The organism is Sphingomonas sp. NCPPB 2930 (assembly GCF_042867205.1).
Lineage (GTDB): Bacteria > Pseudomonadota > Alphaproteobacteria > Sphingomonadales > Sphingomonadaceae > Sphingomonas.
Genome location: NZ_JBHZQU010000007.1, coordinates 112106 through 169552 on the forward strand (window position 1 = coordinate 112106; position 57447 = coordinate 169552).

Annotated in this window: 50 protein-coding genes and 1 tRNA gene (2 of these 51 only partly in view); 23 read left to right on the top strand and 28 right to left on the bottom strand. The window is 67.7% G+C overall.

Annotated features, from left to right (window positions below):
- The 4 genes from ACFX59_RS10305 to ACFX59_RS10320 form a co-directional block, all read right to left on the bottom strand.
- Positions 1–163, bottom strand: the beginning of a protein-coding gene (locus tag ACFX59_RS10305) for a GNAT family N-acetyltransferase (RefSeq protein ID WP_307102894.1). The gene continues 383 nt to the left of window position 1, outside the view; only the first 163 of its 546 coding nucleotides appear in the window; it begins with the start codon at positions 161–163; its stop codon lies beyond the left edge, outside the window.
- A gap of 201 nt (positions 164–364) precedes the next feature.
- On the bottom strand, positions 365–1156 hold the full coding sequence (gene fabI, locus ACFX59_RS10310; RefSeq protein WP_261269366.1) for an enoyl-ACP reductase FabI: 792 nt from the start codon (positions 1154–1156) through the stop codon (positions 365–367).
- 8 nt (positions 1157–1164) lie between these two features.
- Positions 1165–2136 (bottom strand): YihY/virulence factor BrkB family protein, encoded by a 972-nt coding sequence (locus ACFX59_RS10315; RefSeq protein WP_307102896.1) that lies wholly within the window; start codon positions 2134–2136, stop codon positions 1165–1167.
- A 7-nt stretch (positions 2137–2143) separates the two neighbouring features.
- On the bottom strand, positions 2144–3082 hold the full coding sequence (locus tag ACFX59_RS10320; protein ID WP_309692705.1) for a J domain-containing protein: 939 nt from the start codon (positions 3080–3082) through the stop codon (positions 2144–2146).
- Between the two features lie 99 nt (positions 3083–3181).
- On the opposite strand from ACFX59_RS10320, the gene ACFX59_RS10325 reads away from it, so the two are divergent.
- Complete coding sequence (locus tag ACFX59_RS10325) at positions 3182–3427, top strand: hypothetical protein (protein WP_307102899.1); 246 nt, start codon at positions 3182–3184, stop codon at positions 3425–3427.
- A gap of 201 nt (positions 3428–3628) precedes the next feature.
- Here the strand turns inward: ACFX59_RS10325 and ACFX59_RS10330 are convergent, their stop codons facing one another.
- The 4 genes from ACFX59_RS10330 to ACFX59_RS10345 are packed head-to-tail and all read right to left on the bottom strand — an operon-like array spanning position 3629 to position 10345.
- Entirely contained in the window at positions 3629–4522 is an 894-nt protein-coding gene (locus ACFX59_RS10330) for a transglutaminase domain-containing protein (protein WP_387432171.1), read from the bottom strand.
- Positions 4519–6975, bottom strand: coding sequence for a circularly permuted type 2 ATP-grasp protein (locus tag ACFX59_RS10335; protein WP_387432174.1), 2457 nt, complete (start codon positions 6973–6975; stop codon positions 4519–4521). The genes ACFX59_RS10330 and ACFX59_RS10335 overlap by 4 nt, the downstream gene beginning before the upstream one ends.
- A gap of 45 nt (positions 6976–7020) precedes the next feature.
- Entirely contained in the window at positions 7021–9465 is a 2445-nt protein-coding gene (gene ligD, locus ACFX59_RS10340; RefSeq protein ID WP_387432176.1) for a DNA ligase D, read from the bottom strand.
- Entirely contained in the window at positions 9458–10345 is an 888-nt protein-coding gene (locus ACFX59_RS10345) for a Ku protein (RefSeq protein ID WP_307102906.1), read from the bottom strand. The genes ligD and ACFX59_RS10345 overlap by 8 nt, the downstream gene beginning before the upstream one ends.
- Before the next feature lie 96 nt (positions 10346–10441).
- Here ACFX59_RS10345 and pdxH point away from each other — a divergent pair, with 96 nt between their 5' ends.
- The 3 genes from pdxH to ACFX59_RS10360 are packed head-to-tail and all read left to right on the top strand — an operon-like array spanning position 10442 to position 12776.
- Positions 10442–11023: a pyridoxamine 5'-phosphate oxidase gene (pdxH, locus tag ACFX59_RS10350; RefSeq protein WP_387432179.1), complete on the top strand. Its 582-nt coding sequence runs from the start codon at positions 10442–10444 to the stop codon at positions 11021–11023.
- A complete protein-coding gene (locus ACFX59_RS10355; protein WP_307102910.1) occupies positions 11020–11973 on the top strand; it encodes a cation diffusion facilitator family transporter in 954 nt (317 codons plus the stop codon). Before pdxH ends, ACFX59_RS10355 begins: the two co-directional genes overlap by 4 nt.
- Positions 11973–12776, top strand: a complete 804-nt coding sequence (locus ACFX59_RS10360; protein ID WP_387432181.1) for a PhzF family phenazine biosynthesis protein — start codon at positions 11973–11975, stop codon at positions 12774–12776. The genes ACFX59_RS10355 and ACFX59_RS10360 overlap by 1 nt, the downstream gene beginning before the upstream one ends.
- Before the next feature lie 208 nt (positions 12777–12984).
- Here ACFX59_RS10360 and ACFX59_RS10365 read toward each other — a convergent pair whose 3' ends face one another.
- On the bottom strand, positions 12985–16371 hold the full coding sequence (locus ACFX59_RS10365; RefSeq protein WP_387432182.1) for a chromosome segregation SMC family protein: 3387 nt from the start codon (positions 16369–16371) through the stop codon (positions 12985–12987).
- A 228-nt stretch (positions 16372–16599) separates the two neighbouring features.
- Here ACFX59_RS10365 and ACFX59_RS10370 point away from each other — a divergent pair, with 228 nt between their 5' ends.
- Entirely contained in the window at positions 16600–16980 is a 381-nt protein-coding gene (locus ACFX59_RS10370; RefSeq protein WP_387432183.1) for a hypothetical protein, read from the top strand.
- Positions 16981–17091: 111 nt separating this feature from the next.
- Complete coding sequence (locus ACFX59_RS10375; RefSeq protein WP_387432184.1) at positions 17092–17517, top strand: contact-dependent growth inhibition system immunity protein; 426 nt, start codon at positions 17092–17094, stop codon at positions 17515–17517.
- 64 nt (positions 17518–17581) lie between these two features.
- Here ACFX59_RS10375 and ACFX59_RS10380 read toward each other — a convergent pair whose 3' ends face one another.
- Positions 17582–18859, bottom strand: a complete 1278-nt coding sequence (locus ACFX59_RS10380; protein ID WP_387432185.1) for an NAD(P)/FAD-dependent oxidoreductase — start codon at positions 18857–18859, stop codon at positions 17582–17584.
- A 33-nt stretch (positions 18860–18892) separates the two neighbouring features.
- Here ACFX59_RS10380 and ACFX59_RS10385 point away from each other — a divergent pair, with 33 nt between their 5' ends.
- Positions 18893–19906 carry a 4-hydroxyproline epimerase gene (locus tag ACFX59_RS10385; protein ID WP_387432186.1) on the top strand — a complete coding sequence of 338 codons (1014 nt, stop codon included), beginning with the start codon at positions 18893–18895 and terminating at the stop codon, positions 19904–19906.
- Between the two features lie 239 nt (positions 19907–20145).
- On the opposite strand, the gene ACFX59_RS10390 is transcribed toward ACFX59_RS10385, so the two are convergent.
- The 3 genes from ACFX59_RS10390 to ACFX59_RS10400 all read right to left on the bottom strand — a co-directional run bounded on the left by ACFX59_RS10390 (position 20146) and on the right by ACFX59_RS10400 (position 26447).
- Positions 20146–21348 (bottom strand): M24 family metallopeptidase, encoded by a 1203-nt coding sequence (locus ACFX59_RS10390; RefSeq protein WP_387432187.1) that lies wholly within the window; start codon positions 21346–21348, stop codon positions 20146–20148.
- 51 nt (positions 21349–21399) lie between these two features.
- On the bottom strand, positions 21400–24729 hold the full coding sequence (locus ACFX59_RS10395; protein ID WP_387432188.1) for a class I SAM-dependent DNA methyltransferase: 3330 nt from the start codon (positions 24727–24729) through the stop codon (positions 21400–21402).
- Positions 24730–24938: 209 nt separating this feature from the next.
- Positions 24939–26447, bottom strand: coding sequence for a S10 family peptidase (locus ACFX59_RS10400; protein ID WP_387432190.1), 1509 nt, complete (start codon positions 26445–26447; stop codon positions 24939–24941).
- A gap of 191 nt (positions 26448–26638) precedes the next feature.
- Between ACFX59_RS10400 and uvrA the strand changes: the two genes are divergently transcribed.
- From uvrA to ACFX59_RS10420, 4 genes are all read left to right on the top strand, one after another.
- Positions 26639–29539, top strand: coding sequence for an excinuclease ABC subunit UvrA (gene uvrA / locus ACFX59_RS10405; RefSeq protein ID WP_309699169.1), 2901 nt, complete (start codon positions 26639–26641; stop codon positions 29537–29539).
- Between the two features lie 461 nt (positions 29540–30000).
- Positions 30001–30411: a glycine zipper 2TM domain-containing protein gene (locus tag ACFX59_RS10410; RefSeq protein WP_307102929.1), complete on the top strand. Its 411-nt coding sequence runs from the start codon at positions 30001–30003 to the stop codon at positions 30409–30411.
- A gap of 115 nt (positions 30412–30526) precedes the next feature.
- Complete coding sequence (locus tag ACFX59_RS10415) at positions 30527–31597, top strand: type I restriction endonuclease (protein ID WP_387432192.1); 1071 nt, start codon at positions 30527–30529, stop codon at positions 31595–31597.
- Positions 31598–31737: 140 nt separating this feature from the next.
- Positions 31738–32061, top strand: a complete 324-nt coding sequence (locus tag ACFX59_RS10420) for a hypothetical protein (protein WP_309692755.1) — start codon at positions 31738–31740, stop codon at positions 32059–32061.
- Between the two features lie 37 nt (positions 32062–32098).
- Here the strand turns inward: ACFX59_RS10420 and ACFX59_RS10425 are convergent, their stop codons facing one another.
- From ACFX59_RS10425 to ACFX59_RS10490, 14 genes are all read right to left on the bottom strand, one after another.
- The gene (locus ACFX59_RS10425; RefSeq protein ID WP_387432193.1) at positions 32099–33064 is read right to left on the bottom strand and encodes a cell wall hydrolase; all 966 of its coding nucleotides are present in this window, start codon (positions 33062–33064) and stop codon (positions 32099–32101) included.
- Between the two features lie 101 nt (positions 33065–33165).
- Positions 33166–36003, bottom strand: coding sequence for a M16 family metallopeptidase (locus ACFX59_RS10430; RefSeq protein WP_387432195.1), 2838 nt, complete (start codon positions 36001–36003; stop codon positions 33166–33168).
- Positions 36004–36028: 25 nt separating this feature from the next.
- A complete protein-coding gene (locus tag ACFX59_RS10435) occupies positions 36029–36241 on the bottom strand; it encodes a hypothetical protein (protein ID WP_307102939.1) in 213 nt (70 codons plus the stop codon).
- A 22-nt stretch (positions 36242–36263) separates the two neighbouring features.
- A complete protein-coding gene (gene tgt, locus ACFX59_RS10440; RefSeq protein WP_387432197.1) occupies positions 36264–37394 on the bottom strand; it encodes a tRNA guanosine(34) transglycosylase Tgt in 1131 nt (376 codons plus the stop codon).
- Positions 37391–37894, bottom strand: a complete 504-nt coding sequence (locus ACFX59_RS10445; protein ID WP_387432198.1) for an EF-hand domain-containing protein — start codon at positions 37892–37894, stop codon at positions 37391–37393. Before ACFX59_RS10445 ends, tgt begins: the two co-directional genes overlap by 4 nt.
- Entirely contained in the window at positions 37891–38928 is a 1038-nt protein-coding gene (queA, locus tag ACFX59_RS10450; RefSeq protein ID WP_387432199.1) for a tRNA preQ1(34) S-adenosylmethionine ribosyltransferase-isomerase QueA, read from the bottom strand. The genes ACFX59_RS10445 and queA overlap by 4 nt, the downstream gene beginning before the upstream one ends.
- Complete coding sequence (locus ACFX59_RS10455; protein WP_387432200.1) at positions 38925–39713, bottom strand: peptidylprolyl isomerase; 789 nt, start codon at positions 39711–39713, stop codon at positions 38925–38927. The genes queA and ACFX59_RS10455 overlap by 4 nt, the downstream gene beginning before the upstream one ends.
- A gap of 214 nt (positions 39714–39927) precedes the next feature.
- Complete coding sequence (gene coaD, locus ACFX59_RS10460) at positions 39928–40431, bottom strand: pantetheine-phosphate adenylyltransferase (protein ID WP_387432201.1); 504 nt, start codon at positions 40429–40431, stop codon at positions 39928–39930.
- Complete coding sequence (locus ACFX59_RS10465; RefSeq protein WP_309699151.1) at positions 40428–41327, bottom strand: farnesyl diphosphate synthase; 900 nt, start codon at positions 41325–41327, stop codon at positions 40428–40430. The genes coaD and ACFX59_RS10465 overlap by 4 nt, the downstream gene beginning before the upstream one ends.
- A gap of 2 nt (positions 41328–41329) precedes the next feature.
- A complete protein-coding gene (locus tag ACFX59_RS10470) occupies positions 41330–41569 on the bottom strand; it encodes an exodeoxyribonuclease VII small subunit (protein ID WP_007406073.1) in 240 nt (79 codons plus the stop codon).
- A gap of 69 nt (positions 41570–41638) precedes the next feature.
- The gene (locus tag ACFX59_RS10475) at positions 41639–41836 is read right to left on the bottom strand and encodes a hypothetical protein (RefSeq protein WP_387432203.1); all 198 of its coding nucleotides are present in this window, start codon (positions 41834–41836) and stop codon (positions 41639–41641) included.
- Entirely contained in the window at positions 41815–43614 is a 1800-nt protein-coding gene (locus ACFX59_RS10480) for a diguanylate cyclase domain-containing protein (protein ID WP_387432204.1), read from the bottom strand. The genes ACFX59_RS10475 and ACFX59_RS10480 overlap by 22 nt, the downstream gene beginning before the upstream one ends.
- A 143-nt stretch (positions 43615–43757) precedes the next feature.
- Positions 43758–46076: an ATP-dependent Clp protease ATP-binding subunit ClpA gene (gene clpA / locus ACFX59_RS10485; RefSeq protein ID WP_307102958.1), complete on the bottom strand. Its 2319-nt coding sequence runs from the start codon at positions 46074–46076 to the stop codon at positions 43758–43760.
- A gap of 173 nt (positions 46077–46249) precedes the next feature.
- The gene (locus ACFX59_RS10490) at positions 46250–46444 is read right to left on the bottom strand and encodes a DUF1192 domain-containing protein (RefSeq protein ID WP_309692798.1); all 195 of its coding nucleotides are present in this window, start codon (positions 46442–46444) and stop codon (positions 46250–46252) included.
- Between the two features lie 129 nt (positions 46445–46573).
- Between ACFX59_RS10490 and ACFX59_RS10495 the strand changes: the two genes are divergently transcribed.
- The 4 genes from ACFX59_RS10495 (at position 46574) to ACFX59_RS10510 (ending at position 49650) form a co-directional block, all read left to right on the top strand.
- Complete coding sequence (locus ACFX59_RS10495) at positions 46574–47557, top strand: NAD(P)H-quinone oxidoreductase (protein WP_387432217.1); 984 nt, start codon at positions 46574–46576, stop codon at positions 47555–47557.
- Positions 47558–47669: 112 nt separating this feature from the next.
- Positions 47670–48362, top strand: a complete 693-nt coding sequence (locus tag ACFX59_RS10500) for a hypothetical protein (protein WP_387432206.1) — start codon at positions 47670–47672, stop codon at positions 48360–48362.
- 176 nt (positions 48363–48538) lie between these two features.
- Positions 48539–49213, top strand: coding sequence for a DUF1013 domain-containing protein (locus ACFX59_RS10505; RefSeq protein ID WP_307102965.1), 675 nt, complete (start codon positions 48539–48541; stop codon positions 49211–49213).
- 116 nt (positions 49214–49329) lie between these two features.
- Entirely contained in the window at positions 49330–49650 is a 321-nt protein-coding gene (locus tag ACFX59_RS10510; RefSeq protein WP_387432208.1) for a hypothetical protein, read from the top strand.
- A 187-nt stretch (positions 49651–49837) separates the two neighbouring features.
- Here ACFX59_RS10510 and ACFX59_RS10515 read toward each other — a convergent pair.
- Positions 49838–49913, bottom strand: a tRNA-Trp gene (locus ACFX59_RS10515).
- A 307-nt stretch (positions 49914–50220) separates the two neighbouring features.
- On the opposite strand from ACFX59_RS10515, the gene rpsL reads away from it, so the two are divergent.
- From rpsL to ACFX59_RS10555, 8 genes are all read left to right on the top strand, one after another.
- Positions 50221–50592, top strand: a complete 372-nt coding sequence (gene rpsL / locus ACFX59_RS10520; RefSeq protein WP_007406072.1) for a 30S ribosomal protein S12 — start codon at positions 50221–50223, stop codon at positions 50590–50592.
- A 66-nt stretch (positions 50593–50658) separates the two neighbouring features.
- Positions 50659–51129, top strand: a complete 471-nt coding sequence (gene rpsG, locus ACFX59_RS10525; RefSeq protein ID WP_007406077.1) for a 30S ribosomal protein S7 — start codon at positions 50659–50661, stop codon at positions 51127–51129.
- 147 nt (positions 51130–51276) lie between these two features.
- A complete protein-coding gene (fusA, locus tag ACFX59_RS10530) occupies positions 51277–53352 on the top strand; it encodes an elongation factor G (protein WP_294235119.1) in 2076 nt (691 codons plus the stop codon).
- Positions 53353–53487: 135 nt separating this feature from the next.
- Positions 53488–54681, top strand: coding sequence for an elongation factor Tu (tuf, locus tag ACFX59_RS10535; RefSeq protein ID WP_007406059.1), 1194 nt, complete (start codon positions 53488–53490; stop codon positions 54679–54681).
- Positions 54682–55264: 583 nt separating this feature from the next.
- Entirely contained in the window at positions 55265–55573 is a 309-nt protein-coding gene (rpsJ, locus tag ACFX59_RS10540; protein WP_007406109.1) for a 30S ribosomal protein S10, read from the top strand.
- A gap of 284 nt (positions 55574–55857) precedes the next feature.
- Complete coding sequence (rplC, locus tag ACFX59_RS10545; protein WP_056430750.1) at positions 55858–56592, top strand: 50S ribosomal protein L3; 735 nt, start codon at positions 55858–55860, stop codon at positions 56590–56592.
- Positions 56593–56595: 3 nt separating this feature from the next.
- A complete protein-coding gene (rplD, locus tag ACFX59_RS10550) occupies positions 56596–57222 on the top strand; it encodes a 50S ribosomal protein L4 (RefSeq protein ID WP_056430747.1) in 627 nt (208 codons plus the stop codon).
- A protein-coding gene (locus tag ACFX59_RS10555; RefSeq protein WP_042491181.1) for a 50S ribosomal protein L23 crosses the window boundary here: on the top strand, positions 57215–57447 show its 5' portion. It continues 79 nt past the right edge of the window; only the first 233 of its 312 coding nucleotides appear in the window; the start codon lies at positions 57215–57217; the stop codon falls past the right edge of the window. Before rplD ends, ACFX59_RS10555 begins: the two co-directional genes overlap by 8 nt.

The following is a 57447-nucleotide window of genomic DNA, read 5'->3' on the forward strand; positions in this document are numbered from 1 at the left end:
TCGCGACCAGCATCAGCACCATGTCGCCCTCGACGCACAGGTCGCGGACCAGCGCGGCTTCGGCGGGGGCGGGGAAGCTGGCGACCAGCAGCGCGTCGAGCGCGGCGACGTCCTGCCCCTGCGCGGGGCGGATGGTGATGGCAGCGTTGGGCTGTTCGGACATGGGTTCGTCTTTAGCGTCGCCGGGCCACAAGGCGCGATAGATAATGTTGGCCGCTATTCCTCCCCTGGAAGGGGAGGTGGCAGGCCGGAGGCCTGACGGAGGGGTGTAGCCGGTGGAGAGGAAAGGGCTTCGCTCGCAGAGCGCGACACCCCTCCACCAGCTTCGCTGGTCCCCCTCCCCTTGCAGGGGAGGACGAGTTTGTTACGCCAGCGCGATGTCCGGCGCGTCCTCGGCCTTCATGCCGATGACATTATATCCGGCATCGACATGGTGAATCTCGCCCGTCACGCCCGACGACAGGTCGGACAGCATGTACAGGCCAGCACCGCCCACATCCTCGATCGTCACGGTGCGACGCAGCGGCGAGTTCAGCTCGTTCCACTTGAGGATATAGTTGAAGTCGCCGATGCCGCGTGCCGCCAGCGTCTGGATCGGTCCCGCCGAGATCGCGTTGATGCGGATATTCTCCGGACCCAGATCGACCGCGAGATACTTCACGCTCGTCTCCAGCGCCGCCTTGGCCACGCCCATGACGTTGTAATGCGGGATGACCTTTTCCGCGCCATAATAGGTCAGCGTCAGGATCGAGCCGCCCTCGGGCATCATCGTGCGCGCGCGCTGGGCGACCGCGACCAGCGAATAGGCCGAGATGTTCATGGTCATCAGGAAATTGTCGAGCGTGGTGTCGTAATAGCGCCCGCGAAGCTGCGACTTGTCAGAAAAGCCGATGGCATGGACGACGAAGTCGATCGTCGGCCATTCCGCCTTCAGGTCCTCGAACAGTTTGTCGAGCGACTCCATCTCGGAGACGTCGCAGTCGAACAGGCGCGCCACGCCCAGCTGTTCCGCCAGCGGGCGGACCCGCTTTTCCATCGCCGCGCCCTGATACGAAAAGGCGAGCTCCGCGCCCGCCTCCGAAAGCTGCTTGGCGATGCCCCAGGCCAGCGACTTGTCATTGGCCAGGCCCATGATGAGCCCCCGCTTGCCTGCCATCAATCCGTTCACGCCGTTACCGCTCCTGCCGGTTCGCTGTCTTCAATCGCCCTCTCTAGCGCCGGTTCGGGCGGTTCCGCCAGTGCCGCGTTCAAATGAGCGCCGAAAACCAGCCCCAGGCCGATCAGATAGAAGAACAGCAGCATCACGACGACGCCCGCCAGGCTGCCATAGGTCAGGTCGTACCCGCCCAGTTGCGACAGCGCCCAGGGCAGCAGCGCGGTCATGCTGACCCACCAGACGGCGGTGAACAGCGCGCCGGGCCATTTGCGGCAGTTGCTCTCGCGATATTTGGACGGGGTGACCGAATAGAAGAGCATATAGAGCGCGCCGAACATCACCGCGCCGGGGATCAGCCGCGACAGCCCGACCCAGCCTGCGACATTCTGCGCGAAGGGGACGAGGCGATAGATGAACTGTTCGGCGGCGGTCAGGATACCGGCCGCCAGGAAGGACAGCAGCGCGATGACGACCGAGGCGATGATGACCAACGTCGAGGACAGCCGCGATCGCCAGAAAGCCGCCGTCGCCTTCACGCCGTAGGCCCGGTGGAAGATGTCGCGGATCGTCTCGATGAAGCCGCCCACCGTCCACAGCCCGACCAGCCCGCCCAGCCAGAGCAGCGAGCCCGTTCGCGCCGCCAGCACGTCGCGGATCGGCTTGCGCAACAGGTCGCTGACATCGGGGGGCAGGACGTGCAGGAAGCTTTCGACCGCATGCTGCGTCTCGTTGCTCTGCCCGAACAGCGAGAGGAGGGCAGCCGTGGTGATGAAGAACGGGAACACCGTCATCAACGCCAGATAGGCCAGGTTGCCCGCATGGATGAACCCGTCGTTGAAGACGCCGATCGAGGTCCGCTTCAGGATCTCGAACGCGTACGAACCTGGCCGGACCTTGGCGAGTTGCCGGTCCAGCCCGGTTCGGGCCTTGCCCCTGTGATGCGCGCGGTCTTCGGGGGTCAGGCCATTCGGGTCGTTCATGGAACGATCAGACGCCCAGCGCGGCCCTCGGGTTCCTGTCGTCGCTCCATTCGGCCGCGAAGCGTTGCAAGGCTGCATCATCGGCCGGGATGTCGATGATCAGCGTGATGAGCTGATCGCCGCGTCCGCCATCCTTGCGGTGGAAGCCTTTTCCCTTCAATCGCAGTGTCTTACCAGAACTGGTGCCCGGCGGCACGGTCAGCATGACGGGGCGCTCGACGGTGGGAACCTTCACCTTGCCGCCCAGCACCGCCTCGCCGAGCGAAATGGGTAGGTCGAGCCGGACATCGTCGCCGTCGCGGATGAAGAAGGCGTGCGGGCTGACCTCGATCGCGACAATCGCATCGCCCGCGCCGCCCGGACCCGGCTCGCCCTTGCCCGCCAGACGCATCTGCGTGCCCGTCTCGACTCCGGCGGGCAGCTTCAGGTCGATCGTCTTGTTGTCGCCCAGCGTCACCCGCTGCGGGCTGAGCGTCGCGGCGTCGATGAAGGGCACCTTGAGCGCATAGGTGATCGTGTTGCCCTTGGGCGCCTCGCGACGGCCGCCGCCGCCGAAACCGCCAAAGCCGCCGCTGAATCCGCCGCGCCGCGCGCCGCCGAACATCCCCTCGAAGATGTCGGACATGTCCGCACCCTCGCCGCCAAAGTCGAACTGCTGGCGAAAGCCGCCCGCACCGGGGCGCGGCCCCGCGCCGCCGCCACCGAAGCCGAAGGGCGCGGCGGGGTTGCCGTCGCCGTCGATCTCGCCCCGGTCGAACCGGGCGCGCTTGTCCTTGTCGTTCAGCAGGTCATAGGCGTTGGTCACCTGGCTGAACTTTTCCGCCGCCTTGGGATTGTCCTTGTTGCGGTCGGGATGCAGTTCCTTCGCCAGCTTGCGATAGGCTTTCTTGATATCGGCTTCGCTGGCCGTGCGGCTTACGCCCAGCGTCTGATATGGATCGGCCACTCTTGTCCCCGTTGCCAGTGTATTACCGATCTATGTGGGGAAGTCCGCACCGGAGCGCAATCCGTCTCCCATGCGTTGCAGCATCGAAGGAGACGGATCATGACCCAGCCGATGCAAGCGACCGGCAAAGACGGCAAGATGGGCGACGCCAAGAAGGGCGCCCCCGACGGCGTATCCGACGCGCCCGGCAAGCATGGCGGCGAAAGCCAGGGCGGCGGTTACGAAGGCGTGCCCGAGCGCGAAGGCGATTTCCACGGCGGCCAGAGCGGTGCGGCCTATCACGGCACGGGCGGCCATCCCGACCCCGACAAGGACAATCCCAATGCGGTGACGGAAGAGGGCTAAAACCCCAACCCCCGTTCAGCGATGCCTGTTCTTCCCCTCGCCCCTGTCCAGGGGAGAGGGAAGAAGAAGCAATCGTGAATGTCGATCCGCCCAAAAATCCCAATCCCCGTTCAGCCTGAGCGAAGTCGAAGGCCAAGGGATTCGGTCTGACGCCGGGCCGCACCCTTTGCTCCGTCCGAACGGTGAGAAGGCGGAGGCCGGTTACCCCGCCACCATCTCCCCGACTGGCGCGACGTCGACGCTGACGTCCATCTTCTGCGCGCCCGAGCCGAGCACCACGCCGTCGACCGGCGCGATCTCGGCATAGTCGCGGCCGACCGCGACGATGATATGGTCGCCCGCCATCCAGATGCCGTTGGTCGGATCGACCCCGACCCAGCCGCGTTCGGGCCCGCACCAGATCAGCACCCAGGCATGGGTCGCATCCGCCCCGACCAGCCGGGGTTGGTCCGGCGGCGGCAAAGTGCGGATATAGCCCGAGGCATAGGCCGCCGGAATTCCTGCGGCACGCAGGCCGGTGATCATGATCTGCGCGAAATCCTGGCACACGCCGCGCCGCTGGCGAAACGCCTCGGCCGGGGGCGTGTCGACCAGGGTGGCGGCGGGGTCGAAGGCGAATTCGCGCTGGATGCGGCCCGCCAGCGCGAACCCGGCCTCCAGCGCGCCACGCTCCGGCGACAGGTCGGGGGCGCACCATTCGGCGATGGCGGGATCGAGCGGGATCAGCGCCGAGGGAAAGATGTAATTGGCCGGGCCCGCCGCCGACAGGTCGCGGCTCGACCGGGCGAGCGCGGACACCTCGGCCAGCGTCGGGTCGCCGGGCGAGGGCATCGGCACCGGCCGGTCGACCACCATATGCGCGCGGCTTTCGATCGTCAGGCTGCGCACCGGCCGGTCGACGACCAGCCGGGTGACATGCGCCAACCCCGCCTCGGCCCGCGCGGTGCGGGTGCGGCCGACCGGCTCGACGATCAGGTCATAGGCCTCCAGCGTCTGGCCCGGCCAGTCGATCGGCTTCAGCCGCAGGTTGCAGCGCGCATATTTGACCTGCGCGCCGTAATCGAAGCGCGTGATGTGGCGGATGTCATAGATCATGCCAGTGTCAATCCACCCGCCCGCAAGGGCTCGGCTCCCTGCAGGAAATAGCGGCGCGCGATCGCCTCGGAGAGCAGGCCCAGCCGCCGCTCGACATCGCCCAGCGTATCGGCGTCCAGGGTGCGCGCATCCTGGGTCTCGACGGCGGCGCGGATGGCGACGGCCAGCGCCTGTTGCGGCTCGGCCATGTCGTCGTCGGACAGGACCGGCAGCCGCGACAGGCAGTCGGCGATCCGCGCGGTCTGATAGGCGAGCGCGCGCGGGTTGTTGGGGTCGAGCGCGACGAGATCGACCACCGCGACGCGCGCCAGCCCGGTCGGATAACGCTGGCGATAGCTGATCTGGCTGTTGGCGAGGTCGAGCAGCGTCGACAGGTCGTCCGCCGACGCCCCCGCCATGCCGAACAGCCGCGTCGCGCGCGCCACCGCCATCGCCCGCTCCACCCGGCGACCAAGATCGTGGAAGCGCCAGGCGGTGGTGCGGACCATATGCTCGGCCGACAGCCCGGCGATGGCGGCATAGCGGCGCTGGAGCGACCCTGCCCGGTCGAGCATCCCGGCATGGCTGGGGAAGGGCGCCTCCAGCAGCCGCACCATGTCGGCGGACAGGCGATCGCGCGACCCTTCGCTGATCCCGCGCGCCAGCCGGTTGATCCGCGCGACGGAGTGCCAGGCCTCGTCCTCCATCGCGGTGCGGGCGAACTGGGTGAGGGCGGCCCGGTGCAGGCTGTCGGGATGCGGCGCGGCCCCGCCGCCGGTGATCAGCCCGACCAGCCGTCCGACGGTGCGCGGATCGAGCGCCGCGCCGCCATCGACGTCGATCGAATTGCCCAGCATCACCCGGATCGCGGCGAGCAGCGCCTCGCCACGCTCCAGATACCGGCCCAGCCAGTAGAAATTGTCGGCGACCCGGCTGGGCAAGGTCCCCGGATTGCGCCGGACATGCAGCGAATCGGGCGCGGCGAGCAGCGACATCGGCGCCACCGGGTCCGGCCCATGGACGCAGACATCGGCGGACCACAGCCCTTCGCCGATCATCGCGGCGGTCGCTTCCGGATGGTCGCCGATCCGGCCGAAGCCGCCGGGCAGGACGGTCCAGCGCCCCTCGGCATCGCGCGCGGCGAAGACCCGCAGGGTGAAGGGGCGCGGCTCCAGCCGGTCGCCGATGACGACGGGCATGGTCGACAGCCGCACCATCTCCTGCCCGACATAATCCTGCGGGCGACGGGCCATGTCGGCGAGCAATGTCGCGCGCTCCTCGGGCGACAGGGCTGCGCCCGGCCGCGCGCCGTCCGGCAGGCCGAGCGGCCGGGGACCGAAGGCAGGGGCGATCAGCAGCCGGTCGAGATGCGCGGTGACATGCCCGGCCTGTTCAGGACCGCCGCACCACCAGGTCGCGATATTGGGCAGCCTGAGCGGCGCGCCCGCCAGCTTTTGCGACAACGCGGGCAGGAAGGCGGAGAAGGCCGGGCTTTCCAGCACGCCCGCGCCCGGCGCGTTGGCCAGCACCACCTGTCCCTCGGCATAGGCGTCGATCAGGCCGGGCACGCCGATCTGCGAATGGCTGTCGAACGCCAGCGGGTCGAGCAGGCGCGGATCGAGCCGCCGCCACAGCGCGTCGATCCGCTTGAGCCCGCCGACCGTGCGGACATAGACTTGCCCCTCGATCGCGGCCAGGTCGGCGCCCTCGACCAGCAACAGCCCTAGATAGCGCGCCAGATGCGCCTGTTCGGGATAGCTGGGGTTGAACCGGCCGGGGGTCAGCAGGCCGATGCGCGGATCGGCGCGACGGCATTGCGCCGCCAGCCCCGCGCGGAAGGCGGCGAAGAAGGGCGCATGGCGCTGGACGTTCAGCCGGTTCTGGAGCCCGCCGAGCGTCCGGCTGACCGCCAGCCGGTTCTCCAGCGCATAGCCCGCCCCCGCCGGGTTGCGCAGGTGATCGGCCAGCACCCGCCATTCGCCGTCCGGCCCGCGCGCCAGGTCGAAGGCGACGAAGCTGAGATGATGCCCGCCCGGCGGCGTCACCCCGACCATGGGTCGCAGGAAATAGGGGCTGCCGGTCGCGAGCGCCGCGGGGATATGCCCCTCGGCTACCAGATCGCCGGAGCCGTAGAGATCGGCGAGGATCGTCTCCAGCAATTCGGCGCGCTGGATTACGCCCGCCTCGATCCCCGCCCATTCGGCGGTGTCGATCAGCAGGGGCACGGGCGAGACGGGCCAGGGGCGCTCGTCGGTCTCGCCGATGATGCGGAAGCCCGTGCCGATATCGGCGGCATGGCGCTGCACCCGCTCGCGCGCATGGGCCAGGTTGCTGGCGACGGCGGCCAGTTCCTCCAGCATCGCGGGCCAGGCCGGGTCGGCCGATCCCGCCAGCACGTCCGAGGGCGTCGCGATGCTGCGATAGGTGGCGATCCAGGCGGCGGCCTGCGCGGGGCTGTCCTCGGATGGGTCCATCGGGCGGGGAAAATCGCCGCATCCGCCCAAGGTTGCAACAGGCGATTAGAGATCGGGCAGGATTTGATCCGCGACCCCCCAGCCGCGCAGGGCCGCGCCGTCGACGCGCGCGACCAGTTCGACGGCGTCGCGGATGGTCCAGCGCGCCGCCCGGTCGATCGCGTCCAGCTCGCGCCACGCCACCGGGGCGGCCACCGGCGCCCCGGCCCGTGCCCGCGCCGAATAGGGCATGACCGCCGTCGCGCCGCGCTGGTTGCGCAGCCAGTCGATGAAGATGCGGCCCTTGCGCTTGGCCTTGGTCATGACCGCGACGAAGCGTCCCGGATCGCTCTGCGCCAGCGCCTTGGCGAAACGCTCGGCAAAGTCCGATACGGCAGGCCACTCGGCATCGGGCGTCAGCGGCACGACGACATGCACGCCCTTGCCCCCCGACAGCATCGCGAAGCTCGTCAGCCCCAGTTCGGCCAGCTGGTCGTGGATATGCACGGCGGCGCGCTTCACATCGTCGAACGACACGCTGGGGTCGGGATCGAGGTCGAAGATCATCCGGTCGGGCTGTTCCAGCGCGGCGATGCCCGCACCCCAGCCATGGAATTCGATCGACCCCATCTGGATACAGGCGCGCAGGCCCTCCGCATCCTCGACATAGAGATAGGGTTCGGTGCCGCCGTCCTTCTCGCGGATCGGCACCGAATGGACCTGCGGCCCGAAACTGCCAGCGTCATGCTTCTGGAAGAAACAGGCCCGCGCGCGGCCTTGCGGACAGCGGACCAGGCTGACCGGCCGCCGCGCGACCCAGGGAAGCATCAGCGGCGCGACGGTGGCGACATAATCGGCCAGATCGCCCTTGGTCAGGTCGCTGTCGGGAAAGATCACCCGGTCGGGATGGGTGATCGTGACCGCGCTTTCGCCCGCCGAGGAAGCGGGGATGGGGGCGGGGCGTTCCTCGACCACCTGATCGGCGGGCTTGTCCTCGCGCAGCCCGATGAAGCTGGGATGGCGGAGCAGGCCATCGGGCGTCGTCTCGGTAAAGGCGATCTCGGCGACCAGATCGGGGCGAACCCATTTGGCCCCCCGCACCATGGCGCGCGGTGCCTCGACGGTCGCGGTCCGGCGGGCGCGGGCGTCGAGCAGACGGCGGAGTTCGTCCATCCGCGCTGCGGTGAAGCCGGTGCCGACCTTGCCGACATAGGTCAGCTTGCCGTCGCGGTTCACGCCCAGCAGCAGCGACTTGAACCCGCGCCGCGCCTTGTCCGAGGGAAGCCAGCCGACAATGACGAATTCCTGCCGCCTCAGGCATTTGGCCTTCAGCCAGTCGCGGCTCCGGCCGCCGGGATAGCGGCTGTCGGCGCGTTTGGAGACGACACCCTCCAGCCCTTCGGCACACAGCCTGTCGAACAGCGCCTCGCCCGAGCCCGTGACATGTTCGGCGAACCGGATCGTCTCTTCGCCATCGGGGACGATCGCGCGCAGCCGCTCCTTGCGCTGGACCAGCGGCAGCTCGGCCATATCCTCGCCATCGAGCGAGAGCAGGTCGAAGGCGAACAGGCTCATCGGTTTGTCGCTGCCGATCGCGTCCTTCAGTGTCGAGAAATCGGGGCGCCCGTCCTTGAACGCGACGATCTCGCCATCGATCAGCGCCGAGGTGACGGGCAGGTCGGCGGCCGCCGCGACGATGCCGGGAAACTTGTCGCTCCAGTCCAGCCCGTTGCGGGTGAACACTTGCGCCTTCCCGCCGCCGACCGCGATCAGCGCGCGATAGCCGTCATATTTGATCTCGTGCAGCCAGCCCTGGCCTGCGGGCACCCGGTCGACCAGCGTGCACAGCGCCGGGGGCTGGAACGCCGGCGGCGCGGCCTTTTTCGTCTTCGTCCGACGCGGGGCGGCCTTCGCCTTTCCGGCGGGCTTTGCCCTGGCCGGTTTCCCCTCGGCGATCTGCGCCATGGTCCGCCCGGTCGACACGCTGGTCAGCGCCTGATCGGTCAGCGTGTCGGTGCCCCCGGCCTGCGCATCGGCGACCTTGCGGAGCAGCCAGTTCTCCCGCTTCTCCCGGCCGCGCGGCTTCATGCGCACCAGCAGCCATTCGCCCTTCATCCGCTCGCCATCGAGGATGAAGTGGAGGTGCCCGTCCTCCAGATCGGCGGCGCTCTTGCCCGCGACCGGCGACCAGGTGCCGCGATCCCACAGCATCACCGTGCCGCCGCCATATTCGCCCGAAGGGATCGTCCCCTCGAAGGTCGCATAGGATAGCGGATGGTCCTCGGTCCTGACCGCCAGTCGTTTCTCGTCCGGGTCCAGGCTCGGCCCGCGCGTCACCGCCCAGCTCTTGAGCACGCCGTCCACCTCCAGCCGGAAGTCCCAGTGGAGCCGCGTCGCGTCGTGCTTCTGCACGATGAAGCTGTTGCCGCTGCCGGGTTCCAGCGTCCCCGCAGGCTCGGCGGTGCGGGTGAAGTCGCGCTTGGCGTTATAGCGGGCGAGCGGATCAGCCATGTTTACGCGCCGGGGCCTTGCGGGCGGGCTTCTTGGCGGGCGCCTTGCGCGTCGTCTTGGCCGGGGCCTTGCGCGGGCGGCTGCGAGTCTCGCCGGTCTCCATCGATTGCTTCAGCGCCGCCATCAGGTCGGCGACATGGCCGCCGGAGCGCGCGGGCGCGTCATCCTCGTCCTCGATGATCTTCCGGCCCTTGGCCTTGCGCTTGCGTTCGATCAGGCGGTGAAGCGCCTCGACATAATGGTCGTGGAACTGCTTGGGGTCGAAGGGGCCGGATTTCTTCTCGATCAGCGCCTCGGCCAGTTCGAGCAGTTCGGCATCGGGCTTGGCATCGCCGATATCGCCGAAAAACCCCTGCGCCTTGTTCACCTCGTCGGCGTAGCGCAGCGTCTCCAGGATCAGCCCGCGTCCGCATGGCCGAAGCGACACGATATATTCGCGGCCTCGCAGCGCCAGCTGGCCGAGCCCGACCTTGCCCGTCCGCTTCAACGCTTCGCGCAGGACGATGAACGCTTCCTCGGCCAGATCGTCGGCGGGGACGACGAAATAGGGGCGTTCGTAATAAAGGACGTTGATCTCGCCCGCATCGACGAAGCGGGTCAGCTCCAGCGTCTTCTTCGACTCCAGCTTGACCGCGTCGATCTCGTCCTGGTCGAGCAGGACATAATCGCCCTTGGCGACCTGATAGCCCTTCACGATGTCGTCGGTGTCGACCGGGCCGATGTCGCTGACGACCTTTTCGTAATGGATCGGCTTGCCGCTGGGTTCGTGGATCTGCTTGAACTGGATGGTCGCGCCGCTTTTGGTCGCGGGATACAGCTCGACCGGGATCGACACGAGGGCGAGGCGGATCTGACCCTGCCAGTAAGCGCGTGCGGGCATTGGGAATTTCTCCGTTGCGTAACGGGACCAATGACGGACCCGGCGTTTCCGTTCCCGACATTGGTTTTCGTCGGCCACAGGCGTATGGACGCGCGCATGGCTGACGATCCCTTTGCCCTGTTCGATGCGTGGTTTGCCGAAGCGCGTGCGAGCGAAATCAACGATTCCAACGCGATGGCGCTGGCGACGGTCGATGCGCGCCTTCAGCCCTCGGTCCGCATGGTCCTGCTGAAGGGGCATGATGCCCGCGGATTCGTGTTCTACACCAATCGCGAGAGCCGCAAGGCGCAGGATCTGGGCGAGGGCAGCCGGGCCGCGCTGCTGTTCCACTGGAAGTCGCTGCGCCGCCAGGTCCGGATCGAGGGCATGGTCGCCCGCGTCTCCGATGCGGAATCGGATGCCTATTTCGCCAGCCGGGGCCGCGACTCGCAACTCGGCGCCTGGGCGTCGGACCAGTCGCGCCCGCTCGCCGACCGCGCGACGTTCGAGGCGCGGTTCGAGGCCGTGCGCGCCCGGTTCGAGGGCGGCGAGGTGCCCCGGCCGCCGCATTGGGGTGGATACCGCGTGTCCCCCGAGCGGATCGAATTCTGGCTCGACCGCGAACACCGGCTGCACGAGCGCCGCGTCTTCACCCGCACGCCCGAGAATGGCTGGGACGAAGGGTTGCTGTTCCCGTGACCCAGGACGAACGCAAGAAGGTCATTCCGCTGGCGACCAAGGCGGCGCTGGCCAGCGTCGCGATGGCGCTGTTCCTGCTGGCTCTGAAGGGCTTTGCCGCGTGGCGGACGGGGTCGGTCGCGATGCTGGGGTCGCTGGCCGACACCGCGCTCGACCTGCTGGCCAGCCTGGTCACGCTGTACGGCGTCCGGCTGGCGGCGACCCCGGCCGACCATGACCACCGTTTCGGCCATGGCAAGGCGGAGGCGCTGGCGGCGCTGTTCCAGGTCGCGCTGATCACCGCCTCGGCGGCGGGCATCGCGTGGCGCGCGGTGATGGCGCTGGGCGCGGACAATCCCACCTCCGACGCCGAGTTCGGCATCGGCGTGTCGGTCATCGCGATTGCCGCGACCGTGGTGCTGCTCGGCTATCAGCGCAGCGTCATCCGTCGCACCGGATCGGTCGCGATCCTGGCGGACAATGTCCATTACCAGTCGGACGTTCTGCTCAACGGATCGGTGATCGTCGCGATGGTGCTGGACCAGTATTTCGGCTGGCACGGCGCGGACCCGATCTTCGGCATCGCCATCGCGCTGTGGCTGGCCTGGGGCGCGTTCCAGGCGTCCTCGACCGCGATCGACCAGCTGATGGACAAGGAATGGCCCGACGACCAGCGCGCCGCGTTCCTGGACGTCGCCGCGCGTCAGCCGGGGCTGAAGGGCATTCACGACTTCCGCACCCGCCGCTCCGGAAGCCACGACTTCGCGCAATTCCATATGGAGGTGGCGCGCGACCTGACCGTCGCCGCCGCGCATGACATTGTCGAGGGGGTCGAACGCGCGCTGCGCCGGGCCTTCCCCAAGGTCGAGGTGCTGATCCATCTCGATCCCGAAGGCCATGTCGACACCGACAATCCGCTGGTCGAGGCGGACGTGACCCCGCACTGGTTCGGCAAGCGGATCGGCTATTGATGCGCATCCCCTTCACTCAGGTCGATGCCTTTGCCGAGGCGGCGTTCGGCGGCAATCCGGCGGCGGTGATGATGCTGTCGGAGTGGCTGGACGACGCCACGCTGCTGGCGATCGCGCAGGAGAACAACCTGTCCGAAACCGCCTTCCTGGTGGCGGCCGACGGTGCGGCGGCGGATTTCGAGCTGCGCTGGTTCACGCCGGGCGACGAGGTCGAGATGTGCGGCCACGCCACGCTGGCGAGCGGGCATGTCGTACTGTCCTCCGATACGACGCGCGAGCGGGTGCGCTTCGCGACCCGCCATGCCGGGGTGCTGGAGGTAGCGCGCGACGGGCTGGGCTACAGCCTGTCGCTGCCCGAGCGGACGCCGGTGCCTGCGGCGTTGCCGGGCGTGGTCGAGGCGCTGGGCGTCGGGGGCGTGGTCGCGACGCTGCGCCATCCGGCGGGCTATGCGGTGGTCGTTGTCGACGATGCGGCGCGGGTGCGGGCCTGTACGCCCGACTTCGCGGCGCTGGCGGCGGCGGGCCGCTACGTCGTGATCCTGACCGCGCGCGGCGGGGCGGGTGAGGCGGATGTGGTCAGCCGCGTCTTCGTACCGGCCTTCGCCATCGATGAAGACCCGGTGACGGGCGCGGCGCATGCGGTGATCACGCCCTATTGGACGCAGGAGCTGGGCGTCGAGGCGTTCGCGGCCGAACAGGCCAGCGCGCGGGGCGGGCGGCTGATGTGCCGGATGGTCGGCGACCGGGTCGTGCTCGGCGGTCGCTGCGTGACGGTGATCGAGGGGACGTTCCTACTGCCGTAAGCGGTGGGCGTGGGCTTCGACTTCGCTCAGCCTGAACGGGGTTCCGTTCCCCGGCGAAGGCCGGGGCCCAGGCTCCACCAAGTCTGTGGCGCGCCACCCGATGCGGGGGAGGCCAATGCTCGGCGCCTTCGATGACATATAGCAACTGGACCCCGGCCTTCGCCGGGGAACGGGTGTAATTCGCCGGATCGCCGCTTCGAAGCGGGCCTCACTCCGCCGCCAGCAACGTCTCCGCCGCCTGCAAATCCACCGACACCAGCCGGCTGACCCCGCGTTCGATCATCGTCACGCCGAACAGCCGGTGCATCCGGCTCATCGTCACCGCATTGTGCGTCACGATCAGATAGCGCGTGTCCGTCTCGCGCGTCATCCGGTCGAGCAGCCCGCAGAAACGGTCGATATTGGCGTCGTCCAGCGGCGCGTCGACCTCGTCCAGCACGCAGATCGGCGCGGGGTTGGTCAGGAACAGCCCGAAGATCAGCGCCACCGCCGTCAGCGCCTGTTCGCCTCCCGACAACAGGGTCAGCGACTGGAGCCGCTTGCCCGGCGGCTGCGCCATGATCTCCAGCCCCGCCTCCAGCGGATCGTCCGAATCGACCAGCGCCAGATGCGCCGAGCCGCCGTCGAACAGTGTCGCGAACAGCGTCTGGAAATGCCCGTTGACCGCCTCGAACGCCTCGAGCAGCCGCTGCCGCCCCTCGCGGTTGAGCAGCCCGATCGAACCGCGCAGCCGCGCCACCGCCTGGACCAGATCCTCGCGCTCCGCCGCGCTCGCCGCGCCGCTGGCCTCGAGTTCGGCCAGTTCCTGTTCGGCGACGAGGTTGACCGGACCGATCCGCTCGCGATCGGCGGACAGCTTCTCATGCGCGGCCCCCTCGGCCTGGGGCGAGCCGACGCCCGTGCTCTCGAACCCCAGCTTCTCCGGCAGGACCGGCGCGGGGCAGGCGAAGCGCTCGCCCGAGACGCGGCCCAGCTCGACCCGGCGCAATTCGTGATTCTCGACCCGCGCCAGCGCGCCAGCCCGCGCTTCCCGCGCCGCCGACAGCAGGGCGTTGGCCCCGGCATGCGCGGCCTCCGCCGCGCGCAGCGCGCGTTCGGCTTCGGCTTCTTCCGCCTGGGTCCGCTCCGCCTCCGCCTTGGCGGCGTCATGCGCGGCGGCGAGCGTGGCGATCTCCTCGGCCAGCTGCGCCGGACGATCGGCGATGGCGGCGGTATCGCGGTCCAGCGTGGCGGCGCGGGCATCCATCTCGGCGATCCGCCCCGCCGCCTGACCCGCGCGCTGTTCCCAGCCCTGTGCCTCGGCAATGGCGGCGGCCAGCCGGTCGCGGGTCTGCGCCAGGCTGCGTTCCAGCGTAGTCCGCTCCGACCGCGCCAGCGCCACCGCCGAGCGGGCGAGCTGCGTCTCGGTCTGGAGCCGCGCCGTCTCCGCCGCGCTCGCGCTGCCGTCGGGCAGGGCGGCGAGCGCGGCGGCGGCGCGGTCGCATTCGATCGCCGCCTCGTCCATCTCGTTGGCGATCCGTTCGGCGCGGATGGCGAGATCGGCGCGCTGTCCGGACAGGCGCTCGATCTGCGCCTGCGCCCGGTCCTCGGCCCGCTGCGCCTCGCGATGCGCGGCCTCGGCCTGGGCGAGCAGCGTGCGGGCGCTGGCGGCGGCACCCCGTGCACGCGCGATCCGCTCGTCGATCGTGACGCGCGCGGCGGTGGCGGCGGCGACCGCGCTTTCGGCCGCCGGACGCTCCGCCTCCAGCTTCGCCAGCCGGTTGCGGCGTTCCATCCGCTCCGCCGCCGCCGCGCCGCCGCCCTCGCCGACGTAGCCGTCCCAGCGCCGCAGCCGCCCCTCGCGCGTGACCAGCCGCTGGCCGACGCGGAGCGGCTGGCCCGAATCCGCCTCGACCAGGAAGATCTGCGACAGCCGCCGCGCCAGCGTCTCGGGCGCCTGGATCCGCGCGCCCAGCGGCAGCGTGCCGACCGGGGCGGGGGGATCGTCCTCGGCGATGGGCGATCCCTGCCAGTCGACCAAAGGCGTATCCAGCTCGTCGCCCAGCGCCGCCGCCAGCGCGCGCTCGAACCCCGGATCGGCCTGCACCTCGTCGAGCAGCCGGTCGCCGCCCTTGCGCTCGGTCGCGCGGGTCAGCGCGGTCATCTCGGCCTCCAGCGCGGCGAGCGCGGCGATCGCCTGCGCGCGCGCTGCCTCGGCGGGATCGCGTTCGGCGGTGGCCATCGCCTCGCTCTCCTCGGCCCATTGCGAGGCGGCGCGCGCCTTGTCGGCATCGGTGCGCGCGGCGGCCTGGGCGGCGATGGCGGCGTCGCGCACCGCCTCCTGCCCGGCCAGGTCGGGCAGCGCCTCGATCGCGGCGGCGACTCCGCGCGCCTCGCGCTCGGCGCGTTCGTGGCGCGCCCGCGCGGAGGTCAGCCCGGCCTCGGCGATGCGACGTTCGGCGGCTTCGGCGGCCTGGGCGGACAGGGCCCGCGCCAGCGCCACCTCGGCATCGCGATTCTTGCTCTCCGCCTCGGCCAGCAGCGTGTCGAGCCGGGGCATGGCCTGGGTCGCATGGGCAATGCGCGCGTCCAGATCCTCGCGCTCGTCGGTCAGCCGTTGGATGGCGGCGGCGGCGTCATGCGCCAGCGCATCCTCGCGCGCGCGGTCCTCGCCGACACGGGTGCGCGAGGATGCCAGTTCCTCGATCCGGCGTTGCAGCCCGTGACGCTGGTCGCGGGCGCGGGACAGGGCATGGCCCGCCTCGCTCAACGCATCGCGCGCCGCCAGTGCGGCGGCACGGGTCCGCGCGGCCAGCGCCACCGCCTGCTCCTGCGCCCCGGCGGCGACCCGCTCGGCCTGCGTCGTCTCGGTCACGCGGCGTTCGGCGGCGTCGGCCTCGATCCGGGCGGCCGCGGCGGCATCGGCGGCGTCGCGCCAGCGGGCGAAGATCATCCGCGCCTCGGCCATGCGGATCTGGTCGGAGATCAGGCGATAGCGCTCCGCCGCGCGCGCCTGTCGCCGCAGGGTCGCGATGCGGGCATCCTGGTCGGCGATCGCCTCGTCCAGCCGGGTGAGATTGGCCTCGGTCGCGCGCAGCTTGGCCTCCGCATCGCGGCGGCGGACGTGGAGCCCGGCGATCCCGGCGGCTTCCTCCAGCATCGCGCGGCGCTCGGCGGGCTTGGCGGCGATGACCGCGCCGATCCGGTTCTGGCTGACGAGCGCGGGCGAATGCGCGCCGGTCGCGGCATCGGCGAACAGCAGCGCCACGTCCTTGGCGCGCACGTCGCGCCCGTCGATCCGGTATGCCGAGCCCGCGCCGCGTTCGATCCGGCGGACGATCTCGGTCTCCTCGCCCTCGCGCTCGGCCAGGATCGTGACCTCGGCGAAGTCGCGCGGCGGGCGGCTGGCGGTGCCCGCGAAGATGACGTCTTCCATCCCCGCGCCGCGCATCGACCGCGCACTGTTTTCCCCCATCGTCCAGCGCAGCGCCTCGAGCAGGTTCGACTTGCCGCAGCCATTGGGCCCGACAACGCCGGTCAGCCCCGGTTCGATGACCAGATCGGCCGGATCGACGAAGCTCTTGAAACCCGAAATGCGAAGCCGCTTGATCTGCACGGACCCGGTCGCCGCTCCCCCCGATGCGCTGTGGTTAACCGATAGCGGATGGGGGCGGGATGTCGAGGGGGGAGGCGTGGTCGGGATAGTCGCGGCGTGGTTGGGATTTCCTTGCACGGAATGGGGGATGTCGCCCACTTTCGGGCATTCAGCGGCTTGAGGTGCTTGCTCCACTTCGGTCGTTCGTTCAGTCTTCTGGCCTTCCGTGCAGCGAAGGATGCGAAGACGATGGTACGGCTGATTATTGCTGGCGTGCTGCTTTCTTTCTGCTCTGCCTTGTTGGGTTGGAAAGCCCAAAATTTTCGGAACGCTCAATCCTGCAAGTATATGGTTGGAAAAATTCCGACCTATGAAGGCTATATTAGCCGCTTACCTATGGCGGAAGGTAATATACCTCCATTTGCGATAGCAGAGATTTATCGTTGCTGGGCAGCGTATCCCGGGCAAACCATGATGCGGCCGCTGAAGATTGAAGAGGCGAGGCGGCTCACTGCATCAACATACCTGCTTGCGTTCGGTATTTGGGGAGTGTCGGACTATTCTCTCTTGTTCGAAGTGGACAAGTCCGGGAGGGTTCGACGTGCTTATCAATATCCATACACGCTATAACGGAACAGCTTTTCGTTTCGCACAGACAGACGTCTCGTGTTGCCCGCTCTCAAAAGCTGCCGTTCCGCGTTCGCCCACTTGCCGACATTCTATAGGTTGATACGCTACCCTATGCCCTTGGTGAGCGAAACGAACGTCTGCCTCACGCTTGAACAGTTGGAGGGTGTGATTTGGGATGAGCCGGATCAGGAGGACACCCCCATGGTGCAGCGGATTCATGCAATCCGAAAAAAGCCTATTGGTAGTCTAACTGATGAGGAGTTGCGGTTAGCCGTCAGACAGCGTGTAGGAATACCTTTCATTCTCGACGTAGCTTTCCAGCGTTTGAGCGACGACCCACTGCTTGACGCGGACTGCTATCCCGGTGACCTTCTGTCCGCCTTGATCAGGGCCAAGGATGAGCTTTGGGTCGAGCGCACTCACCTCCGTTCCCAACTTGTAGACCTGTATGCCTACGCGATGGCGCAGCCCCGCGACGCGACCGCTTCCTTTCGAGAGAGCTTGGGCCTGCCGCCAAGTGATCGGCCGACAAACTGATCCGGGCCGCTTGTGCTCTTCCCACCCATTTCCGTCATTCGCGCCGGTGCATGTCGTTTCCGGATCACCCGAACCGCGCCAATCCGAACGGTTCCAGAGGCGCGGGTGACGTCTTTCCGTCCAGCATCGCCGTCACCAGCTCGCCGGTAATCGGCGCAAGCGTCAGCCCCAGATGGTTGTGCCCGAAGGCATAGGACACGCCCGTCGTTCCCGGCACCCGCCCGATCGCGGGCAAATAGTCCGGCAGGGTCGGCCGCGCGCCCATCCAGGGTTTGGCGTCCTCGCCGATCGGCAGACCCAGCGCGGTGATGTGGTGGCGCAGGCGGTTCCACTTGGCGGGGTCTGGTCTGGCCTGGGCGCGGGCGAACTCGACGATGCTGGCGGCGCGCAGGCCACCGGCGAAGCGGGTAACGATCATCGAGCGGTCCTCGAACACCACCGGGGGCAGGTCGGCGGGCCAGTCGACCGCCGGGCCGGTCTGGAGGTGATAGCCGCGCTCGGCGATGATCGGGGCCTTGAGCCGGAACGGACGGAGCAGCGCCGCGCTCGCCAGGCCCGCCGTCACGACGATCTGCGCTGCCGACAGGCGGCGGCCGTCTTCGAGCCGCGCCTCGCCGTCGCCGACCGCCGCCACGCGTCCCACGATGCGCGTGCCGCCGTCCGCCAGGAAGCGGGCGAGGGTGGCCTCGGCAAGATGGGTCGGGTCGGCGATCTGGCCGCTCCCCTCGAAGCGGATGCCGCCCGCGAGCGGGGCGTGGACGCGGGTGTGCCAGTCCTGCAACTCCGCCTCGGTCAGGGCGCGGAAGCGCGCGGTGCCGGTATCCGCCGCCTGCCACCCGGCAAGCCCGCGCGCGGCGCTTTCGGGGGTTTCCCACAGCACGACATGACCGTCCTCGCGCAGCAGCTCGGGCGCGCCCAGCGCCGCGACATGACGCCGCCAGGCGGGCATGGCCTGTGCCAGCAGAGCGGCAAGCGCGCCATGCGCCCGCCGATAGCGATCCGCCCGCGCCGCGCCCAGCAACCGCAGCGCGAAGGGCAGCCAGGTCGCGATCTCGCGCGGGGGCAGCGCCAGCGCGCCGCCGCGAAAGAACAGCCGTCTGGCAAAGCCGCGCACCATCGCGGGCGAGGCGATCGGCTCGGCCTGCTCGGTCGCGATATGGCCTGCATTGCCCCAGGAGGCGGCGCGCGGGGTGTCCTCCGCCTCGACCAGCGTCACCGCCCATCCGGCCCGTTGCAGCGCCAGCGCGGTGGTGGTGCCGATGACGCCGCCCCCGACGATCAGGGCGGTGCGATCTTGCGGGGCGGCGGCGTGATTTTCGGGCTTGGGCATAAGTCGGGTCATATCGTATACGGATTTCCTAGCAAGGGAATCCCGATGACGTCACCGACCATCCGCCACACCTTTTTCTGTATCGACGGCCATACTGCGGGCAATCCGGTCCGGCTGGTCGCGGGCGGTGCGCCGCTGCTGCGCGGGAGCAGCATGGCCGAGCGGCGGCTGGACTTTCTGGAGCGCTTCGACTGGATCCGCACCGGCCTGTGCTTCGAGCCGCGCGGGCATGACATGATGTCGGGCGGCTTCCTCTATCCGCCGTGCGAGCCCGACAGCGACGCGGCGATCCTGTTCATCGAGACGAGCGGCTGCCTGCCCATGTGCGGGCACGGCACGATCGGCATGATCACCTTCGGCCTGGAAAACGGCCTCATCACCCCGCGCGAGCCGGGCAGGCTGAAGGTCGAGGTGCCGGCGGGGACCATCCATATCGAATATGAGAAGGAAGGCGCCAAGGTCACGGCGGTCCGCATCCGCAACGTCCCCGCCTATCTGGCGGCCGAGGGCATCGAAATCGACGTGCCGGGCTTCGGCCCGCTGACGCTGGATGTCGCCTATGGGGGCAACTATTACGCCATCGTCGAGCCGCAGGGGGCCTATACCGGGCTGGACGATCTGGGCGCGTCGAAGCTGGTCGAGCTGAGCCGGACGATCCGCGAACTGGTGCGCGAGAAGTTCGAGCCGGTTCATCCGCTCGAACCCTCGATCCGGGGGGTCAGCCATGTGCTCTGGGCGGACAAGCCCTCGGCCGAGGATGCCGATGGGCGCAACGCGGTCTTCTATGGCGAACGCGCGATCGACCGGAGCCCGTGCGGCACCGGCACCTCGGCGCGGTTGGCGCATCTGGCGGCCAAGGGGCGCTTGCGCGTCGGCGACCGCTTCGTCCACGAAAGCTATATCCGCAGCCGCTTCATCGGCCGGGTCGAGGAAGCGACCGAACTGGGCGGGCAGGCGGCGATCGTGCCGTCGATCCAGGGCTCGGCGATCGCGACCGGGTTCAACACGATCTGGATCGATCGCGAGGACCCGTTCTGGGCCGGGTTCACCGTCGTCTGAGGCGATTTTCACGCGAAGACGCGAGGACGCGAAGAAGAAGAGGTTCGCGCGGAGGCGCGGAGACGCGGAGGTGGAGGGACTCGCCGCGCCAGCGGCCCTCCAATCTCCACCCGTTGCTGATTCCAAAGCGCTGCCGCGCGGGCGACCATCTCCGCGCCTTCGCGTCTCCGCGCGAACAAAATCCTTCGCGTCTTCGCGCCTTCGCATGAACCAATCCCGGCCTCAGCCGGGCTCGCGCCTCACCCCAGATCGTCGATCGCGGGCTGCGGCTCGGTGAACCAGGCGGCGCCCGTCTCCGTGACATAGAAGTGATCCTCCAGCCGCACGCCGAAGCGATCCGGCACGACGATCATCGGCTCGTTCGAAAAGCACATGCCGGAGCTCAGCGGCGTCCGGTCGCCGCGCACCAGATAGGCGGGCTCGTGGATCGACAGGCCGATGCCGTGGCCCGTGCGGTGCGGCAGGCCGGGCAGGCGATAGTCGGGACCCAGCCCCGCGCGCTCCAGCACCGCGCGGGCGGCATAATCGACCGCCTCGCACGGCGCGCCCGGCCGGACGGCGGCGAAGGCGGCGGCCTGAGCCTCCTTCTCGATATCCCAGATGCGGCGGACGTCATCGCCGACATCGCCGAACGCATAGGTGCGGGTGATGTCGCTATGATAGCCATCGATCAGCGTGCCGGTATCGACCAGCACCACGTCGCCGTCGCGCAGCACGTCGTCCTGCGGCAGGCCATGCGGAAAGGCGGTCGAGCGGCCGAACTGCACCGCGCAGAAGTAATTGCCGGTCGATGCGCCCAGCGCGCGGTGCGCGGCGTCGATGAAGCGGATCACCTCCGACGCGCGAATGCCCTCGTGCAGGATGCGCGCGGCGCGGCGATGCACCTCCAGCGTCATGTCCATCGCCTGTTGCATCAGCGCGATCTCGGCGGACGACTTGATCATCCGACAGCCATCGACGACCGCCGCGCCGCTGACCAGCGCGACGCCGGGCGCGGCGGCGCGGATCCGCTCGACGAACAGGAACGCCATGGCGGGATCGATGGCGAGCGTCCTCGCCCCCATCGCCGCCAGCGCATCGGCGACCAGCGCGGAGGGGCTTTCATCCTCTTCCCACAAGCGGATGTCGGTGGCGGGGATGGCGAGGCTCGCCTCGAACGAGCCCAGCTCGAAGCCGGGGCAGATGAAGATCGGATCGCCCGCGACGGGAAGCAGCATCGCGACCAGCCGCTCGGTCGCGCCCCAGGCTACGCCGGTGAAATAGCGCAAGGACGCCCCCGCGCCGATCAGCAGCGCATCGGCCCCCGTCTCGGCCATCAGCGTGCGGGCGCGCGCGATCCGGCGGGCGCGTTCGGCGGCATCGATCGGCGGCGCGGGGTTGGCCCAGGGCGACAGCTCCGCCAGTTCGCGCTCCGCCGTCGATCCGCCGATCATCCCTGCCATGTCACTCGCTCCGTTTCGTATACGGTTGCGGCTCTAGCGTGGATCGGCGGCTCATGCCACCCGGCGCAGGCGATAGCCCTCCGGCCCCTGCGCGACATAGCCCAGCCGCACCGCGCCCTGAAGCGCGGCGACGACCGCGCGCTCGACCTGGCGGCCCTGCGCGAAATGCCGGGCGATGGCGGCGGCGGACAAGGGGCGGTCGGTGCCGAGCAGCGCGAAGACGCTGGCGATCCGCCCGCCGAGGTCGCGCGGAAAGCTGGGCTTGGCCGGGGCGGGCTCGGCGAGCGGCAGCGCCCGTTCGGTCGGGCCGAGCGGGGTCGCGCCCGCGCGGCGGCTCTGGAAGTCGGGGCGCAGCCACAGGACATGGCCGGCGCGCTCGTCCGCCCGGCGCTGCGCGTTGAGCGCGACCAGCCGCGCGACCATCTCCGCCGCCGGGATCGCGGCGGGCCAGCCATAGGCGGCGATGACGGCGGCATCGATCTGGTCGTGCAGTCGCGCGATCAGGTCGACCGATCCCCGGCGGCGAAGCGCTTCGTCCCCGGCGGTCAGCCTGTCCCCCGCGACCAGTCGGTGACGCAGATTGTACAGGCCGGTCAGGGTCAGGTCGGGCGTCTCGGCCAGGATTCGCTTGCGCGTGGCGTCGAGTTCCTCGGCGAGGTCGGCGATGACCCGGCGGGCGGGGTCGCTGGCATCGGGAAAGGGGAAGGGGTCGAAACATTGGCTTTTTGTGAAGCGGGGCCGATCCTCCAGCGTGCCCCCCATTACGTGGGACCATGCCAGGCTCGCCGAAGACGACAGGACGCCCAGATGGAAGGCATCCTCGGTGGCGACGCAGACCAGCATGTTGTCGGGCAGGGTGTCGGCGGGCAGGAACTGGAAGATGCGATGCTTGGCCGTCTCGACGGTCGCGATATAGCGCGACAGGCCGTCGAGCGCCGATCGGAGTTCGGATCGTGGCTTTCCCATGATCCACCATCGATCGAGATAGGCCGCAGCATCTACAGTGGGCGATTTGTGGAACTGGGCTTGTCGGGCCACTCGGACCGTGCGCAGCACATGGCCATAGACCTCGGGGAAACGCTGGCGCACCTCCGTTTCGGACAGGCCAAGCAGGTCGATCACCATGGCACCGCGCGTCCGCGCGGTCAGGTCGCGGCCGTGGCAATAGGGACGGATATGCCGTTCCAGCCCCTCGCGGCGGCCGAGCCCCAGCATTTCCGCCTCGGCCGGTGACACGATGAAGCCCGCACCATGGAGTTTCACGCCGGGCGAACACAGCCACTGGTTTGCGAGCAATGGCCGGGCCTGGGTCACGTCCGTTCCCACCGACAGGTCCGCATTGATCCGCCCGACCGTCTCGGCGAAGCGGATGTCAGGCGTGTCGCTGTCCAGCCCGCTCTCCCCGGCGATGCGCAGGCGTCGGCCGTCGACCGTGCCGCGCCCCATGACCGTCATCGCGATCCGCACCATCGCGGCATCGGGCGTCGCCTTGGTCCAGGGATGGTCGGGGATGGCCAGCAGGATCGACAGCGGCGGCGTACCCTCCAGCGCGCGGGCGATGACCCGGCGGCCGAAGGTCTGGGTGATCGAATTGGTCGTGACGAAGCCGAAGCGGATCAGCGGCGTATCCCGCGCCGTCAGCGCCTGCGCGGCGCGGTCCCACCAATAGAGGACGTAATCGGCGGCGCGCGGCATCTTGGGATAGGCGCGCCACAGCGCCTCCGCCATGCCCTCGGGCAAGCGCCCGCGCAGGTCCTTGCCGCCGATGAAGGGCGGGTTGCCGACGATGAACTCTGCCTCCGGCCAGGGCGTCCGCTGGCCCATGGGGGTGAGCAGCGCGTCGGCGGTGACGATCGACTGGACATCCTCCAGCACCGGGTCGGACACCTGCCCGCCATTGCGCAACTGCCAGCGTATATAGCCCAGCCACAGCACCAGCTGCGCGATGGCGGCGGCGCGGGCGTTGACCTCGATCCCGTGGAAATTGCGCGGGTGCACCGTCTCGGTATCCAGATGCAGTATCTCCTCGCCCGACAGCTCGGCCAGCACCTCCAGCACCTCGCCCTCCAGCCGCTTCATCAGCTCGAGCGTGACATAGAGGAAATTGCCGGTGCCGCAGGCGGGGTCCAGGACGCGGATCGCCGCCAGCCGCCGATGGAAATCGCGCACCCGCTGCACGGCGGCGCGGGGATTGTCGGCGCGTTCATTCTCCATCGCGCTCAGCACCTGCGCCCAGTCGTCGCGCAAGGGCGCGATGACGGTCGCGGTCACCAGCCGCTCGACATAGGCGCGCGGCGTGTAATGCGCGCCCAGCCGCCGCCGCTGCGCCGGATCGAGCGCCTGTTCGAGCAGCGTGCCGAAGATGGCGGGCTCGACATCGCGCCAGTCGCGCCTGGCGGCGGCGAGCAACTCGCCAATCTCCTCGCGGTTGAGCGGCAGGGCGTCGGCGGTGTGGAACAGCCCGCCATTGAACCGCCGCACCGCGCAGCGCAGCACATTGGCCTCGCCGCCCCGGTCCATCGAGTGCCACAGATCCTCGATCCACGGCACGAAGGCATCGGGCCGCTCGCGCGCGTCGGACAACAGGGTGACGAAACCCCCGGCGGGCAGCAGTCCGCTATGCTCGGCGAACATGGTGAACAGGCAGCGCATCAGGAACAGCGCCACCCCCTCCGGCTCATGCCCGCGCTCTTCCAGCAGCCTGGAGATGCTGGCCAGCCGCGTCGCCACGTCGCGGGTGACGGCGGCGGCATGGCGGGTCGGATCGAGCGAATGCGGCGCGTCCCAGATCGCCGCCAGCCGCTGGCGCACCTCCTCGCGGCGCAGATCGTCGAGCGCGATGCGGAAGCGGGCGCGGTCGGGGAATTGCTTGTAATGCTTTCCCTGACCCGAAAAGTCGGCGAACAGCTCGATCACCCGGCCGACATCGACCACGATCAGGAAGGGCGGCCAGCCATGATCGACGGGCAGCGCGCGGGCATATTGCTCGGCCTGTTCGCGCGCGCGGCGCATCAATATGTCCCATTGCCGCGACCGGGGCGCGGCGCCCGCCCCGTCGGGGAGCAGGCCGGGGAGCAGCGGGCCCTCGGCGGCGAGCGATTTCGCGCCCAGGCCCTCGCGGCTCTGCTTGGCCTCCAGCACGAAGCAGCCGCGCTTGTAGAGGTCGATCCGCCCGCGCCGGTCCTCGTCACCGGGCAGGACGACCGCGCGCTCGAAGACATAGTCGTTGCGCGCGCTGGTGGCATGGGCGGGCTCGGGCGGCGCGACGCCGAGGATCGCGCACAGCTCGGTCAGGAACAGCGCATAATTGGCGCGCTCCGCCCCGCCCTCGCACGCCTGCCAGCGCCGGATGAACGCCTCGATCGCCGCCGGGCTCGCCATAAGTTGAAATCCTCCCGATGGGGATCATCGGGAGGATTTCAAAAGGGCAAAGCAAAGTTGGAACCGGTTTCGCCCAATCCCTCGTTCCGTTCAGCCTGAGCGAAGTCGAAGGCCAAGGGAATCGGGAAACCGCCGGGCGTGCGCTTCGACTTCGCTCAGCGTGAACGGCCGTGGGGATTTGGGGTAAACATCCGGATCGGATGAAGACCTTATCCCCCGTACATCGCCATCGCATCGCGCCGGAACGCCGCGCCGCTGTCGGTACGGCTATAGAACATGTGCCCGCCCGGATAGACGTTCAGATGCACCCGCTGCGCCACGCCATAGCTCGGCATCTGGTCGACGATCAGCCGCGACGCGAAATAGGGGCAGGACAGGTCGTCCCAGCCATGGACGATCATCACCTTCATCTTGGGATCGTTGGCGATCGCCTTGCGCAGGTCGGTGACGGGGGTGTCGTCGGGCTTGCCGCGATCCCAGGCGCTGTTCACCTCATAGGACAGCGCATGATAGCGCGCATCGGTCTTCCAGCCCACTTCGCGCGTCACGAAATCGACCATCGCGCTGGTCGTCGGCGCGATCAGCGAGTCGAGCAGCGGGTCGTTGGAACGCTGCTGCGACGACCAGGGGAAGGGGTCGAAGGCGGTGACGTTCGAGTCGTAGATGCTGCCGATCGTCGAATCATTGCGGTGAATCTCGCGCAAGTACGTCCGCGTGTCGATCCGCCCGCCCAGCCGGCGGACCAGCGCGGGGTCGAGGCCGGTCAGCTCGGTCACGCGGCTGACCAGCCGGTCGACCGCCTGGGTGTCCGACCGCCCGCGCATCAGGTCGCGCAGGTAATCGCCGCGCGCATAGGCCTCGACGCCCGCCATCGCCTCGGGGGTTAGCTTGCCCTGCCGCTCCAGCTGGGCCGCCGCCATCGAGGGCAGGTCGATCATCCAGGGCAGCGGCGACAGCGCGGTGGCGTCGTCGCCCGAGGCGGGGTCGAGATAGGGCGACACCATCACCAGCCCGTTGACCCCGACGCCGATCTGCGACTGAAGCTCATAGGCGATGCGCGGCGCGCGATAGCCGCCATAGCTTTCGCCCATCACATATTTGGGCGAGCGCAAGCGCCCTTCCTTGACCAGCCAGTCATAGACGACCTTGGACAGATATTTGATGTCGGGATCGTTGGCGTAGAAGGCCTTCTTCGTCTCCGCCTCGTCGACCAGGCTGCGGCTGAAGCCCGTGCCGATGGGATCGATGAAGACCAGGTCGGTGAAGTCGAGCCAGCTATTGGGATTGTCGGTCGTGATCGGCGCGTCGGAGGGGGCATCGCCCTGCGCACCGAACGGCACCCGCTTCGGCCCCACCGCACCCATGTTGAGATAGACCGAGGAGGCACCCGGCCCGCCATTGAATGCGAAGGTCACCGGCCGCCGCACATCGCCGCCGGGCACGGTATAGGCGGTGTAGACGACCTGCCCGATCTCCTTGCCCTTGTCGTCGCGCACCGGAATCTTGCCGATCGTCGCCTTGTAGCTGACGACCCTGCCGCCGATCCGCGCGCTCTGGGTGATCGTCTTGTCGTCGGGCAGAGGCGGGCGCTTGGTCTCGTCGTCCTTCTTCTCGGTGGTCGTCGTCTTGGTTTCGGTCTTCTCCGCCTTTTGCGCGAGGGCGGGGGCCGTGCCGGCGGCGAGCAGCAACAGCGCGGACAGGTGCAGGGTCTTCGACAAAACGGAAGGTCTCCACGAACAGGATGTGATACTATATCACATGGAGCCACCGAGAAGTGCAATCCCCGCGCTCCGGGCGGGATCATGGGCGATTGCCGCACGTTACCGCAAGTCTCGGCTCTCGAAAGCGAAAGCCAGGCTTCCTATCTCGCCTCTGGCATTTTTCCTGGAACAGAAGTAGAACCCGCCCTATGCTGACCAAGATTTCCGTCCGCGGCGCGCGCGAGCACAATCTCAAGGATGTCGATATCGACATTCCCCGTGACACGCTGACGGTGATCACCGGCCTGTCGGGGTCGGGCAAATCCAGCTTGGCGTTCGACACCATCTATGCCGAGGGGCAGCGCCGCTATGTCGAGTCGCTGTCGGCCTATGCGCGCCAGTTCCTGGAGATGATGCAGAAGCCGGACGTCGACCATATAGAGGGGCTGTCGCCCGCCATCTCGATCGAGCAGAAGACGACCAGCCGCAATCCGCGCTCGACCGTGGCGACGGTCACCGAGATCTACGACTATATGCGCCTGCTCTGGGCGCGCGTCGGCATTCCCTACAGCCCCGCCACCGGCGAGCCGATCGCGGCGCAGACGGTCAGCCAGATGGTCGACCGGGTGATGACGTTGCCCGAGGGCACGCGCCTCTATCTGCTCGCGCCCGTGGTGCGCGGCCGCAAGGGCGAATATCGCAAGGAAATGGCCGAGTGGCAGAAGGCGGGCTTCACCCGCGTCCGCATCGACGGCCAGCTCTACGAGATCGACGAGGCGCCCGCGCTCGACAAGAAGTTCAAGCATGACATCGAGGTGGTGGTCGATCGCCTGGTGGTGCGCGAGGACATTGCGACCCGCCTGGCCGACAGTTTCGAGACCGCGCTGAAGCTGGCTGATGGCCTGGCCTATGTCGATCCCGCCGATCCGGTCGAGCCGCACACGCCCAAGTCGGCGGTGCTGGGCGACAATGCGCCTGATGGTCGCATCGTGTTCTCGGAGAAATTCGCCTGCCCGATCTCCGGCTTCACCATTTCCGAGATCGAACCGCGCCTTTTCTCGTTCAACGCGCCGCAGGGGGCGTGCCCGGCCTGTGACGGCCTGGGCGAAAAGCTGATCTTCGACGAGGATCTGGTCGTCCCCAATCACGAGTTGTCGATCAAGAAGGGCGCGGTCGTGCCCTGGGCCAAGTCCAACCCGCCCAGCCCCTATTATATGCAGGTGCTGGGCAGCCTGGCGCGTGAGTTCGGCTTCTCGCTGGAGACGCCGTGGAAGGACCTCGACCCCAAGGTGCAGGAGGTGATCCTGCACGGCACCAAGGGCAAGGCGGTCACGCTGACCTTCATCGACGGCAAGAAGTCCTATGACGTCAAGAAGCCGTTCGAGGGCGTGATCGGCAATCTCAACCGCCGGATGCTCCAGACCGAGAGCGCGTGGATGCGCGAGGAACTGTCCAACTATCAGTCGTCGCAGCCCTGCGAAGTCTGCCACGGCGCGCGGTTGAAGCCCGAGGCGCGGGCGGTCAAGGTCGCGATGCAGGACATCTCTTACGCGACCCGCCTGTCGGTGGTGGACGCGCTGGCCTTCTTCACCGGCCTGCCCGAACATCTGACCGACCAGCAGCGCGCCATCGCGCAGCCGATCCTGAAGGAGATCGTCGAGCGGCTGGGCTTCCTGAACAATGTCGGATTGGATTACCTGAATCTCGACCGGACCAGCGGAACGCTGTCGGGTGGCGAGAGCCAGCGGATTCGCCTCGCGTCGCAGATCGGTTCGGGCCTGTCGGGTGTGCTGTACGTGCTGGACGAGCCGTCGATCGGGCTTCACCAGCGCGACAACGACATGCTGCTGGCGACGCTGCGGCGGTTGCGCGACCTGGGCAACACCGTGCTGGTGGTCGAGCATGACGAGGATGCGATCCGCACCGCCGATTATGTCATCGACATGGGGCCGGGCGCTGGCGTGCATGGTGGCCAGATCGTCGCGCACGGCACGCTCAAGCAGTTGCTCAAGTCCAAGACCAGCGTCACCGCCGATTACCTCAACGGCACGCGCGAGATCGCGGTGCCCGCCAAGCGCCGCAAGGGCTCGGGCAAGAAGCTGACCGTGCACAAGGCGACCGCCAACAACCTCCAGGGCGTGACCGCGAGCATTCCGCTCGGCACCTTCACCTGCATCACCGGCGTGTCGGGCTCGGGCAAGTCGAGCTTCACCATCGACACGCTCTACGCCGCCGCCGCGCGCACGCTGAACGGCGCGCGCATCCTGGCGGGCAAGCATGAGAAGATCAGCGGGCTCGAGCATCTCGACAAGGTGATCGACATCGACCAGTCGCCGATCGGCCGCACGCCCCGGTCGAACCCGGCGACCTATACTGGCGCCTTCACCCAGATTCGCGACTGGTTCGCCGGGCTGCCCGAGGCGCAGGCGCGGGGCTACAAGCCCGGCCGTTTCAGCTTCAACGTCAAGGGCGGCCGGTGCGAGGCATGCCAGGGCGACGGCGTGCTCAAGATCGAGATGCACTTCCTGCCCGACGTCTATGTGACGTGCGACGTCTGCCACGGCGCGCGCTACAATCGCGAGACGCTGGAGGTGAAGTTCAAGGGCCACTCGATCGCCGATGTGCTCGACATGACCGTCGAGGACGCCGCCGAATTCTTCCAGGCGGTGCCGCCGATCCGCGACAAGATGGCGATGCTGGTCGAGGTCGGCCTAGGCTACGTCAAGGTCGGCCAGCAGGCGACGACCCTGTCGGGCGGCGAGGCGCAGCGGGTGAAGCTGGCCAAGGAATTGTCGCGCCGCGCGACCGGCAACACGCTCTATATCCTCGACGAGCCGACCACGGGGCTTCACTTCGAGGACGTCCGCAAATTGCTCGAAGTGCTCCATGCGCTGGTCGAACAGGGCAATACGGTGGTGGTGATCGAGCATAATCTCGACGTCATCAAGACCGCCGACTGGATCGTGGACCTAGGGCCGGAAGGCGGCGTCAAGGGCGGCGAGATCGTCGCGGTCGGCACGCCGGAGGTGGTTGCGGCCGAACCGCGCAGCTTCACGGGGAAGTATCTGAAGCCGCTGCTCGACAAGGGGCAGGCGCAGGCGGCGGAGTAGCGATCCTTCCCGGAATGGGGAGGGGAACCATGCCGGTATGGGGAAGGGGGCAGCCTGTCGTGTGCTCCTTTCCGCACCACCCCGGCGGAGGCCGGGGTCCAGTCGCGGCACGGGTAGGGCAACGCATCAATGTCCGCCCAACTGGATCCCGGCCTTCGCCGGGATGGTGGGGGGCGCTGATAGCGGCATGACTTGCTTGGACATCTCGTCCGGCAGGGGCGTCTTTGGGGCACTGGAGCGGGACGGGTTTTCCCTTGGCCTTCGACTTCGCTCAGGCTGAACGGAGTGTGGGGGATGGGAATGGCCTTGGCGACCCAAGCCGTTCGCACTGAGCGAAGTCGAAGTGCACGCCCCGACATCCCGCAAACAACCCCGCTCCCACACGGCAAAACCCATTTAACATATCGCAACTTTTGTCGCATCAAAGCGATTACCCCACATCACCCATAAGGGAGGATGTGATGCGTGCACTGACACTCGGCCTGGTTGCGGCCGCGACGCTGGTTTCCGGTTGTTCGACCTATGGCGGCGGGTTGGGCGGCGGCTATGGCGGCCCGCGCTACGCCTATGATTACGACCGGCCCGACCCGGCCTATGGCGGTTATTATGCCGACCGCTATTATGTCGACAACAGCCGCTATCGCGAACGCCGCCTGGGCGCCAACGACCGCGTCTATGTCGGTCAGGACGGTCGCTATTATTGCCGCCGCAACGACGGCACCACCGGCCTGATCGTCGGCGGCATCGCGGGCGGCGCGCTGGGCGCGGCGATCACCTCGGGCGGGTCGCAGACGCTGGGAACGCTGCTCGGTGCCGCTGGCGGCGCGCTGGCGGGCCGTGCGATCGAGCGCAACAATGTCCGCTGCCGCTGATCCCAAGCACTGATCGATCAAGGGCCGGTCGGTCGCCTCCGTTTCGGATGCGACTGGCCGGCCTTTTCGCACCCGCCTCGCCTACGCTGTCGCCGATCAAGGCATGGGGATGGCGATGGATTTGGCGACGAAGCTGGTCGAACTGGAAAAGCGGACCGCGCAGCACCGCGAATTGCTGCTGACCGAGGAAGCGGCCAAGACCGCGCTGGTCATGCCCTTCATCCAGGCGCTGGGCTATGACGTGTTCAAGCCGGCCGAGGTGATCCCGGAATTCACCGCGGACGTCGGTATCAAGAAGGGCGAGAAGGTCGATTACGCACTGGCGATCGACGGCAAGCTGGCCATCCTGATCGAGTGCAAGCCCTCCTCGATCGAACTCGACCTGAAACACGCCTCGCAACTCTATCGGTATTTCTCCACGACCGAGGCGCGGGTGGCGATCCTGACCAACGGGGTCGTCTATCAATTCTATTCCGACACCGAACAGCCCAACAAGATGGACGAAAAGCCGTTCTTCGTCTTCACGATGGACGGCATCCGGCGCACCGATCCGGCGATCCTGGAACGTTTCGCCAAGGCGTCGTTCGACATCGACCTGATCATTGCCGAGGCGGGGCGGCTGAAGCTCCAGTCGCTGCTGCGTATCGAACTGGAGAAGGAGTTCGCGCATCCCTCGGAGGATTTCGTGCGGATGATGATGGCACGCCTCTATAACGGCCGCGCCAATGCCGCGATGAAGGAGCAATATCACGCCGCGCTGACCAATTCGATCGCGACGCTGATCCGCGACCGGGTGAACGAGCGGCTGACCTCGGCGCTCAACGTCGCCAATCCGATCCCGGACATGATCGAGGAGGGCGCGTCGGATGATATGTCCGAGGGCTCGGGAATCATCACCACCGAGGACGAGATTGCGGGCTTTCGCATCGTCCAGGCGATCGCCGCGCGGCATGTCGACCCGGAGCGGGTGGTGATCCGCGACTCCAAATCCTATTGCGCGGTGCTGCTCGACGACAATAACCGCAAGTCGCTGGTCCGTCTGCACTTCAACAGCCCGACGACGCGCTATGTCGGCACCTTCGAGGGCAAGGTCGAGACACGCCATCCGGTCGCGGCGCTGACCGACATCTATCGGCTGGAAGAGGCGATCGTCGCGCGGATCCGTGAGCTGGCGGGCGCGGCCTGAGGTCAGCGAAGATGAACAAAGTCGAACGAATTGCGACACTTGGCGACATATTCGCGGGGTGGTTGCGATAGCTTTGGGATCAGCGCCACCCATATTGCGGATCGGGCCAGTATTCGCCCGCTTGTTATGGGAGTAACGCTATGAAAGCCATGATCCTCGCGACCCTGGGGTTCGCCACCATCGCGGTTCCGACCGTCGCCGATGCGCAGCGCTGGACCCCGATCGCCCAGCGTCAGGGCCAGCTTCAGGGGCGGATCGACCAGGGCATCCGTTCGGGTGCGCTCAACCGTCGCGAGGCGGATCGGCTGCGGGGCGAGCTTCGCCAGCTCGACCGTCTGGAAAATCGCTATCGCCGCTCGGGCGGGGGGCTGAGCATGTCGGAGCGCAACGATCTCGATCGTCGCTATGCGGTGCTCAGCCGCCAGGTCCGCTTCGAGAAGCATGACCGAAACCATCGCCGCTGATCGGTGAGCAAGACCGCGCCCGGCGCTTCGGGCGCGGTCAGTCGCGGGGCGGCAGCGGGCGGCCGCTGTCCTTCCACTTGTCGAGGATCTGCCCCGACGTCGCCAGCTGATCGCTGATGATCGTATCGCCAGTGGGCGCGGCCCTGGGCGGCTCGGTCGCTGGCCCGGGCGGCGTCGCGACCGGGCTCGCGGACGCCGGGAGCGGCGGCACGGCCATGGTCGGCGGCGCGACCGCCAGTTCGGCCGGGGCTTCGCCTCGCGCGGACGGCAGGACCGGTACGACCTCGCCCCCGGCATAGCTGCGGTTCATCGCCGCCGCCGTACCCCAATAGCCTTTCCACCGATGGAAGAGATGCGCGCCGACCATGTCGGTCATCACCATCGCGCGGTTCCAGCCGGGGGCGACCGCGAAGCTGTGATAATGGGTCGCCAGCCCGACCGGCGCGTAGACGCCGCCCGCCAGCGCCGCCGCCGCGATCCGCGCCGCGCGCGCCCAGCCCGCCACGGCGGGCGTCCGCGACAATGCTCCGTCGCAGACGAAGCTGAACTGGCAATGCGCCTGTTCCACCCCCTGATAGACGACGCCGCAGACGCTGGCTGGAAAGGCGGGATGACGCGCGCGGTTGAGCACGACCTGCGCCACCGCGCGCTGTCCATCGATGCTCTCGCCGCCCGCTTCGTAATAGATGGCGGCGGTCAGGCACTGCATCGCGCGGGCCCGGTCCACGACCGTCGCCCGGCCCCAGCGAAAGGGCTGGGCGCCGACCACGCCGCTGTCGGCTAGGACCGCGCCGGGCGGGATGGGCAGGCTAGGCAGCGCGACGGTGCCGGTGCTGCCGTCGGAGGCGGGGAGGGGGCGGGACGGCGCCGTGACGGGCGTGGGCGCGACCGGCGCGCGAGACGGCCGGGGCGGGGCCCCGTCCCCGCGTCGCCAGGCGGCCTGGGCGGCGAGCATCAGCCCCCCGGCCAGCATCAGGCCCAGCATGGCGAACCATGCCTGCACCAACCGCCTTACTGTCCGCCTCGCCACCCGCAACGCGCCGCCGTCCTTCCCGTCCCGTGGCTTTTCAGCGCGCTATAACCCCTGGGGTTAAGGATTTGGCCTCAACGCAATTTGGGGGTGTCGAGATCGACCGCCGCCGCCGGGATCACCTCCACATCCGGATGCGCCTGGCGTAGCGCGGGCAGGAACTGCCTGGCGTCGCCGACCACCACGATGCTCGCCGCCTTGGGATCGAGCAGGCTGGCCGAGGTCGCCTGCACCGCCGCCGGATCGACCGCCTGGACGCGCGGGATATAGTGGCTGAGCTCGCCCAGCGGCACGCCCTGCAGCGTATAGCTGGCCAGGATGTCGGCGATGCCGTCCGTGGTCTCGACCGTCCGGCCGAAGCCGCCGACCAGCACCGCCTGCCGCGTCGCCAGCTCGGCGGGTGGCACCGGCTCGCTGCCCAGCTTGCGCATCTCGGCATCGATCAGGTCCACCACCTCGGCCGCCGAGGGGTTCTTGGTCTGGGTCCGTGCGGAGATCAGGCCGATGTCGCGCCCGGTCGCCACCGAGCTGCCCGCGCCGTAAGCCAGCCCGCGCTTGATGCGGATTTCCTGGTTGAGCCGCGACGAGAAGCCGCCGCCCAGCACCGTATTGGCGACCGCCAGCGGATAATAGCGATCGTCGGCGCGGCGAATGCCCGGGCGGGCCACCACGACCCCGGCCTGTCCGGCATCGGGCATGTCGATGACGACGACGCGCGGCGCGGGGAAGGCGGGTTCGGCGGGGCGCGGTGCGGTGGCCGTGGCACCCGGCGCGCGCCAGTTGCCCAGATAACGCTCGGCCACCTGCCGGGCCCGCGCCGGGGTGATGTCGCCGACCAGCAGCAGCGTGGCCTGTCCGGGCTTCCAGCTGCGCGCATAGGCGGCGGTCAGGTCGGCGCGGGTCAGCGCCTTGAGCGAGGCGGGCGTGCCCGACAGGGGCTGGCCATAGGCGCGCGAGCCGTACACCACCCGGTCGGCGACCATGGCGGACAGTTGCGCCGGGTTCTTCATCGCCACGTTCAGCCCGTCGATCGATTGGGTCCGCGCGCGCTCGATCTCGTCGGCGGCAAAGGCCGGGTGGGTGGCGACATCGGCCAGGATCGTCATCGCGGTGTCGATCTGCGCCGAGGGGACGGTCAGGTCGATGGTCGCGCCGTCATCGGTGGCGCTGCTGGCGATCGATCCGCCGACGCTTTCGACCGCGCGCGCGATCTGCGTGGCGGAGCGGGTCGTCGTGCCCTTGGTCATCAACTCGGCGGACAGGCTGCTCGCCCCGGCCTTGCCGGTCGGATCGGTCGCCGCGCCGCCCAGCGCGACCAGCGAGGCGGTGACCAGCGGCAGGTCGTGCCGCTCGACCGTGACGACGCGCACGCCATTGGCCAGCCGCGTCTCGACCGGCTGGGGCAGGACGGGCGCGATCGGCGCGCCGGGGGCGGGGGGCAGGATGCGCTGCCCCTCGGGGGCCGGGGTCACGACCGGGATGTCGGCGGGCGGGGTCAGCGCGGCGGTCTGGACGGTCGGCGCCAGTTCGATCGGCATTTCCCGGACATTGGCCGGGCGATCCGAGTCGGGGAGGTAGCGGATCGTCGCGCTCTGCTGATCCTTCAGATAGGCGCGCGCCACGCGCTGGATGTCGGCGGCGGTCACCGTCTGGATCGCGGCGATCTGGCGATCGGCGGCATGGGGATCGCCATCGACGATGACGCTGTTGGCGATCAGGCTGGCCTTGCCCTCCGCCGTCTCGCGCTGCTTGAGCGCGCTGGTCAGCAATTCGTTCTTCGCCTCGGCCAGTTCGGTCGCGCTGACGGGCTGGTCGCGCAGGCGGGCGATCTCGCGCTTCAGCGCGGCCTCCCCCTCGGCCACCGGTTTGCCGCTGGCCATCATCGCATAGGCGACGAGGTTGCCGGTCGACTGTTTGGTGTCGAGGAAGGTCGCGGCCGATTGCGCCAGCTGGTCGCGATACACCAGGGTCTCGTACAGTCGCGAGCTTTCGCCCGCCGACAGGATCGCGTTCAGCACCATCAGCGCGGGCGTGTCGGCGCTTCGCTCGGGCGGGATGTGATAGCTGATGAGGACCGCGGGAAGTGGCACATTGGCGTCATAGGCGGTGCGCGACACCGCCGCCGTCCGCGCTGGTTCTGCGACCGTCACGCGCGGGATCGGACCGGCGGGGCGCTTGATGCCCGCGAAATACTGGTCGACCCAGCGGTCGAGCTGCGCAGGGTCGAAATTGCCCGACACGACCAGCACGGCATTGTCGGGCCGGTAATAGGTCGCATGGAAGGCGCGGACATCGTCGATGCCCGCCGATTCCAGCTCCTCCAAGCTGCCGATGCCCGGCCGCGCATAGGGGTGCGTGGTATAGGCCAGCTTGGGATAATAGATGGAGAACAGCTTGCCATAAGGCTGGGCGAGGGTGCGCTGGCGCAGTTCCTCCTTCACCACGTCGCGCTCGCTGGCGAAGCTCTTGGGCTCGACCACCAGCGCGGCCATTCGGTCCGCCTCGGCGAAGAGCAGGCGTTGCAGGTGGTTGGCGGGCACCACCTCGAAATAATTGGTATAGTCGTCGGCGGTGGAGGCGTTGTTATAGCCGCCGACATCCTCGGTCAGGCGATCCATCTGTTCGGGGACGAGGTTGCGCGTCGCCTTGAACATCAGATGCTCGAACATGTGCGCAAAGCCCGAGCGGCCCTTGGGATCGTCCTTCGACCCGACATCGTACCAGACCTGGACCGAGACATTGGGCGTCGTCGTGTCGCGAATGGCATAGACGCGCAGCCCGTTGGGCAAGGTGCGCGTGGTGAAGGCGATCGGCTTCACGCTTTCCGTGCGCGCAGAAGTGGCGGTCTGTGCCCCCGCCAGCGAGGGAAGGGCGGCGACGCCGAGCAGGAGCGCGGCACGGAAAAGGCGCATGAAGACCCTCTTGATGGAGTGCGGGTTACTTGGACTTGTTGCGGTTGCCGTAGAGAACGGCGGCGGCGATCGCGGCCGATCCGATGCCGACGCCCAGCCCGATCTTGCCCAGCGGCCAGTTGCGCGTCTTGTCCTTCACCGAGTCGGCGGCGGCTTCGGCCGCGGCGACGGCATGCTCCTTGGCCTCCTTGGCGGCGGCGAGGATTTCGTTGGGGGCGTCTTCGGTATGATCGGTCATGTTACTCTCCTACTCGACCAGATTATTCCTTGGCAGCGTAGCGCGCCCGGAAGTCGTCCGCAAAGGCCGTGAGCCGCCCCTCGGCGATCGCGCCGCGCAGATCGGCCATCATCTGCTGATAGAACCAGATATTATGCTCGGTCATCAGCATCGCGCCCAGGATCTCGCCCGCGCGGACCAGATGATGCAGATAGGCGCGGCTATATTGCGCGCAGACCGGGCAACCGCAGGCGGGATCGAGCGGCCCCTGATCCTCGGCGAACCGAGCATTGCGGATGTTGATCGGCCCCGATCGGGTGAAGGCCTGCCCCGTCCGCCCCGAACGCGTCGGCAGCACGCAGTCGAACATGTCGACCCCGCGCTCGACGGCGCCCACGATGTCGGTCGGCTTGCCCACGCCCATCAGATAGCGGGGCTTCTCGACCGGCAACTGACCCGGCGCGAAGTCGAGGCAGCCGAACATCGCCTCCTGCCCCTCGCCGACCGCCAGGCCGCCGATCGCATAGCCGTCGAACCCGATATCGATCAGCGCGTCGGCCGACGCCTTGCGGAACCCTTCGTTGAGCGCACCCTGCTGGATGCCGAAGATCGCATTGTCCTCGGCATGCTGCCCGCCCGCGTCGAAGGCATCGCGGCTGCGCCTGGCCCAGCGCATCGAGCGTTCCATCGCGGCGGCCTGCACCTCGCGCGAGGAGGTGGTCGGGACCAGTTCGTCGAACGCCATGACGATGTTCGAGCCCAGCAGCCGCTGGATTTCGATCGAGCGTTCGGGGCTGAGCATATGGCGGGTGCCGTCGAGATGGCTCTTGAAGGACACGCCGTCCTCGGACCGCTTGGTCAGGTCGGCCAGGCTCATCACCTGATAGCCGCCCGAATCGGTCAGGATCGGCCGGTCCCAGCCCATGAAGCCGTGCAAGCCCCCCAGCCGGTTCACCCGCTCCGCGCCGGGGCGCAGCATCAGGTGATAGGTGTTGCCCAGGATGATGTCCGCCCCGCTGGCGCGCACGTCGCCGGGCTTCATCGCCTTGACGGTGGCGGCGGTGCCGACGGGCATGAAGGCGGGGGTGCGGATCTCGCCGCGCTTCATGGTGATGGTGCCGGTCCGGGCGCGGCCGTCGGTGGCGTGGATGGCGAAGGAGAAGCGGGCGGTCATTTTCTTCTGTCTCGGGGCGCGAGCGGGCCGGTGGGGCCATTGGCGTCGGCGGGAATGGTGCGGATGGTCAGCGCTTCGGCGCGGCTGATCGCGCCGTCATGGTCGCGGTCGAAGCGCGAGAACAGGCGCGAGAAGTGCGCCTGCAACTCGGGCAAGGTGATGCGGTTGTCATTGTCCTTGTCGACATCGAACGGACTGGGCAGCGCGTTGCGGTCGCCCAGCCAGCGTTCGGCCCAGTCGGCGAACTGGAGATAGCCGATCGAACCCTGATGCGCGGTGTCGATGGCGTCGTAGGATCGCTTGACCCCCGCCTCCATCTCCTCGCGCGTGGTCTTTCCGTCGCCGTCCGCGTCGAAGGCGGCGATCATCATCGCCACCGGCTCGACCACCATCGTCGCGGGGGTCTGGGCGAAGGGCGCGGGGCGCGCGGTGACGGTCACCGTCTCGTTCGCCCCCGGCATCGGCGTCGCCGCCTGGAGCAGCAGCGCCAGCAGGATCATGCGCGCGGCCCCGGCAGCAACAGCGAGGCGTCGCCATAGGAATAGAAGCGATACGCGTGCGCGATCGCATGGGCATAGGCCGCCTGCATCCGGTCCAGCCCCATCAGCGCCGAGACCAGCATGAACAGGGTCGAGCGCGGCAGGTGGAAATTGGTCATCAGCCCGTCGATCCCGCGAAAGCGATAGCCCGGCGTGATGAAGATGGCGGTGTCGCCCTCGAACGGACGGATCACGCCGTCTTCTCCGGCCGCGCTCTCGATCAGCCGCAGCGAAGTGGTGCCGACCGCGATTACCCGGCCGCCGCGTTCCTTGACGGCGTTCAGCCGGTCGGCGGTGGCGGCGTCGATCCGGCCCCATTCGGCGTGCATCTTGTGATCGACGGTGTCGTCGGCCTTGACCGGCAGGAAGGTGCCCGCACCGACATGCAGGGTCAGCGTGGCATGCTCGATCCCTGCGGCTGCCAGCGATTCGAGCAGGCCGGGCGTGAAGTGCAGCGCCGCCGTGGGCGCGGCGACCGCCCCTGGCTCGTTGGCGAACATCGTCTGATAGTCGTCGGCGTCCTTCTCGGTCACGCCGCGCTTCTGCGCGATATAGGGGGGCAGCGGCATGGTGCCCGCCCGCTCCAGCAGCAGCTCGACCGGCTCGTCCCCGGCGAAGTCCAGCGCGAAGCTGCCGTCCTCGGCCCGGTCGCGCGCGGTCGCGCTGACCCCGGTGCCGAAGTCGATGACGTCGCCGTCGCGCAGCCGCTTGGCGTTGCGGATGAAGGCGCGCCAGCGCCGCGTCCCCTCGCGCTTGTGCAGCGTCGCGCCGATCTTCGCCTCGCCGCGTATCCCCTCCAGCTGGGCGGGGATGACGCGGGTGTCGTTGAAGACCAGCAGGTCGCCGGGGCGCAGCGCGGCGGGCAGGTCGCTCACCCGCTCGTCACGGGTGGCGTCGCCGTCGAGGACCAGCATTCGCGCCGAATCGCGCGGGGATGCCGGGTAAAGCGCGATCCGCTCGGGCGGCAGCGCGAAGTCGAAGAGATCTACGTTCACTTGGTGGCCGTTGCCGCCTTCTTGGCCGGAGCCGCCTTGGGGGCGGGGCGTCGCGCCGGAGCGGGCCGGGTCGCGGGCTTGGGGGCAGGGGCCGCACCGGGCAAAGTCACCGGCGCGCCCAGGTTGGGGGCGGCGACGGGGGTGGGGACATAGGCGGGGGGATTGTCGGCCGCGACATAGGCGTGGACGATCCGGCTGGGGTTCGCAGGCGGCTCGCCCCGTTCGATCTTGTCGACATATTGCATGCCGTCGATCACCCGGCCGAACACCGTGTAATTCTTGTCGAGCGAGAAGCGTGGCTGGAAGACGATGTAGAACTGGCTGTTGGCGCTGTTGGGATCGTCGGCGCGCGCGGCGGCGACCGATCCGCGGACATGCGGCAGATAGTTGAACTCGGCGGGCACGTTGGGCAGGTCCGACCCGCCGGTGCCGTCGCCCTTGGGATCGCCGCCCTGCGCCATGAAGCCGTCGATCACGCGGTGGAAGGTCAGCCCGTCATAGAAATGGCGACGGGTCAGCGTCTTGATCCGCTCGACCATCTTGGGCGCGACATCGGGACGCAGCCAGATCGTCACGCGGCCGCCGGTCGACAGGTCGAGCAGCCAGAGATTCTCCTTGTCGGTGACGGGCGGCGGGGCCGGCCGGCCGGTGACATTGTCCTCCAGCACCTGTGCCGCCTTGGCGGGAGTGGTGAATTTGGGCTGGGCCTGGGACCTGCTTTGGGCCTGTGCCGGAACGGCGATCAGGCTGGCCATCATCATGGCAAGAGCGGCGAGAACGCGCATCACATCTCTACGACAAGGAAAGGAATGGGGAGGCTGTAGAGCAAATCGCCCCTTGCGCCAATCTGAACCTTTTCGAGGATCAACTCCTCCCCGGCACGGGGAGGGGGACCGTCGCGAAGCGATGGTGGAGGGGGTGTGCGGCAAAGGATGCCGGTTGCGGAGAGCCCCCTCCGTCAGGGCTGCGCCCTGCCACCTCCCCGTGCCGGGGAGGATCCTAAGATCCCTTGCGGCCGATCTTCTCGACCCGCGCGACGACATCCTCGCGCACCGCAGGCGTCACGAACTTGGCGATATTGCCGCCATAGAGCGCGATCTCCTTGACCAGGCGGCTGGCGATGGGTTGCAGCGCGACATCGGCCATCAGGAAGACGGTCTCGACGCGCGGATTGATCTGCTGGTTCATCCCCGCCATCTGATATTCATATTCGAAATCGGCGACCGCGCGCAGGCCCCGGACGATGACCTTGGCGCCCTCGCGCTCGGCAAAGTCCATCAGCAGCGAATCGAAGGCGACGACATGGATCTCGCCTGCCACACCGGCGATCTCGCGGCGGACCATCTCCATGCGCTCGTCCAGCGTGAACATGGGTGACTTGGACGGGTTGGTCGTGACGCCGATCACCAGCCGGTCGACCAGCTTCGCGCCGCGCCGGATGATGTCCATATGGCCCAGCGTGACGGGATCGAAGGTGCCGGGATAGACGCCGATCCGGGTCATCGGTCGCGCTCCACGACATAGGCGGCGATGGCGCGGAGCAGGTCGGCCTCGGGGCCGTAATCGCGCAAATGCTCGATCGCCTGGGCGACCAGCATCCGGCATTGTTCGCGCGCGCGCTCGACGCCGAGCAGGCTGAGGAAGGTGGCCTTGCCCGCCTCCTCGTCCTTGCGCAGCTTCTTGCCCGCCGCCGCCTCGTCCCCCTCGGCGTCGAGCAGGTCGTCGGCGATCTGGAAGGCCAGACCCAGGTCATGCGCATAGCCGCGCAGATGGATGCGGCCCTCGGGCGCGACGCGTCCCAGGATCGCGCCCGCCTCGACCGCGGCGCAGATCAGCGCGCCGGTCTTCATCTGCTGGAGCCGGGTGACGGTGGCGAGGTCGAACACCTGCCGCTCGGCCTCCAGGTCCATCATCTGCCCGCCCGCCATGCCGCTGGGCCCCGAGGCGCGGGCGAGGTCGAGGATCAGCTCGGACCGGACGAAGGGATCGGCATGGGTCGACGGATCGGCCAGGATCTCGAAGGCCAGCGCGTGGAGACAGTCGCCCGCCAGGATCGCCGTCGCCTCGTCGAACGCCTTGTGGACGGTCGGCTTGCCGCGCCGCAGGTCGTCATCGTCCATCGCGGGCAGATCGTCATGGATCAGCGAATAGACATGGATCGCCTCCAGCGCGGTTGCGACCCAGCCCGCACAGTCGCGGTCCACGTCGAACAGATGCGCGGTGGCGAAGACGAGGAGCGGGCGCAGCCGCTTGCCCCCGCCGATCGCGGCATGGCGCATCGCGGCATAGAGCGAGGCGCGGGGATCGCCCGGATCGGCCAGCACCTGCGCGAAGCGGCGGTCGATATCCTCGGCGACCTCGGCCAGCGCGCCCGACAGGGTCGTGGCGGTAAGCGTCACGCTCAACCCGCCTGGAACGGGCGGGTGCCCGCAGCCTTGCCTTCGGCATCGAGGCGGATCGCCTCGATCCGGGCCTGGGCGGCGTCGAGCCGCTCGGCGCAACGCTGACGCAGACGGTCGCCGCGCTCATAGAGGCGGATCGATTCGTCGAGCGTCGCTTCGCCGCTTTCCAGTCGGCCGACGATCCTCTCCAGTTCCTTGAGGGCGTCCTCGAACGTCAGTTCTTCGATGGGCGTATCCATGACGTCGCTATGCGGCACGCATCCGGCGCGCGCAAGGATGCTTGATCCATCCTTATGCCGCGCCTGTCCCTATCGGAGTCGGTTGACCGTCCAAGTATAGAGGAACGAGACGCTGAGCAGCCCCAGATCGACCGCCGCCTGCACCCGGCGCGGCGACCGGTCGGTCAGGTCATGGGTGATGAGGCGGATATCGGCGGTCGGATGGCGATAGGCGAGCGCGACCAGCGCCAGCACCGCCATTCCCATCACGATCCGCCGTTCGCGCACGCCCCCGTCTCCCCGCGCGCCGGTCTAGGCCGTGTCCGGACGAGCGGCAAGGGGGCTGCGGGGCGGCTTTCCGCCATCCCGCCGGTCATCGGCAGGGAGCGGCCTCGGCACGCCCGGTCGCGCCCGCAATTCTTGGCGGCGTAAAGCGCCTGATCCGCCTCGCGGTAGATCGCCCTCCAGTCCGTCTCGTCCCGCATCGGGCCGGTGCACAGCCCCAGGCTGGCGGTGACCTTCAGCCCCGAGGGATAGGCGACCTCGCGCAGCCGGGCGAGCAGCAGGTCGATATCCGGCCCGCGCGCGGCGTCGGTCAGCAGCGCGAACTCCTCGCCGCCGATCCGTGCGATCAGCGTGTCGGGGCCGACCAGATCGGCCAGCGCATGCGCAAAGCCGCGGAGGACCTCGTCGCCACCGTCATGGCCCAGTTGGTCGTTGATCCGCTTGAAATGATCGATATCGATCAGGATCAGCGTCTGCGGCCCGCTGCGCCCGATCGCCTGGTCGAGAAAGGCGCGGCGGTTGAACAGCCCGGTCAGCGAATCGGTATCCGCCAGCCGCCGCGCGACCCGCTCGTCGGCGCGCGCCAGGTCGCGGTCGCGGCTGAGCAGATAGATGCGATAGGCGACGCCCAGGCTGGCGATCAGCGCCTCGGCCCCCATCGACAGCACCGTCGACTGGTCGATCCATGGTCGCCAGGCGATCAGATGCGCGGCGTGGAGCAGCCGGAACATGGCAAAAACGATCGGCGCGCCCCATGCGAAGGCGAAGGCCCAAAGGAAATTGCTCCGTCGCCGCCAGGCCTGGACGAGCACCGCGATCAGGAAGAACAACAGGACGAGGAAGCCGAAGACCACGGCCTGGTCGAGCGGCAGGATCCAGCGCGGCGCGAGCAGCGCGAAGGCGACGTTGGGAATGGCGATCAGCACGAACGACACGATCGCCAACCGGTCCAGCCAGCCCTCGAACACCTTCCGCTCGAAGAAGTGGCGCGCGAAGATGACCAGGGTCAGCGCGACCCCGCCCAGCATGATGGCGTTCCATCGGTGCCGCTCGTTATTGTCCAGCCAGGGCAGCCACTGGCCGATCAGCCCCGACGACGCGAGCGCATAGCCGGTGATGAAGAACAGCAACAGGCAATAGACGGGCTGGAGCGGCTGGCGCAGCGCGGGCCAGAGCGCGAGATTATAGACCGCCAGTCCGATCACCATCCCCATGATCAGGCCATAGATCAGCCCCAGCGAGGATTCGGTCGCCAGCATGTCGCCATGACGGCCCAGGCGCGCGCCGCGCACGACGCCGCGCATATTCGCCGCGCCATGCGCCTCCCACAGGATGCGGACCGGCCGCGCCCCCTCGCGCGGCAGGGGGACGCCGATCATCGCGCCCAGCAGCAGATAGGGAGAGGTGGTCGCGCTGGTATAGGCGACCCGGCGCATCTGGCCGTCGGCATAGAGGATATGCAGGGTCGTCGCGTCCTGCCAGGTGCTGGCGAAGCGGACCGCCAGCCGATCGCGCGGATCGCCGGCAATCACCGGCAGTGGCTGGGAGAGCACCCAATAGTCGCCGACGCCATAAGAGGACTGGTCGCTTCGGCAGTCGAAACGCTGCGGGGCCGCCAGCATCGCCTGCGGCGTATCGCCGGGGTGGATGGGCCGGATACAGGTGGTCAGCGGTTGGCCGACCTGCGCCTGCGCGGCAGACAATGGCACAAGGCCCAGCATGATCGCCAGAATCAGCGCGCCAATCCTGGTCAGCCATCCACCACCCATGGCGCGGACCATATCATGGCTTAATTTAAATTTGGCTTAAATTTTATGAGTGTGTGGTTAACGGCTTGATCTGGGAAAGCCGACGCTTGGGCCCTTCGCACGGCCACCCGAAAAAAAGGGCCGGGTGATGCCACCCGGCCCGATCATGTCGGCGATCAGCCTGCGTCGACTTCCGCCGGCTTGCCGCCCTTCTTGCGCGGCTTCTTCGGCGCGGCGGGTTCGATCGCGAAGGACAGCGCGCCGTCCTTCATCCTCACCGTCACCTCGCCGCCATGGACCAGCTTGCCGAACAGCAGTTCCTCGGCGAGCGGCTGCTTGATCTTCTCCTGGATCAGGCGGCCCATCGGACGCGCGCCATACAGGCGGTCATAGCCCTTTTCGGTGAGCCAGCTCTTCGCCGCTTCGTCCAGGCTGATATGGACGTGACGATCGGCCAGCTGGAGTTCGAGCTGGAGGATGAACTTGTCCACCACCCGCGCGACGACCTCGGGCGGGAGATAGCCGAAGGGCACGATCGCATCGAGGCGGTTGCGGAACTCGGGCGAGAACATCTTCTGCACCGCCTGCTCGTCCTCGCCCTCGCGGGTGAGGTTGCCGAACCCGACCGTCTCGCGCGCCATGTCGGCGGCGCCCGCATTGGTCGTCATGATGATGATCGTGTTGCGGAAATCGACCGTCTTGCCGTGGTGATCGGTCAGCTTCCCGTTGTCCATCACCTGCAGGAGGATGTTGAACAGATCGGGATGCGCCTTCTCGATCTCGTCGAGCAGCAGCACCGAGTGCGGATTCTGGTCGACCGCATCGGTCAGCAGGCCGCCCTGGTCGTATCCGACATAGCCCGGAGGGGCGCCGATCAGACGGCTGACCGAGTGACGCTCCATATATTCGGACATGTCGAACCGCTGGAGCGGAATGCCCAGGATCGTCGCCAGCTGGCGAGCAACCTCGGTCTTGCCGACGCCCGTGGGGCCGGTGAACAGATAGTTGCCGATCGGCTTGTCGGGATCGCGCAGGCCCGCCCGGCTGAGCTTGATCGCCGAGGACAGATTCTCGATCGCGGCATTCTGGCCGAACACCACCCGCTTGAGATCGGTCTCCAGCGTCTCCAGCTGCTGGCGGTCGTCGGTCGACACGCTCTTGGGCGGGATGCGCGCCATGGTGGCGATCACGGCCTCGATCTCCTTGGGGGTGATCGTCTTCTTGCGCTTGCTGACCGGCACCAGCATCTGCATCGCGCCCACTTCGTCGATCACGTCGATCGCCTTGTCGGGCAGCTTGCGGTCGTTGATATAGCGCGCCGACAGCTCGACCGCCGACTTGATCGCATCGGGGGTATACTTGACCTGATGGTGATCCTCGAACGCCGAGCGGAGCCCTGCCAGGATCTTGATCGTGTCCTCGATCGTCGGCTCGTTCACGTCGATCTTCTGGAACCGGCGCAGCAGCGCGCGGTCCTTTTCGAAGTGGTTGCGGAACTCCTTATAGGTGGTCGAGCCGATACAGCGGATCGTGCCGCCCGACAGAGCGGGCTTGAGCAGGTTCGACGCATCCATCGCCCCGCCGCTGGTCGCGCCCGCGCCGATGACGGTGTGGATCTCGTCGATGAAGAGCACCGCGTGCGGCAGTTTCTCCAGCTCGTTGACGACCGCCTTCAGCCGCTCCTCGAAATCGCCGCGATAGCGGGTGCCCGCCAGCAGCGCGCCCATGTCGAGCGAATAGATGACGGCGTTCAGCAGCACCTCGGGCACATTGCCCTCGATGATCTTGCGCGCCAGGCCTTCCGCGATGGCGGTCTTGCCGACGCCGGGATCGCCCACATAGAGCGGATTGTTCTTCGACCGGCGGCACAGGATCTGGACGGTGCGGTCCACTTCGGGCCCGCGCCCGATCAGCGGATCGACCTTGCCCAGCTTGGCCTTTTCGTTGAGGTCGACGGTGAACTGCTTGAGCGCGCTTTCACCCTTGCCCTTTTCGGCGGGCTTGGCGGGCTTTTCCTCCTCGACGCCCTTGGGCGGGGTCGACTCGCTGGCAGCACCACCCTTGCCGACGCCGTGGCTGATGAAGCTGACGGCGTCCAGGCGGCTCATATCCTGCTGCTGGAGGAAATAGACGGCATAGGATTCGCGTTCGGAGAACAGGGCGACCAGCACGTTCGCGCCGGTCACCTCGTCGCGGCCCGAGGACTGGACGTGCAGGATCGCGCGCTGGACGACGCGCTGGAACCCGCTGGTGGGGGAGGGGTCGGTCGCCGCCTCGACCTTCAGCGCGTCGAGTTCGGTGTCGAGATACTGGGCGACCGTCGCCTTCAGCTCGCCCAGGTCGACATGGCACGCCTCCATCACCTTGGAGGCATGGTCGTCGTCGATCAGCGCGAGGAGGAGGTGCTCCAGCGTGGCATATTCGTGGCGCCGCACGGTCGCGGCTTCCAGCGCCTTGTGAAGCGTGGTCTCGAGCGCGGGGGCGAAAGATGGCATCTACGATACTCCTTCCGAAGCGCCATGGACTGACGCCTCGTTTCGACCAATGTCGGGATGGTTCGCCCCGGCATCAAGCGGGTGTAACGCGCGGCGGCTGAACAAAGCGTATCGCGCGAACGAAAATATGGGACCGCCTGGGAGCGTGCGCGCCGGGTGGGGCCCCCCCTGCGTCACCGCTTGAACAGCGCGTCGGCGCTGGCGCGGTGGAGCGCGGCGCGGTCGATGTGGCGGCGGGTCCGTTCGATCTCCTGCTCCAGCACCGCGATCCGCGTCTCCAGCTCGGCGAGCGAGAGCGGATCGAGATCGGTCCGGACCAGCATGGTCAGGCTGTCGGGAATGCGGATCGGGGAGTCGTCCTGTTCCATATCGGGATGCAGCGTTGACCCGGTCGCCGCCGATGTCAATAACGGGGCGACATGGCGACGTTCACGAAGGGGCGGTAATCGGTGCACGCGGATAACGACGTGATGGGGATCGGCGATCTCCCCGAGATGATGACCGCGATCGATCCCGAAGCGGCGGGCGGGCCGGAGGTGCTGGTCCCGACCCGTCGGCCGACCCCGCGGCCCGGTGCGGGCGAAGTGCTGATCCGGATCGCCGCCGCCGGGGTCAACCGGCCCGATGTGATGCAGCGCCAGGGGCTCTATCCCCCGCCGCCGGGCGCGCCCTCCATCCCCGGTCTGGAAGTCGCGGGCGAGGTCATCGCGATCGGCGAGGGCGTCGGGCCCGAGATGCTGGGCCAGCCGGTCTGCGCGCTGATCGGCGGCGGCGGCTATGCCGAATATGCGGTGGCGGTGGCCGAGCACTGCCTGCCCGTGCCCAACGGCCTGTCGATGGTGCAGGCGGCGGCGCTGCCCGAGACGCTGTTCACCGTGTGGACCAATGTCTTCGAGCGCGCCTATGCCCGCGAGGGCGAGACGCTGCTCGTCCATGGCGGGACCAGCGGCATCGGCACCATGGCGATCCTGCTGGGCAAGCTGTTCGGCCTGACGGTGATCGTCACCGCCGGATCGGACGACAAATGCGCGGCCGCCGAAAAGCTCGGCGCGGCCAAGGCGATCAACTATCGCACCGGGGATTTCGTCGAGGCGGTCCAGGCCTTCACCGGCGGCAAGGGCGTGGACATCGTCCTCGACATGGTCGGCGGCGATTATGTGCCGCGCAACCTGAAATGCCTGGCCGAGGAGGGGCGGCATGTCTCGATCGCGGTGCAGCGCGGCGCGAAGGCGGAAATCCCGCTCTGGGAGGTGATGCGCCGCCGCCTGATCCTGACCGGATCGACGCTGCGCGGTCGCGATGCCGAGTTCAAGGCGATGGTCGCCGACGAGGTGGCGCGGATCGTCTGGCCGCATGTCGAGGAAGGGCGGCTGCGCCCGGTCATCGATCGCAGCTTTCCGCTGGCGCAGGCCGCGGACGCGCATCGCCGCATGGAAGCGGGCGACCATATGGGCAAGATCGTCCTGACCATCGGCGAATAATCCGATCTGCCCATTTCGGACCGTGATCGACCGGGGTAACGGATCGGACGAGCGAATCGGCCGGGTCGGCCCGATCCGTTCGGTCCGCACGATTGGCCAAGGGGGGATGCGAATGCTGCGATGGGGGCTGGCCGCCGGGATCGTGATGGCGGGCAATATGGCGGCGATACCCGCCGCTGCCCAGTCGGCACGCGACATCCTGACCCAGGCTTCCTTCGCCGATACCGACGAGGCGAGCGCGCTGCGCCGGGTGACGCTCGCCTATGCGACCGCCGGCAATATGCTGAAGCACAGCCCCGACGATCACGAGGCGCTGCTGATGCGCGCCACCGCGCTGGGCTACCGCGCCAAGCTGACCGGCAACCGCACCGACGCGCTCGCGGCGCGGCGTCAATTCGAGGCGCTGATCGCGGAGAATCCCCGCGATGCCGAGGCGCAGCTGGCGCTGGGTGCCTGGCATATCGGCGCGGTCAAGAAGCTGGGGGCGATCGTCGGGCGTGCGGCGCTCGGGGCGCAGCGGGGGGCGGGCTTCGTCCTGCTCGACCGGGCGATCGCGCTGGGCGGCGACCGGGCCTTGTTTCCCGGACTGGCGGCGCTGCTGCGGCTGGAGCTCGATCCGCGCGACCCGCGTGGCCGCAAACTGGCCGAGGCGGCGGCGCATGCCGCGACGGTGACGCCGATCGACCGCATCCTGCAACGCGCCGCTATCGCCGTGCTGACGCCGGTGCACGCGGGCGACGGTCCGGCAACCCGCAGGCTGGCCTCGCAGCTCCTGCCCTTCGGGCGATTCGACGACGACAATTGATGCGACGCTGGGCCGCCGGGTGCTGGACGGGGCAAGGGCAGGGGCGTATGAGGCACTGTTTCGGTCACTTTGTGGCGCCGCACCTTGCTCTTGGAGGCGGCTCGCATTAGATTTGCCGCCGCTACGGCCGCTCCGATGAGGGGCGGCCCTTTTATTTTCCGACTGGAGTGATCCCCGTGGCCCAGCCGCTCATGCCCCATGCGACCGCTTCCTGGCTGGTCGACAACACCTCGCTCTCCTTCGAGCAGATTGCGGATTTCTGCGGCCTTCATATCCTGGAAGTGCAGGCGATCGCCGACGACACGGCGGCGACCAAGCTGACCGGCCGCGATCCGGTCCGCGCGCACGAAGTGACGCAGAGCGAGATCGAGAAGGCGCAGGCCAATCCCGATTATCGCATGAAGATGACCAAGGGCCCCGAGCAGGTCCGCCGGACCAAGGGCCCGCGCTACACGCCGGTCAGCAAGCGGCAGGACAAGCCCGACGGCATCGCCTGGATCATCCGCAACCACCCGGAAATCTCGGACGGCGCGATCAGCAACCTGATCGGCACCACCCGCACCACGATCGCCGCGATCCGCGACCGCAGCCACTGGAACATCGCCAATATCACGCCGAAGGACCCGGTGACGCTGGGCCTGACCACCCAGCGCGAGCTCGACTCGGCGGTGGCCAAGGCGGCGAAGGCGACCGGCGGCAATGCCGATGCGCAGCCGACCGACACCCGCCTGGAGGGCGATCGCGAGGCGCTGCTCGCCTCGCTGCGTGCCGAGCGCGATCAGCAGAGCCGCGATTCGGACTCGATCGGGCATGGCGACATCATCGATCCGCACTCGCTGTTCCGCAGCTGATCGGCACGCTTCGGCTTGACGAAAGGGGGCGTCCACCGACCGGGTGGGCGCCCCTTTTGCGTGATGGGGAACGGCGTCACCCTTGCCCCGTTGAGTCCGGGCAAAGGAGATCATCCATGTCCGAGCAGGAAAAGCGCGACCCTCAGCCCTTCGATCGCGATGGTGGCTATACGGGCCAGGACTATCATCGCGACGACGAGCACGCGATGGGCCGGGCGGAGCCCTCGGGCCGCGTGACGACCACCCCGCCAGTACCGGGTGAGGGCAATGCCGACACCAGCCTGCCCGACGACGATGGCAGGCGCGCCACGATCGATCCGAAGACGGGCGAAGTCCATGGCAGCGGGGCAGGCGCCGGTGGCGGCCATCGCGGCGACGAGATCGATGAAGTGGACCCCGCGACTCCGCCGGGCGTGGGGCGGCGGCCGGTAAACTGAAATCCCCGGCAGCTTGTTGTGTCACCCCAGCGCAGGCTGGGGTCTTTTGCCGTAGGAGCCCCTCGCGGCCAACGTTCCCCGCTTTCGCTGGGATGACGCCTGTCGTGGCGGAGGCTTTCCGGATGGCAGGCGCATCGCGGCGATCACCGCAGCGGCGGCGCGATCATTCCGGCGATGTCGGGAAAAGTGGCAGGAGTGCACGGACTCGAACCGTGGGCCCTCGGTTTTGGAGACCGATGCTCTACCAACTGAGCTACACTCCTGCGAGGCGGCCGCCATTAGCCCGGCTGATCGGGCAGAGCAATAGGCTGTTTCACTATTTTCGTGAATCGCTCGCCTGATGCCTCAGGTGTCGCGCGGGGCGGCGACATTGACCCCAAGGCGACTCCCGCGTATAGGCCGCCGCTGCACGAAGGGGATTTCTCGGGAATCGGGACATGTCCGTCGGGCAAGCTTGAACATTGCTGGATGCGAATATGGGCCGGGCGCAAGCCGCGATGGCCCCTTTTTGTATTCCTAAGTGCTGTGATGGCTCCAGCAAAGTAACCTCATGGAAAGGTGAAGGCTTCAATGCCGACGATCAACCAGCTGGTCCGCAAGGGCCGCGAACTGCAGAAGGCCAAGTCCAAGGTCCCTGCAATGGAGCAGAACCCGCAGAAGCGCGGCGTTTGCACCCGTGTCTACACGACGACCCCGAAGAAGCCGAACTCGGCACTTCGCAAGGTGGCCAAGGTCCGTCTGACCAACAGCCGCGAAGTCATCTCGTACATCCCGGGCGAAGGCCACAACCTGCAGGAGCACTCGGTGGTGCTCATCCGCGGCGGCCGTGTGCGCGACCTTCCCGGCGTGCGCTACCATGTGCTGCGCGGCGTTCTCGACACGCAGGGCGTGAAGGATCGCAAGCAGTCCCGCTCGAAGTACGGCGCGAAGCGTCCGAAGTAAGCCGGTCGGGCCTCATCCGAGGCTCCTCGACCACCAAAGGCTGAAGTTTTGTAAGGAAATACGAGAATGGCTCGTCGTCGTCGTCCCGAAAAGCGGGAAATCCTGCCGGATCCCAAGTTCGGGGATGTGGTCCTGTCGAAGTTCATGAACTCGGTCATGCTGGACGGTAAGAAGTCCGTGGCCGAAGCCATCGTGTACGGTGCCCTGGAAACCGTCGAGACGCGCGCCAAGCGCGATCCGATCGGCGTGTTCCACGATGCGCTGAACAACATCAAGCCGGGCATCGAAGTTCGTTCGCGCCGCGTCGGCGGTGCGACCTACCAGGTCCCGGTCGAAGTCCGTCCGGAGCGTGCCCAGGCTCTGGCCATCCGTTGGCTGATCGGCGCGTCGCGCGCCCGTTCGGAGAACACGATGGCCGCGCGTCTGTCGGGCGAGCTGATGGACGCCGCGAACAACCGCGGCAACGCGGTCAAGAAGCGCGAAGATACGCACCGCATGGCGGAAGCGAATCGCGCCTTCTCGCACTACCGCTGGTAAGGGCCTTGCGGCGGACCGGATTCATTTCCGCTCTGCCGCAACCTTTTCGGGGTGCGGTGCCGGCGGTCTTCCGCTGGTCACGCAAACAGCCTATATAAGGGGGAGCCGGGCCAACCGGCTCCCCCCTACGCTTGAGGAAGATCGATCATGGCCCGCAGCCATCCGCTCGAGAAGTATCGCAACATCGGCATCATGGCGCACATCGATGCCGGCAAGACGACCACGACCGAGCGCATTCTTTATTACACCGGCAAGTCCTACAAGATCGGCGAAGTGCACGAAGGCACCGCCACCATGGACTGGATGGAGCAGGAGCAGGAGCGCGGCATCACGATCACGTCGGCCGCGACGACCTGTTTCTGGAACGACAACCGCATCAACATCATCGACACCCCCGGGCACGTCGACTTCACCATCGAAGTGGAGCGTTCGCTCCGCGTGCTCGACGGCGCAGTCGCCTGCTTCGACGGCGTGGCGGGTGTTGAGCCGCAGTCGGAAACCGTGTGGCGTCAGGCCGACAAGTACGGCGTGCCGCGCATGTGCTTCGTCAACAAGCTCGACCGCACCGGCGCCGACTTCTATTTCTGCGTGAACTCGATCATCGAGCGTCTGGGCGCGCGTCCGGCGGTCCTGTATCTGCCGATCGGCATCGAGGGCGGCTTCAAGGGCCTGGTCGACTTGGTCGAGAACCGCGCGATCATCTGGCTCGAAGAATCGCTGGGCGCCAAGTTCGAATATCAGGACATCCCCGATGACCTGAAGGAAAAGGCCGCGAAGTATCGCAGCGACCTGATCGAAATGGCCGTCGAGCAGGACGACGCCGCGATGGAAGCGTATCTGGAAGGCAACGAGCCTTCGGTCGCCGAACTCAAGGCGCTGATCCGCAAGGGCACGCTGGAAATGGCGTTCGTCCCCGTGGTCTGCGGCTCGGCCTTCAAGAACAAGGGCGTGCAGCCCCTGCTCGACGCGGTCATCGACTATCTGCCGTCGCCGCTCGACGTTCCGGCCATCAAGGGCGTGAAGCTCGACGGCGAGACGCCGGACGAGCGTCCTTCGTCGGACACCGAGCCCTTCTCGGCGCTGGCGTTCAAGATCATGAACGACCCGTTCGTCGGTTCGCTGACCTTCGCCCGCATCTATTCGGGCAAGCTCGAGACCTCGTCGCAGGTTCTGAACTCGGTCAAGGACAAGAAGGAAAAGATCGGCCGTATGCTGCTCATGCATGCGAACAGCCGTGAGGACATCCAGGAAGCCTATGCCGGCGACATCGTCGCGCTCGCAGGCCTCAAGGATACCACGACCGGTGACACGCTCTGCGCGCAGAACGCCCCGATCATCCTGGAGCGGATGGAATTCCCCGAGCCCGTGATCGAGCTGTCGGTGGAGCCGAAGACCAAGGCCGACCAGGAGAAGATGGGCGTCGCGCTCAATCGTCTCGCTCGCGAGGACCCCTCGTTCCGCGTGACCTCGGACGCCGAGTCGGGCCAGACCATCATCAAGGGCATGGGCGAGCTCCATCTCGAGATCCTGGTCGACCGCATGAAGCGCGAGTTCAAGGTCGAGGCGAATGTCGGTGCGCCGCAGGTGGCGTATCGCGAATACCTCAAGAAGCCGGTCGATATCGACTACACGCACAAGAAGCAGTCGGGCGGCACCGGCCAGTTCGGCCGCGTCAAGGTCAAGCTGACCCCGGGCGAGCGTGGTTCGGGCTTCGTCTTCAAGGACGAAATCAAGGGCGGTAACATTCCGAAGGAATATATCCCCGCGATCGAGAAGGGCTTCCGTGAAACCGCGGAAACCGGTTCGCTGGTCGGCTTCCCGATCATCGACTTCGAGGTGCTGCTGTATGACGGCGCGTACCACGACGTCGACTCGTCGGCGCTGGCGTTCGAAATCTGTGCCCGCGGCGCGATGCGCGAAGCGGCCCAGAAGTCGGGCATCACGCTGCTCGAGCCGGTCATGAAGGTCGAGGTCGTGACCCCGGAAGACTATCTGGGCGACGTCATCGGCGACATGAACAGCCGTCGCGGCCAGATCCAGGGCACCGACACGCGCGGCAACGCGCAGACGGTCGAGGCGATGGTCCCGCTGGCCAACATGTTCGGCTATGTGAACGCGCTCCGCTCGTTCACCCAGGGTCGTGCGCAGTACTCGATGCAGTTCTCGCACTATGACGAAGTGCCGCAGAATGTTGCGGACGAGGTCAAGGCGAAGATGGCCTAACAGCGTCCGTCGCGCCCTCGGGGCAACTGGGGGCGCGGACACGCTAGGGGCTGGCAATCGCTTCAAACACCCGCTATGGGGCCGCGTTCGCGTGGCCTCGGATGCGGCACCGAATTCGATTCAGAAGGTAGGAAAATGGCAAAGGCAAAATTCGAGCGGAACAAGCCGCACCTCAACATCGGCACCATCGGCCACGTCGACCACGGCAAGACCTCGCTGACCGCAGCGATCACCAAGGTTCTGGCCGACAACGTCGCCGGCAACGCGGCGGTGGACTTCGCGAACATCGACAAGGCGCCGGAAGAGCGCGAGCGCGGCATCACCATCTCGACCGCCCACGTTGAGTATGAGACCGAAGCGCGCCACTATGCGCACGTCGACTGCCCCGGCCACGCCGACTATGTGAAGAACATGATCACCGGCGCGGCGCAGATGGACGGCGCGATCCTCGTCGTTTCGTCGACCGACGGCCCGATGCCGCAGACCCGCGAGCACATCCTGCTCGCCCGCCAGGTCGGCGTGCCCGCGATGGTCGTGTTCATGAACAAGGTCGACCTGGTCGACGACGAGGAAATCCTCGAGCTGGTCGAGCTGGAAATCCGCGAGCTGCTGAGCTCGTACGAATTCCCGGGCGACGACATCCCCGTCGTCAAGGGTTCGGCGACCTGCGCGCTGTCGGGTTCGAACGACAAGTTCGGCAAGGATGCCGTTCTCGAGCTGATGAAGCAGGTCGACGAATACATCCCGCAGCCGGAGCGTCCGCTCGACAAGCCGTTCATGATGCCGATCGAAGACGTGTTCTCGATCTCGGGTCGCGGCACCGTCGTCACCGGCCGTGTCGAAACCGGCATCATCAAGGTTGGTGAAGAAGTCGAGATCGTCGGCATCAACGACACCCGCAAGACCACCGTCACCGGTGTCGAGATGTTCCGCAAGCTGCTCGACTCGGGCCAGGCCGGCGACAACATCGGCGCGCTGATCCGTGGCGTTGCTCGTGACGAAGTCGAGCGTGGTCAGGTTCTGGCCAAGCCGGGTTCGATCACCCCGCACACCGACTTCCAGTCGGAAGTGTACGTCCTGTCGAAGGAAGAAGGCGGCCGTCACACCCCGTTCTTCGCGAACTATCGTCCGCAGTTCTACTTCCGCACGACCGACGTGACCGGCACCGTCGAGCTGCCCGAGGGCACCGAGATGGTCATGCCGGGCGACAACGTCGCTCTGGGCGTGAAGCTGATCGCTCCGATCGCCATGGACATCGGTCAGCGCTTCACGATCCGTGAAGGCGGTCGTACCGTCGGCGCGGGCGTCGTCAGCTCGATCGACAAGTAAGTCTCGGGCGAAAGCCTGAAACTTCTTCGGAAAGGGCCGGCCCCGGCGACGGGGTCGGCCTTTTTCGTATGTGGTTTCCGGGGCGCGACACCCTCACCCTTCCGGCGCTACGCGCCTCCCTCCCTCTCCCGCCGGGAGAGGGAAGGGGCCCGCCCGCGCCAGCGGGTGGGAAGGGTGAGGGCGGTCTGCCACCGTTCGCACTGAGCGAAGTCGAAGTGCACGTCCGGCGGTCTCTGTTTTCCCGTGGCCTTCGACTTCGCTCAGGCTGAACGGGGGTGGGGGCGGTTAGGGGCCCTGGTCCATCCCCCTCAACAAAAACCGCACCCACCCCTTGCGGCACCCCCGGCATATGCGTATAGGCACACGCCTTGAGGGAATCGGCTGGCACCGGGCACACCGGAGTCGGCCGTTTGCTTTTAGTGAGGGCAGGGGTGGTTTTCCGCTCTTGTCGTAACCCAGAGTTTGTTTCGGCCCAGGGTCGCCTTCACGGCGAACGGTCGAGTGCCCGGTCGGATAGCCGATCGCACTTGCCGCTCACCGCGATCGCAACCGGAAAGCCCGCTCTTTCGCATCGGTAGGGATCATGGACAGCAATATCCGCATTCGTCTGAAGGCGTTCGACCATCGCGTGCTCGATCAGGCGACCGGCGACATCGCCGACACCGCGCGCCGCACCGGCGCTCTTATCCGCGGTCCGATCCCGCTTCCGACGCGCATCGAGAAGTTCACGGTCAACCGTGGTCCGCACATCGACAAGAAGTCGCGCGAGCAGTTCGAGGTCCGCACCTACAAGCGGATGCTGGACATCGTGCAGCCGACCCCGCAGACCGTCGATGCGCTGATGAAGCTCGACCTCGCCGCAGGTGTTGATGTCGAGATCAAGCTGGCGTAAGAGAGCCGGCATTCCCGTGGTCGACGATTCCGTCCCACGGGATTTTGGCGTTTCTCCGGCCTGAAGCTACCGGAGAACGCGCCGAGGTCGCTCCCGCGATCCGGCACTCTTAAGGGATACCGCCCGGTGGTCTCGCGCAAGCGGGATGGTGCCGGGGCAGCGTCCCCCGTCTGACCGGTTCGCCGGTCGCCAGCCCGGGACGGGGGCTCGTTTCGCTTTAATCGGGCTGGATATGCCCCCCTTGAATGGTTCTTGGGGGCCTCTGTCGAGGAAGGAACAGGATCATGCGTACCGGCGTGATCGCGAAGAAGCTGGGGATGACCCGCCTGTTCCAGGACGATGGTCGGCACGTGCCGGTCACCGTCCTGGCGCTTGAAGGCGTACAGGTCGTCGCTCGCCGCGAGATGGATCGTGACGGCTACACCGCCGTCCAGCTTGGTGCAGGTGTCGCCAAGACCAAGAATGTTGCCAAGCCGCAGCGTGGCCACTTCGGCAAGGCCGAAGTCGAGCCCAAGCAGGTGCTGGTCGAGTTCCGCGTGAACGAAGACGGCCTGCTGGACGTCGGCGCGGAAATCTCCGCCGACCATTTCGTCCCCGGCCAGTATGTCGATATCCAGGGTCGTACCCAGGGTAAGGGCTTTGCCGGTGCGATGAAGCGCTGGAACTTCGGTGGTCTGCGCGCGACCCACGGCGTCTCGGTCTCGCACCGTTCGCATGGTTCGACCGGTAACCGTCAGGATCCGGGCCGCGTCTTCAAGAACAAGAAGATGGCCGGCCACATGGGCGACAAGAACCGCACGCAGCAGAACCTGGAAATCGTGTCGACCGACGTCGAGCGCGGCCTGATCTTCGTCAAGGGCTCGGTGCCCGGCTCGAAGGGTGGCTGGCTGATCGTCAAGGACGCGGTCAAGGTTTCGCGCCACGCGGACGCCCCGTTCCCCGCCAGCATCAAGGCGGCCGCCAACAACAACGCTTCTGCCGAGCCTGCTCCGGAAGCCACCGAGAGCCAGGAGGGCTAAGTCGTGAAGGTCAAGGTTCAATCCTTCGCCGGCACCGACGCCGCGGACATCGAGCTCAACGACGAGGTCTTCGGCCTCGATCCGCGCGCCGACATCCTGCACCGCGTTGTGACCTGGCAGCTGGAAAAGCGTCGCGCCACCGCGCGCGGCACCCGTGAGCGCGCCGATGTCGCGCGTTCGGGCAAGAAGCTCGGTCGCCAGAAGGGCGGCGGTGTCGCTCGTCACGGCGATCGTCGGGCCCCCGTCTTCATCGGCGGTGGTAAGGCGCACGGCGCCCGCGTCCGCGACTTCAACCCGGGTCTGAACAAGAAGGTTCGCGCCCTGGGCCTGAAGATGGCGCTGTCGAGCCATGCCAAGGCGGGTTCGCTGATCGTGATGAACGATCTGGCGGTGGCCGGCAACAAGACGAAGACGCTGCAGGGCGATCTGGCGAAGCTCGGCTTCGGCAAGACCGCGCTGGTCATCGATGGCGACGCCGTCGAGACGTCGTTCGCACTGGCCGCAGGCAATCTGAAGGAAATCAACGTCCTTCCGGCCGCTGGCGCCAATGTCTACGACATTCTGAAGCATGACACCCTGGTGCTGACGCGCTCGGCTGTCGAAAAGCTGGAGGCCCGTTTCCATGGCTAAGCAGCAGAAGGCGGTCGATCCGCGTCATTACGACGTGATCGTCGCGCCGCACATCACCGAGAAGGCGACGCTCCTGAGCGAGCACAACGCCGTGGTGTTCAAGGTCGCCCCCGGTGCTACCAAGCCCGAGATCAAGGCGGCGGTGGAAGCGCTGTTCGACGTCAACGTCACCGGCGTGAACACCATCGTCCAGAAGGGCAAGACCAAGAAGTGGAAGGGCGCTCC

Coding starts and splice junctions, on each gene's coding strand:
- fabI (WP_261269366.1), bottom strand. CDS start 1,156: ATGGCAGGCAAGCGGGGGCTCATCATGGGCCTGGCCAATGACAAGTCG.
- ACFX59_RS10315 (WP_307102896.1), bottom strand. CDS start 2,136: ATGAACGACCCGAATGGCCTGACCCCCGAAGACCGCGCGCATCACAGG.
- ACFX59_RS10325 (WP_307102899.1), top strand. CDS start 3,182: ATGACCCAGCCGATGCAAGCGACCGGCAAAGACGGCAAGATGGGCGAC.
- ACFX59_RS10330 (WP_387432171.1), bottom strand. CDS start 4,522: ATGATCTATGACATCCGCCACATCACGCGCTTCGATTACGGCGCGCAG.
- ACFX59_RS10335 (WP_387432174.1), bottom strand. CDS start 6,975: ATGGACCCATCCGAGGACAGCCCCGCGCAGGCCGCCGCCTGGATCGCC.
- ligD (WP_387432176.1), bottom strand. CDS start 9,465: ATGGCTGATCCGCTCGCCCGCTATAACGCCAAGCGCGACTTCACCCGC.
- ACFX59_RS10345 (WP_307102906.1), bottom strand. CDS start 10,345: ATGCCCGCACGCGCTTACTGGCAGGGTCAGATCCGCCTCGCCCTCGTG.
- pdxH (WP_387432179.1), top strand. CDS start 10,442: ATGGCTGACGATCCCTTTGCCCTGTTCGATGCGTGGTTTGCCGAAGCG.
- ACFX59_RS10360 (WP_387432181.1), top strand. CDS start 11,973: ATGCGCATCCCCTTCACTCAGGTCGATGCCTTTGCCGAGGCGGCGTTC.
- ACFX59_RS10370 (WP_387432183.1), top strand. CDS start 16,600: ATGGTACGGCTGATTATTGCTGGCGTGCTGCTTTCTTTCTGCTCTGCC.
- ACFX59_RS10375 (WP_387432184.1), top strand. CDS start 17,092: ATGCCCTTGGTGAGCGAAACGAACGTCTGCCTCACGCTTGAACAGTTG.
- ACFX59_RS10380 (WP_387432185.1), bottom strand. CDS start 18,859: ATGACCCGACTTATGCCCAAGCCCGAAAATCACGCCGCCGCCCCGCAA.
- ACFX59_RS10385 (WP_387432186.1), top strand. CDS start 18,893: ATGACGTCACCGACCATCCGCCACACCTTTTTCTGTATCGACGGCCAT.
- ACFX59_RS10390 (WP_387432187.1), bottom strand. CDS start 21,348: ATGGCAGGGATGATCGGCGGATCGACGGCGGAGCGCGAACTGGCGGAG.
- ACFX59_RS10395 (WP_387432188.1), bottom strand. CDS start 24,729: ATGGCGAGCCCGGCGGCGATCGAGGCGTTCATCCGGCGCTGGCAGGCG.
- uvrA (WP_309699169.1), top strand. CDS start 26,639: ATGCTGACCAAGATTTCCGTCCGCGGCGCGCGCGAGCACAATCTCAAG.
- ACFX59_RS10410 (WP_307102929.1), top strand. CDS start 30,001: ATGCGTGCACTGACACTCGGCCTGGTTGCGGCCGCGACGCTGGTTTCC.
- ACFX59_RS10415 (WP_387432192.1), top strand. CDS start 30,527: ATGGATTTGGCGACGAAGCTGGTCGAACTGGAAAAGCGGACCGCGCAG.
- ACFX59_RS10420 (WP_309692755.1), top strand. CDS start 31,738: ATGAAAGCCATGATCCTCGCGACCCTGGGGTTCGCCACCATCGCGGTT.
- ACFX59_RS10430 (WP_387432195.1), bottom strand. CDS start 36,003: ATGCGCCTTTTCCGTGCCGCGCTCCTGCTCGGCGTCGCCGCCCTTCCC.
- ACFX59_RS10435 (WP_307102939.1), bottom strand. CDS start 36,241: ATGACCGATCATACCGAAGACGCCCCCAACGAAATCCTCGCCGCCGCC.
- tgt (WP_387432197.1), bottom strand. CDS start 37,394: ATGACCGCCCGCTTCTCCTTCGCCATCCACGCCACCGACGGCCGCGCC.
- ACFX59_RS10445 (WP_387432198.1), bottom strand. CDS start 37,894: ATGATCCTGCTGGCGCTGCTGCTCCAGGCGGCGACGCCGATGCCGGGG.
- ACFX59_RS10455 (WP_387432200.1), bottom strand. CDS start 39,713: ATGCGCGTTCTCGCCGCTCTTGCCATGATGATGGCCAGCCTGATCGCC.
- coaD (WP_387432201.1), bottom strand. CDS start 40,431: ATGACCCGGATCGGCGTCTATCCCGGCACCTTCGATCCCGTCACGCTG.
- ACFX59_RS10470 (WP_007406073.1), bottom strand. CDS start 41,569: ATGGATACGCCCATCGAAGAACTGACGTTCGAGGACGCCCTCAAGGAA.
- ACFX59_RS10480 (WP_387432204.1), bottom strand. CDS start 43,614: ATGGTCCGCGCCATGGGTGGTGGATGGCTGACCAGGATTGGCGCGCTG.
- clpA (WP_307102958.1), bottom strand. CDS start 46,076: ATGCCATCTTTCGCCCCCGCGCTCGAGACCACGCTTCACAAGGCGCTG.
- ACFX59_RS10490 (WP_309692798.1), bottom strand. CDS start 46,444: ATGGAACAGGACGACTCCCCGATCCGCATTCCCGACAGCCTGACCATG.
- ACFX59_RS10495 (WP_387432217.1), top strand. CDS start 46,574: ATGACCGCGATCGATCCCGAAGCGGCGGGCGGGCCGGAGGTGCTGGTC.
- ACFX59_RS10500 (WP_387432206.1), top strand. CDS start 47,670: ATGCTGCGATGGGGGCTGGCCGCCGGGATCGTGATGGCGGGCAATATG.
- ACFX59_RS10510 (WP_387432208.1), top strand. CDS start 49,330: ATGTCCGAGCAGGAAAAGCGCGACCCTCAGCCCTTCGATCGCGATGGT.
- rpsL (WP_007406072.1), top strand. CDS start 50,221: ATGCCGACGATCAACCAGCTGGTCCGCAAGGGCCGCGAACTGCAGAAG.
- rpsG (WP_007406077.1), top strand. CDS start 50,659: ATGGCTCGTCGTCGTCGTCCCGAAAAGCGGGAAATCCTGCCGGATCCC.
- fusA (WP_294235119.1), top strand. CDS start 51,277: ATGGCCCGCAGCCATCCGCTCGAGAAGTATCGCAACATCGGCATCATG.
- tuf (WP_007406059.1), top strand. CDS start 53,488: ATGGCAAAGGCAAAATTCGAGCGGAACAAGCCGCACCTCAACATCGGC.
- rpsJ (WP_007406109.1), top strand. CDS start 55,265: ATGGACAGCAATATCCGCATTCGTCTGAAGGCGTTCGACCATCGCGTG.
- rplC (WP_056430750.1), top strand. CDS start 55,858: ATGCGTACCGGCGTGATCGCGAAGAAGCTGGGGATGACCCGCCTGTTC.